This window comes from Mesorhizobium sp. WSM4884, assembly GCF_029625675.1.
In the GTDB taxonomy this organism is placed as follows: Bacteria; Pseudomonadota; Alphaproteobacteria; order Rhizobiales; family Rhizobiaceae; genus Mesorhizobium.
Genome location: NZ_JARTVO010000011.1, coordinates 113,780 through 169,817 on the forward strand (window position 1 = coordinate 113,780; position 56,038 = coordinate 169,817).

53 protein-coding genes and 2 pseudogenes (1 of these 55 only partly in view) are annotated in these 56,038 nt (G+C 64.6%); 26 read left to right on the forward strand and 29 right to left on the reverse strand.

The window, feature by feature from the left end; genetic code table 11:
• Nucleotides 1-10 precede the first annotated feature (10 nt).
• The 8 genes from P9236_RS18785 to P9236_RS18820 form a co-directional block, all read right to left on the reverse strand.
• Nucleotides 11-958 carry an ABC transporter permease gene (locus P9236_RS18785; RefSeq protein ID WP_278075980.1) on the reverse strand — a complete coding sequence of 316 codons (948 nt, stop codon included), beginning with the start codon at nt 956-958 and terminating at the stop codon, nt 11-13.
• 3 nt (nt 959-961) lie between these two features.
• The gene (locus P9236_RS18790; protein ID WP_278075981.1) at nt 962-1,939 is read right to left on the reverse strand and encodes an ABC transporter permease; all 978 of its coding nucleotides are present in this window, start codon (nt 1,937-1,939) and stop codon (nt 962-964) included.
• 1 nt (nt 1,940) lies between these two features.
• Nucleotides 1,941-3,404: a sugar ABC transporter ATP-binding protein gene (locus tag P9236_RS18795; protein WP_278075982.1), complete on the reverse strand. Its 1,464-nt coding sequence runs from the start codon at nt 3,402-3,404 to the stop codon at nt 1,941-1,943.
• 46 nt (nt 3,405-3,450) lie between these two features.
• The gene (locus tag P9236_RS18800; RefSeq protein ID WP_278075983.1) at nt 3,451-4,467 is read right to left on the reverse strand and encodes an ABC transporter substrate-binding protein; all 1,017 of its coding nucleotides are present in this window, start codon (nt 4,465-4,467) and stop codon (nt 3,451-3,453) included.
• A gap of 104 nt (nt 4,468-4,571) precedes the next feature.
• Nucleotides 4,572-5,462 (reverse strand): SMP-30/gluconolactonase/LRE family protein, encoded by an 891-nt coding sequence (locus P9236_RS18805; RefSeq protein ID WP_278075984.1) that lies wholly within the window; start codon nt 5,460-5,462, stop codon nt 4,572-4,574.
• Entirely contained in the window at nt 5,462-5,656 is a 195-nt protein-coding gene (locus P9236_RS18810; RefSeq protein WP_128159948.1) for a 4-oxalocrotonate tautomerase family protein, read from the reverse strand. Before P9236_RS18810 ends, P9236_RS18805 begins: the two co-directional genes overlap by 1 nt.
• Before the next feature lie 152 nt (nt 5,657-5,808).
• The gene (locus tag P9236_RS18815) at nt 5,809-6,549 is read right to left on the reverse strand and encodes a response regulator transcription factor (RefSeq protein WP_278075985.1); all 741 of its coding nucleotides are present in this window, start codon (nt 6,547-6,549) and stop codon (nt 5,809-5,811) included.
• Nucleotides 6,549-7,826, reverse strand: a complete 1,278-nt coding sequence (locus tag P9236_RS18820; protein ID WP_278075986.1) for a GAF domain-containing protein — start codon at nt 7,824-7,826, stop codon at nt 6,549-6,551. Before P9236_RS18820 ends, P9236_RS18815 begins: the two co-directional genes overlap by 1 nt.
• Before the next feature lie 225 nt (nt 7,827-8,051).
• Between P9236_RS18820 and P9236_RS18825 the strand changes: the two genes are divergently transcribed.
• The 7 genes from P9236_RS18825 to P9236_RS18855 all read left to right on the forward strand — a co-directional run bounded on the left by P9236_RS18825 (nt 8,052) and on the right by P9236_RS18855 (nt 16,973).
• Nucleotides 8,052-10,469: a glucan 1,4-alpha-glucosidase gene (locus P9236_RS18825; RefSeq protein ID WP_278075987.1), complete on the forward strand. Its 2,418-nt coding sequence runs from the start codon at nt 8,052-8,054 to the stop codon at nt 10,467-10,469.
• A gap of 31 nt (nt 10,470-10,500) precedes the next feature.
• On the forward strand, nt 10,501-11,514 hold the full coding sequence (gene gnd, locus P9236_RS18830; protein WP_278075988.1) for a phosphogluconate dehydrogenase (NAD(+)-dependent, decarboxylating): 1,014 nt from the start codon (nt 10,501-10,503) through the stop codon (nt 11,512-11,514).
• A gap of 13 nt (nt 11,515-11,527) precedes the next feature.
• Nucleotides 11,528-12,904, forward strand: a complete 1,377-nt coding sequence (gene zwf, locus P9236_RS18835; protein ID WP_278075989.1) for a glucose-6-phosphate dehydrogenase — start codon at nt 11,528-11,530, stop codon at nt 12,902-12,904.
• A gap of 14 nt (nt 12,905-12,918) precedes the next feature.
• The gene (locus P9236_RS18840) at nt 12,919-13,623 is read left to right on the forward strand and encodes an ROK family protein (RefSeq protein WP_278075990.1); all 705 of its coding nucleotides are present in this window, start codon (nt 12,919-12,921) and stop codon (nt 13,621-13,623) included.
• Nucleotides 13,624-13,795: 172 nt separating this feature from the next.
• Nucleotides 13,796-14,281, forward strand: coding sequence for a MucR family transcriptional regulator (locus tag P9236_RS18845; RefSeq protein ID WP_278075991.1), 486 nt, complete (start codon nt 13,796-13,798; stop codon nt 14,279-14,281).
• A 194-nt stretch (nt 14,282-14,475) separates the two neighbouring features.
• Nucleotides 14,476-15,576, forward strand: a complete 1,101-nt coding sequence (locus tag P9236_RS18850) for an aminotransferase class I/II-fold pyridoxal phosphate-dependent enzyme (protein WP_278075992.1) — start codon at nt 14,476-14,478, stop codon at nt 15,574-15,576.
• 158 nt (nt 15,577-15,734) lie between these two features.
• Nucleotides 15,735-16,973: an MFS transporter gene (locus P9236_RS18855; RefSeq protein ID WP_278075993.1), complete on the forward strand. Its 1,239-nt coding sequence runs from the start codon at nt 15,735-15,737 to the stop codon at nt 16,971-16,973.
• A 200-nt stretch (nt 16,974-17,173) separates the two neighbouring features.
• On the opposite strand, the gene P9236_RS18860 is transcribed toward P9236_RS18855, so the two are convergent.
• On the reverse strand, nt 17,174-20,266 hold the full coding sequence (locus tag P9236_RS18860; protein ID WP_278075994.1) for an efflux RND transporter permease subunit: 3,093 nt from the start codon (nt 20,264-20,266) through the stop codon (nt 17,174-17,176).
• Nucleotides 20,263-21,333: an efflux RND transporter periplasmic adaptor subunit gene (locus tag P9236_RS18865; protein ID WP_278075995.1), complete on the reverse strand. Its 1,071-nt coding sequence runs from the start codon at nt 21,331-21,333 to the stop codon at nt 20,263-20,265. Before P9236_RS18865 ends, P9236_RS18860 begins: the two co-directional genes overlap by 4 nt.
• Before the next feature lie 145 nt (nt 21,334-21,478).
• Here P9236_RS18865 and P9236_RS18870 point away from each other — a divergent pair, with 145 nt between their 5' ends.
• The 8 genes and pseudogenes from P9236_RS18870 to P9236_RS30870 all read left to right on the forward strand — a co-directional run.
• The gene (locus P9236_RS18870) at nt 21,479-22,150 is read left to right on the forward strand and encodes a TetR family transcriptional regulator (RefSeq protein WP_278075996.1); all 672 of its coding nucleotides are present in this window, start codon (nt 21,479-21,481) and stop codon (nt 22,148-22,150) included.
• Between the two features lie 68 nt (nt 22,151-22,218).
• Nucleotides 22,219-22,830 (forward strand): hypothetical protein, encoded by a 612-nt coding sequence (locus P9236_RS18875; RefSeq protein WP_278075997.1) that lies wholly within the window; start codon nt 22,219-22,221, stop codon nt 22,828-22,830.
• 161 nt (nt 22,831-22,991) lie between these two features.
• Complete coding sequence (locus P9236_RS18880; RefSeq protein WP_278076045.1) at nt 22,992-24,074, forward strand: alpha/beta hydrolase; 1,083 nt, start codon at nt 22,992-22,994, stop codon at nt 24,072-24,074.
• 58 nt (nt 24,075-24,132) lie between these two features.
• Entirely contained in the window at nt 24,133-24,735 is a 603-nt protein-coding gene (locus tag P9236_RS18885; protein WP_278075998.1) for a TetR/AcrR family transcriptional regulator, read from the forward strand.
• Between the two features lie 23 nt (nt 24,736-24,758).
• Nucleotides 24,759-24,881, forward strand: a pseudogene (locus P9236_RS18890) (hydrolase); the annotation flags it as partial.
• Nucleotides 24,882-25,421: 540 nt separating this feature from the next.
• The gene (locus P9236_RS18895) at nt 25,422-26,237 is read left to right on the forward strand and encodes an alpha/beta hydrolase (protein WP_278076046.1); all 816 of its coding nucleotides are present in this window, start codon (nt 25,422-25,424) and stop codon (nt 26,235-26,237) included.
• An 18-nt stretch (nt 26,238-26,255) separates the two neighbouring features.
• The gene (locus P9236_RS18900) at nt 26,256-28,394 is read left to right on the forward strand and encodes an acetolactate synthase catalytic subunit (RefSeq protein WP_278075999.1); all 2,139 of its coding nucleotides are present in this window, start codon (nt 26,256-26,258) and stop codon (nt 28,392-28,394) included.
• 210 nt (nt 28,395-28,604) lie between these two features.
• Nucleotides 28,605-29,198 (forward strand): annotated as a pseudogene (locus P9236_RS30870) (alpha/beta hydrolase); the annotation flags it as partial.
• Nucleotides 29,199-29,595: 397 nt separating this feature from the next.
• On the opposite strand, the gene P9236_RS18915 reads toward P9236_RS30870, so the two are convergent.
• From P9236_RS18915 to hemC, 6 genes are all read right to left on the reverse strand, one after another.
• Nucleotides 29,596-30,312: a glutamine amidotransferase gene (locus tag P9236_RS18915; RefSeq protein WP_278076001.1), complete on the reverse strand. Its 717-nt coding sequence runs from the start codon at nt 30,310-30,312 to the stop codon at nt 29,596-29,598.
• Between the two features lie 17 nt (nt 30,313-30,329).
• A complete protein-coding gene (locus P9236_RS18920; protein ID WP_278076002.1) occupies nt 30,330-30,806 on the reverse strand; it encodes a TerB family tellurite resistance protein in 477 nt (158 codons plus the stop codon).
• 31 nt (nt 30,807-30,837) lie between these two features.
• Nucleotides 30,838-32,403 (reverse strand): heme biosynthesis protein HemY, encoded by a 1,566-nt coding sequence (locus P9236_RS18925; RefSeq protein WP_278076003.1) that lies wholly within the window; start codon nt 32,401-32,403, stop codon nt 30,838-30,840.
• A 10-nt stretch (nt 32,404-32,413) separates the two neighbouring features.
• A complete protein-coding gene (locus P9236_RS18930; protein ID WP_278076004.1) occupies nt 32,414-33,880 on the reverse strand; it encodes a phage tail protein in 1,467 nt (488 codons plus the stop codon).
• Between the two features lie 104 nt (nt 33,881-33,984).
• Nucleotides 33,985-34,698 (reverse strand): uroporphyrinogen-III synthase, encoded by a 714-nt coding sequence (locus P9236_RS18935; RefSeq protein ID WP_278076005.1) that lies wholly within the window; start codon nt 34,696-34,698, stop codon nt 33,985-33,987.
• 1 nt (nt 34,699) lies between these two features.
• Nucleotides 34,700-35,626: a hydroxymethylbilane synthase gene (gene hemC, locus P9236_RS18940; RefSeq protein ID WP_278076006.1), complete on the reverse strand. Its 927-nt coding sequence runs from the start codon at nt 35,624-35,626 to the stop codon at nt 34,700-34,702.
• 100 nt (nt 35,627-35,726) lie between these two features.
• Between hemC and tsaD the strand changes: the two genes are divergently transcribed.
• From tsaD to P9236_RS18970, 6 genes are all read left to right on the forward strand, one after another.
• A complete protein-coding gene (gene tsaD, locus P9236_RS18945; protein ID WP_278076047.1) occupies nt 35,727-36,812 on the forward strand; it encodes a tRNA (adenosine(37)-N6)-threonylcarbamoyltransferase complex transferase subunit TsaD in 1,086 nt (361 codons plus the stop codon).
• A gap of 11 nt (nt 36,813-36,823) precedes the next feature.
• A complete protein-coding gene (locus P9236_RS18950) occupies nt 36,824-37,858 on the forward strand; it encodes an NAD(P)H-dependent glycerol-3-phosphate dehydrogenase (RefSeq protein WP_278076007.1) in 1,035 nt (344 codons plus the stop codon).
• An 18-nt stretch (nt 37,859-37,876) separates the two neighbouring features.
• Entirely contained in the window at nt 37,877-38,173 is a 297-nt protein-coding gene (locus tag P9236_RS18955; protein ID WP_278076008.1) for a YciI-like protein, read from the forward strand.
• A gap of 53 nt (nt 38,174-38,226) precedes the next feature.
• On the forward strand, nt 38,227-38,652 hold the full coding sequence (locus P9236_RS18960; protein ID WP_278076009.1) for an EVE domain-containing protein: 426 nt from the start codon (nt 38,227-38,229) through the stop codon (nt 38,650-38,652).
• Nucleotides 38,649-39,320, forward strand: coding sequence for a methyltransferase (locus P9236_RS18965; RefSeq protein WP_278076010.1), 672 nt, complete (start codon nt 38,649-38,651; stop codon nt 39,318-39,320). The genes P9236_RS18960 and P9236_RS18965 overlap by 4 nt, the downstream gene beginning before the upstream one ends.
• 98 nt (nt 39,321-39,418) lie before the next feature.
• Nucleotides 39,419-39,844 (forward strand): DUF1761 domain-containing protein, encoded by a 426-nt coding sequence (locus P9236_RS18970; protein WP_278076011.1) that lies wholly within the window; start codon nt 39,419-39,421, stop codon nt 39,842-39,844.
• Between the two features lie 20 nt (nt 39,845-39,864).
• On the opposite strand, the gene gcvA is transcribed toward P9236_RS18970, so the two are convergent.
• Nucleotides 39,865-40,791 (reverse strand): transcriptional regulator GcvA, encoded by a 927-nt coding sequence (gcvA, locus tag P9236_RS18975; RefSeq protein WP_278076012.1) that lies wholly within the window; start codon nt 40,789-40,791, stop codon nt 39,865-39,867.
• A 130-nt stretch (nt 40,792-40,921) separates the two neighbouring features.
• Between gcvA and P9236_RS18980 the strand changes: the two genes are divergently transcribed.
• Nucleotides 40,922-41,176, forward strand: coding sequence for a hypothetical protein (locus P9236_RS18980; protein ID WP_278076013.1), 255 nt, complete (start codon nt 40,922-40,924; stop codon nt 41,174-41,176).
• A 102-nt stretch (nt 41,177-41,278) separates the two neighbouring features.
• On the opposite strand, the gene P9236_RS18985 is transcribed toward P9236_RS18980, so the two are convergent.
• Nucleotides 41,279-41,875, reverse strand: coding sequence for a L,D-transpeptidase (locus tag P9236_RS18985; RefSeq protein ID WP_278076014.1), 597 nt, complete (start codon nt 41,873-41,875; stop codon nt 41,279-41,281).
• An 84-nt stretch (nt 41,876-41,959) separates the two neighbouring features.
• Between P9236_RS18985 and P9236_RS18990 the strand changes: the two genes are divergently transcribed.
• Nucleotides 41,960-42,643 (forward strand): response regulator transcription factor, encoded by a 684-nt coding sequence (locus P9236_RS18990; protein ID WP_040974579.1) that lies wholly within the window; start codon nt 41,960-41,962, stop codon nt 42,641-42,643.
• Between the two features lie 250 nt (nt 42,644-42,893).
• Nucleotides 42,894-43,349, forward strand: coding sequence for a cyclic nucleotide-binding domain-containing protein (locus P9236_RS18995; RefSeq protein ID WP_278076015.1), 456 nt, complete (start codon nt 42,894-42,896; stop codon nt 43,347-43,349).
• A 288-nt stretch (nt 43,350-43,637) separates the two neighbouring features.
• On the opposite strand, the gene xth is transcribed toward P9236_RS18995, so the two are convergent.
• The 7 genes from xth to tesB all read right to left on the reverse strand — a co-directional run bounded on the left by xth (nt 43,638) and on the right by tesB (nt 51,921).
• On the reverse strand, nt 43,638-44,444 hold the full coding sequence (gene xth / locus P9236_RS19000; RefSeq protein ID WP_278076016.1) for an exodeoxyribonuclease III: 807 nt from the start codon (nt 44,442-44,444) through the stop codon (nt 43,638-43,640).
• A gap of 281 nt (nt 44,445-44,725) precedes the next feature.
• Nucleotides 44,726-45,394, reverse strand: a complete 669-nt coding sequence (locus tag P9236_RS19005) for an outer membrane lipoprotein carrier protein LolA (RefSeq protein WP_278076017.1) — start codon at nt 45,392-45,394, stop codon at nt 44,726-44,728.
• 138 nt (nt 45,395-45,532) lie between these two features.
• Complete coding sequence (locus P9236_RS19010; protein ID WP_278076018.1) at nt 45,533-48,184, reverse strand: DNA translocase FtsK; 2,652 nt, start codon at nt 48,182-48,184, stop codon at nt 45,533-45,535.
• Nucleotides 48,185-48,378: 194 nt separating this feature from the next.
• Complete coding sequence (locus P9236_RS19015; protein WP_278076019.1) at nt 48,379-48,654, reverse strand: hypothetical protein; 276 nt, start codon at nt 48,652-48,654, stop codon at nt 48,379-48,381.
• 337 nt (nt 48,655-48,991) lie between these two features.
• Nucleotides 48,992-50,338 carry an ammonium transporter gene (locus P9236_RS19020; protein WP_278076020.1) on the reverse strand — a complete coding sequence of 449 codons (1,347 nt, stop codon included), beginning with the start codon at nt 50,336-50,338 and terminating at the stop codon, nt 48,992-48,994.
• 31 nt (nt 50,339-50,369) lie between these two features.
• On the reverse strand, nt 50,370-50,708 hold the full coding sequence (locus P9236_RS19025; RefSeq protein WP_006327120.1) for a P-II family nitrogen regulator: 339 nt from the start codon (nt 50,706-50,708) through the stop codon (nt 50,370-50,372).
• A gap of 349 nt (nt 50,709-51,057) precedes the next feature.
• A complete protein-coding gene (tesB, locus tag P9236_RS19030) occupies nt 51,058-51,921 on the reverse strand; it encodes an acyl-CoA thioesterase II (RefSeq protein ID WP_278076048.1) in 864 nt (287 codons plus the stop codon).
• A 108-nt stretch (nt 51,922-52,029) separates the two neighbouring features.
• On the opposite strand from tesB, the gene P9236_RS19035 reads away from it, so the two are divergent.
• Nucleotides 52,030-53,292 carry a ubiquinone biosynthesis hydroxylase gene (locus P9236_RS19035; protein WP_278076021.1) on the forward strand — a complete coding sequence of 421 codons (1,263 nt, stop codon included), beginning with the start codon at nt 52,030-52,032 and terminating at the stop codon, nt 53,290-53,292.
• A gap of 270 nt (nt 53,293-53,562) precedes the next feature.
• Here the strand turns inward: P9236_RS19035 and P9236_RS19040 are convergent, their stop codons facing one another.
• The 3 genes from P9236_RS19040 to P9236_RS19050 form a co-directional block, all read right to left on the reverse strand.
• Nucleotides 53,563-54,093 (reverse strand): hypothetical protein, encoded by a 531-nt coding sequence (locus P9236_RS19040; protein ID WP_278076022.1) that lies wholly within the window; start codon nt 54,091-54,093, stop codon nt 53,563-53,565.
• A gap of 115 nt (nt 54,094-54,208) precedes the next feature.
• Nucleotides 54,209-54,565 carry a YciI family protein gene (locus P9236_RS19045; RefSeq protein WP_278076023.1) on the reverse strand — a complete coding sequence of 119 codons (357 nt, stop codon included), beginning with the start codon at nt 54,563-54,565 and terminating at the stop codon, nt 54,209-54,211.
• 2 nt (nt 54,566-54,567) lie between these two features.
• The gene (locus P9236_RS19050; protein ID WP_278076024.1) at nt 54,568-54,789 is read right to left on the reverse strand and encodes a hypothetical protein; all 222 of its coding nucleotides are present in this window, start codon (nt 54,787-54,789) and stop codon (nt 54,568-54,570) included.
• Nucleotides 54,790-55,006: 217 nt separating this feature from the next.
• Between P9236_RS19050 and P9236_RS19055 the strand changes: the two genes are divergently transcribed.
• Nucleotides 55,007-55,432, forward strand: coding sequence for an OsmC family protein (locus P9236_RS19055; RefSeq protein ID WP_278076025.1), 426 nt, complete (start codon nt 55,007-55,009; stop codon nt 55,430-55,432).
• A 215-nt stretch (nt 55,433-55,647) separates the two neighbouring features.
• Here the strand turns inward: P9236_RS19055 and P9236_RS19060 are convergent, their stop codons facing one another.
• Nucleotides 55,648-56,038: the 3' portion of a DUF480 domain-containing protein gene (locus P9236_RS19060; protein ID WP_278076026.1), read on the reverse strand. It continues 242 nt past the right edge of the window; only the last 391 of its 633 coding nucleotides appear in the window; its start codon lies off the right edge, out of view; the stop codon is at nt 55,648-55,650.

Genomic DNA, 56,038 nt, shown 5'->3' on the forward strand with positions numbered 1-56,038 from the left:
GTGAAACGCTCTAGCGCACGGCTTTCTCGCCGCCCGCCGCCGTGATCACTCCGACGATGATCAGCCCGGTCAGCACCAGCCGCACGCCGGCGCTGACGCCGAAGGTGTTGAGCATGGTGAGCAAAAGCACCAGGAACAGACCGGCACCCCAGACGCCCGGCACGTTCGCCTTGCCGCCCGCAACCGAGGTGCCGCCGATGACGACGACGGCGATCGAGGCAAGCAGATATTCGTTGCCGATATCGACGTTGGCGCCGCGGAAATAGCCGGCGAGCAGCGCTCCGTCGATGCCGCCCAGCGTCCCGCACAGCGTGTAGGTGAGGAAGCGGATGCGGCCGACATCGACGCCGGCCAGCCAGGCGGCGCGGATGTTCTGGCCGATCGCCAGCACCGAGCGGCCATAGATCATGCGCTGCAGCGCGAGTGCCGCGCCGACGGTGAACAGCACCGTCAGCATCGCCAGCACCGGAATGCCGAGGATTTGCCAGTTGGTGAAATCGGCGAAGCCCGGCGGCGGCTTGATCTGCAGGCCGCGGCCGTAGCTGATGTCGACCGACTGGATGATGAAGCTCGCCGACAGTGTCGCGATGATCGGCGGGATGCGCAGTGCCCAGATCAGCAGATAGTTGGTGGCGCCGATGGCCGCGCCGCAGGCGAGCGCGGCGAGCAGTCCGACGACGATCATGGAATCGCTGCCGCCCATCACTTTCATCGCCACCGCGCTCGCCAATCCGATATTGGCCGGCAGCGACAGGTCGACATTGCCTGGCCCCAGCGTGATGACGAACATTTGGCCGACGCCGACGATGACGGTGAAGACGGCCAGCGAAAGCGCTGCCGTGACCATGCCGCCGGCGCCGTAGCCGCCGGTGAAGGCGACGGTCGCCACCCACACCACGACAGCGCCGACAAAGGACCAGAGCCAGGGTTTTTCGAGCAGCATGCGCAGCGATGCCATGGCTTACCTTTCCCTGCGGCTGATCAGCACCCGCGCCGCCAGCACGATGATCAGAATGGCGCCATTGGCGGCGACCTGCCAGTCGGGCGGGATATGCATGAAGGTCAGGAGCGGCGAGGCGGCCAGCGCCAGCGTCAGCGCGCCGATGACCGCGCCGACCGGCGACACCCGGCCGCCGACGAACTCGCCGCCTCCCAGAATGACGCCGGCGATCGACAGCAGCGTATAGCCGTTGCCGATATTGGCGTCGGCCGAGGTGGTGATGCCGATCAGCGCCATGCCTGAAAGCACGCCGAACAGGCCGGTCAGCGCGAAGAGCACGATCTTGGTTCGGAGCAGAGACCAGCCGGCGCGCCTCAGCGCCGCGGCATTGCCGCCGGAGCCGCGCAGGATCACGCCATAGGAGGTGCGCATCAGGCCGAAATGCACGGCCGCGGCGATGATCAGCGCCGCCAGAATCGGGAAGGGGATGTAAGGCGGCTTGAAGGATATGGTCGTCAGCAGCCAGTCCGGTGCCTTGCCGCCCGGTTTCGGCAGGATGAGGATGGCGAGCCCTTGCCAGACGAAGCTCATGCCGAGCGTCACCACGATCGAGGGCAGGTTGCGCAGATGGATCAGCGCGCCGAGCAGCGCATAGACGGCGATCGAGCCGAGGAGCACCGCGACGCCGATGAGCGGCGCGTCCCTGAGCCAGGTTGCGGTGACGCAGCCGACGAAGCCGACGAAGGTGCCGATCGACAGGTCGAGCTCGTTGCCGGCGATGACGAACATCTGCGCAATCGTCGCCAGCGCGATCGGGATCGCCAGGTTGAGCATCAGGTTGAAGCCGAAATAGCTGATGGCGCGCGGGTTGAGCCAGGCAATCGCCATCAGCACCAATGCCAGCGACAGCGCCGGCAACAGGCCGCGCAGCAGGCGCGCCCTGCCCGCGCTGCCGCGTGGCGAGGCTTTCGGGAGCGTGCCGGGAGCGATCGCCGTCATCTCAGGCCGCATCGCCGAACGAGGACTGGATGATCTTTTCCTCCGTCAGCTCGTCGCGACCGAGATCGGCAACGATCCGCCCGTTCTTGAAGACATAGACGTGGTCGCAATTGTCGAGCTCTTCGGTTTCGGTCGTGTACCAGAGGAAGGTGCGGCCCTTACCGGCTTCCTCGCGCACCAGGTCGTAGACTTCGAGCTTGGTGCCGATATCGACGCCGCGCATCGGGTCGTCCATCAGCACGATCTCGGCGTCGGAACCGAGCGCTCGGGCAAACAGCGCCTTCTGCTGGTTGCCGCCCGACAGCGAATAGATATTGTTGTTCATGTCCGGCGTGCGGATGCCGATCTTCCTCTTCCAGAAGTCGGCTAGCTCGGCCTCGCGCTGCGGCGAGATCAACAAGCCGTTGCGCAGGTGCTGAAGCGAACGGATGCCGATGTTCTGCGCGATCGACCATTGCGCGAAGATACCGTCCGACTGGCGATCGCCGACGACCAGCGCCACCGGCGCGGTCACCTCGATGCCGGCTCTGGCGCGTGAAGCCGCCGCGAAGATCGCGAGCAGCAGGTCTGTCTGGCCATGACCGGCTAGACCGGCAAGGCCGATGATCTCGCCCGCGCGGGCGACAAGTTCCTTGCCGTCCTGCTGCCGCGCCGGGCGCGCCCGCACCCTGAGCGCGCCGGCCTCGGCCTTGCGGGTCTCGGCGGCGGCCTTCTGATGTCCCTCGGCGCCGCCCATGGCGGCGACCAGCTTGTCGCGGTCGAACGCGCTTGCGGCATCGGCGGCGACGACCTTGCCGTCGCGCATCACGACGATGCGGTCGGCGTTCTGCAGCACTTCGCCCAGCACATGCGAGATCAGGATGCAGCTGCCGCCCGCGGCGACGAAGTGGCGCACGAAGGACAGCAACTGCCCCGCCGTATGCGCATCGAGCGACGAGGTCGGCTCGTCGAGGATGACCAGATGCAGCGGCTCGCGGGTCAGCGTGAAGGCGCGCGCCACCTCGACCATCTGCCGGCGGCCGATCGAGAGGTCGCCGGCAATGTCGTCGGCCGAGATGCCGTGGCCCGGAAAGATCTCGTCGAGCTTGGCCTGGATGAGCGCGGCGGCCTTGCGCCGCCAGCCGAGCCCGGCGAGCGAGGGATGGTTGATGCGGGTGTTCTCGGCGACGCTGAGATTGGGGCAGAGCGACAGCTCCTGGAAGACGCAGCGAATGCCGAGCTCGAGCGCGCGCGCCACCGAATAGCTCGTTTCCTGATTGCCGCGAACGGCAATCTGCCCGCCATCGGGCCGCAGCGTGCCCGCCACCATATGCATCAGCGTCGACTTGCCGGCGCCGTTGTGTCCGACCAGCCCGACGCATTCGCCGGCGCCGACATGGAAGTCGACGCCGTTGAGCGCCCGGACGGCGCCTAAATGTTTTTCGGCGCCGTCCAGCCTGACGATATCTGCAATAGCCTGGAGCATCCTCAACGATATCCGGTTGGCGATGCGGCTGGCAACGCTCGCGCCGCTATTGCTTGATATTGGCCTTGATGGCCGCGATGGCCTCTTCCTGCGTGTATTCGTGAGTGGCGACGCCGCCTTCCTTGATCTTCGGCAGCGCGGCCTCGAAATCGTCCTGGGTGAAGGCGAGATAGGGCACCAGGAGATCGTGCGGAATGTCCTTGCGTCCGTCGAGCACCTGCTGCGCCACCCAGAAGGCGAGCGTCGACACGCCGGGCGCGATCGAGGCCGACCAGGTCTTGTAGCCGTCCTTCTCCTTCTGCTCCTTCCACCACTTCAGCTCGTCCTGGCGATTGCCCATGATGATGGTTGGGCGCGGCTTGTTGGCGGCGGCGAAGGCTTGCGCCGCGCCGTAACCGTCGCCGCCTTGGTCGACGATGCCGACGACGTCGGGGAGCGACGGCAGGATGGTCGCCACCGCCTTCTGCGCCGTGGTCTGGTCCCAGTCGCCGGTGACCGAACCGACGATCTTGAACTCGGGATGGGCGGCGACGCCCTCGAGGATGCCGGCATGGATGGCATCGTCGATCGAGGTGCCGGCCAGGCCGCGGATCTCCAGCAGATTGCCGCCCTTGGGCTGGAACTTTGCCATCTGCTCGACTTCCTGCTTGCCCATATCCTTGAAGTCGACGACGACGCGGTAGGCGCAAGGCTCGGTGACGATGCCGTCGAAGGACACGACGACGATGCCGGCGTCGCAGGCCTGCTTGATGGCGCCGTTGAGCGCATCGGGCGAAGCGGCGTTGATGACGATCGCGTCATAGCCCTGCAGGATCAGGTTCTGCACCTGGGCCGCCTGTGTCGGCACTTCCTTGTCGGCGGTGGTGAAGACGTCCGCTGCCGCCACCACCTTGTCGTCGACCGCCTTTTTGGTGACGATGCCGTAGCTGTCGAGCATCGCCTGGCGCCACGAATTGCCGGCGTAATTGTTGGAGAAGGCGATCTTCTTGCCGCTCGTGTCGGCAAGCGCCGTGCCCGAGGCGAGCATGGCTGCAAGGGCGCTCAAGACCAGTAGTTTCTTCATGTCATTTCCTCCCAGATGTTGACTGCTGCACGACGATCGGCTCCTCCGAGCCGGCTTCACTCCAATACGATCCGAGCGCCCAATTCGATCCGGCGCCCCCCGGCTCAAAACAGCCTCAGTCCCGGCACGCGCACCCTCAGCCGGTAGAGCGACGTCGAAGCGGTGATGTAGAGGCTCCTCAGGTCGTCGTCCCCGAAGGTGAAGTTGGCACAATCTTCCGGCGTTGGAATGACGCCGAGAAGCTCACCCGACGCATCGAAGACATGGATGCCTCCTGGACCGGTGCAATAGAGATTGCCCCGGCTGTCGATCTTCATGCCGTCCGGCGCGCCCGGCCCGTCGCCTTCCGTCACCGCCCACACCGCGCCGCCATTGAGGTCGCCATTGGCTTCCACGCCGAACACCCTGATATGGCCGCGCTCGGTATCGTTGACGAAGAGCCGCGATTCATCGAGCGAGAAGCAGAGGCCGTTGGGCTGCGCGAAATCGTCGGCCAGCAGCGTCAGGCGCGCGCCGTCGCCGTCGATCCGGTAGACACCCTGGTGGGCCAAATCCTGCGGTCTCGGCACGCCATAGAACTCCGCCCGGCCGTAAGTCGGATCGGTGAAATAGATCGAGCCCCCGGTGGCCACCACAATGTCGTTCGGGCTGTTGAGCTGCTTGTCCCGGTAATGGGTGGCGAGTACCGTCGTCGCGCCGTTCGGTTCGGCGCGGGTGACACGGCTGGTCGCGTGCTCGCAGGTCACCAGCCGCCCCTGCCGGTCGAGCGTGTTGCCGTTGGCCATGTGGCTCGGATTGCGGAACAGCTCGATCTCGCCCGTCGTGCCGAGCCGATACATGCGGCTTTGCGGAATGTCGGAAAAGACCAGCCATTTCTCGTAAGGATGCCACACCGGCCCCTCGATGAAGCCGTAACCGGTGGCGAGCCGCTCCATCGCCGCGTTGCCGACGACGTCGTCGAAGCCGGAATGGCGAGCGCGTGCCTGGATCGACATCACGGGCTCTTGGGTTCCCGCACCGGCTTGCCGGCGACGAACCAGTCGCTGCCCGGCACATCCTCGATCACCACCCAGATCGCTTCCTTGGGTAGCTCGGCGACCTCGCTGATCGCTTCGGTGACGCGGCGCGAGATCTCGTTCTTGCGCTTTTGCGAATGACCCTCGAGTATTCGTATGCTGACGAACGGCATGGCGCTTCCCCGGGATTTTGTTTGCCCGATATTTTCTTCTTGTCAGACAAAAGCCTAGTCGGGACATGGGCGAGGCGATAGCGGTCTAAGCGCATCGCCGACTGTGGTTTTGCACAGTCGGTCGCTTAGGGCGCTTTCCGGACTCGGCGCGATCAGTGATCCTGCAGCGGCGTCGCCTGCGCGAGCCAGGCGTCGAGCTGTTCCTGCTCGCGCCGCAGCGCGTCGACGTTGATCAGGCCGCGCGCCATGGCGAGGTAGATCGCGCGGGTGCGCGAATTGAACACCGACGCCTCGCCCGCGCCCTCCTCCGGCGGTACGATACCGAGTTTGTCGTAGACATGCTTGATGCGGCTCTGCGCGCCGCGGATCGACAGCCCGCGCCGGGCCGCGATCGCCCGGTCGGTGAGGCCGAGCGCGATGTCGATCAGGCTTTCATACTCGCCGTCGGTGATGCCTTCGAACCGGTCCTGGACGCGATGCTGGATGCCGCGGATCTCGCGGTCGATGATGCAGTGTCCCTCGCGGAAGACGCCGCGCAGCGCCGAGCGCATGCCTTCCTCGGTGGCCGACTTCAGGACGTAACCATAGACTGATCCCGGCGGCACGATGCGCGCCACGCCCCGCACATAGGCCTCGTCGGCGAAATTCGACCAGAACAGGATATGCGTGCCGGCGCGCCGGCTCCAGATGGCGCGAGCCACCTCGATGCCTGTCGCCTTGGGCAGTTGCAGGTCGAGCACGACATGCGGCGGCTGCCGCTCGGCCGCCAGGTTGATGGCGTCTTCGCCGTCGCCGGCTTCGATAACCTCGACGTCGCCTGGCCACAATTGCTCGACGGTGCGCCGAGCGAAGGTGCGGTGCAGGCCGTCGTTTTCCGCGATCATCACCAACATCAGAACGCCTCCGCCACCGGCTTACCCTCGTTCACCGCGGCGCCGCGCGCCGAAACCTTGCTCGCCGCGGGCTCGCGATCGATCTCGATGACGACCCGCGTGCCGCCCTTGCGGCTGGCCGGCTCGAAACGCAACCGCGCCCCGACAAGTGCCGCGCGCGTATGCATGTGGCCGATGCCGCCTTGGGCGGCGGGGTCGACCGCGCCGCAGCCATGCCCGTCATCGGTGACGGTCACGCTGAACGTGGTTGCTGTCGAAGCCAGCTGCACCTCGATGCGGCTCGGTCCGGCATGGCGCACCGCGTTGTTGATGGCTTCCTGCACGATCCGGTAGAGCGCCGTCCGCAGCGTTTCCGACAGGCCGTCGGCGCTGCCGTCGCTGGTGTCGGCGATGCGCACCGCGATCGGCGGCTTGGCCCTGGCGACGCTGCGGTTGAGATGCGCCTCGACGGCATCGCGCAGGCCGAACAGTTCCAGGACGCTCGGCCGCATGTCGTCGACGATGTGACGCAGCTCCGCCAGGCAGCCCGCAACCTCCTGCTCGAGATCGGCAAGCTGGGCCGCCCGCGCCACGCCCCGGCTGCGGAAGGCCGAGACCTGGCGCGCGATGCGGGCGAGGTCGGCGAGCGTCTGGTCGTGCAGGTCCATGGCCATGCGGCGGCGCTCGCGCTCCATTCCGGCGGTCAGTTGCGAGGCACCGACCCTGAGCAGCTCCGCCCGGTTGCGCGCCTCGCTTTCGGCGAGCATGGCCCGGCGCGCTTCCTCGGTTTGGATCAGCGCGAAAATATACGGCCCGATGAGGTCGGCGCATTGCTGGGCGATCTCGACATCCGCCTGCGTGTAGCACCCTGCCTCGTGTCGGCTGATGTTGAGCGCCCCGATGACGCTGCCACGTGCCCTGAGCGGCACGATGATGCGGCTGCGCAGCTTGGCGGCGAAGATCGGCCCGTCGAATGCGCCTTCGAAGTGGAAGCGGTCATCGACAAGCGCGTTGTCGGACAACAGATACGGCGTCTCGCCCCGCAGCACGCGACGGATCGGGCTGCCCTCGACCGGATGCTGCGCCAGATCGCTCCAGCTGGTGTGGAAGCCGGCTTCGTAGCAGGCATGCATGCGCCCATCGAGCGACAGCACCGCCAGATCGATATGGTCGTGCGGGATGAGCGTGCCGATTTCGATCGCCGTCGCCCGGAACGCCGAGCCGGGATCGATATGCCCGGCCAAGGCCCGCGAGATCGCGAGCAGCCGGTCGATCAGCTGGGGAGATACCTCCGACATGTCTCCTCCCTTGTCGCGGGATGAATGCCGCGGAAAGGCGCGCCATGCCCACACGGCGCTGCAGCAAGCCTTGTTTCCCGCATTCCTCCCTGCTTGCAAAATAGTGAGCGCTTGGCGGTGCCCCTGTCAACGACGGCTTACGCGACGGCGAGGAGATCAACTTCAGGTGCGACGATTGAAATGCCGCCGGCTCCTGGTCTAGGAACGACGGCAGGAGGCCAGTTGATGGCAGTGACGCCGACCGTTGCTCAGGGCGCCCCGGGAATACCCGCGCGCTGGACGTCGAGCGCCAAGAGCGGCGTCGGCACAGCGCTTTCGGCGAAAAGCCCGCTCTGGTTCACCATCAGCTACGGCATATTGAACGAGATCTACTATCCCCGTCTCGACAGTGCCTGCACGCGCGACATGGGACTGATGGTCACCGGTCCCGGCGGCTCCTTCTCGGAAGAGAAGCGCGATACGCTGCACGTGATCGAGCCGTTCGAGAGCGGCGTGCCGGCCTACCGCTTGGCCAACACGGCGGTCGATGGTTCCTACCGGCTGGAAAAGCGCATCGTTACGGATCCGAAACGCCCCGTCCTGCTGCAGGAAATCACCTTCGCGGCGCTCAAAGGCTCGGCTTCGGACTACCGCGTCTACGCGCTGCTCGCGCCGCATCTCGTCAATGCCGGCATGGGCAACACGGCCTGGGTCGGCGAGCACAAGGGAGAGCGCATTCTCTTTGCGTCAGGTCGCGGCGTTTCGGTCGCGCTTGTCGCCTCGCTGCCCTGGGGCGCCTGCTCGGCCGGCTATGTCGGCGTCTCCGACGGCTGGCAGCAGCTCCGCAACGGCGGCGCGCTCGACCCGGCCTGCCAGCGGGCGGAGGACGGCAATGTGGCGCTGACCGGCGAGATCGGCTTCTCGGCAGGCACCGGCACGGCCTTGCTGGCGCTTGGCTTCGGCGCCTGGCCGGAAGAGGCGGCGGAGATCGCGCTGGCAAGTTTGGAGGACGGTTTCAAGGCGGCCGTGGAAACCTATGCCGCCAACTGGCGGAAATTCCAGGGCGGCCTGGAAAAGCTCGACCGGCAGGCCGCCTCGGGGCTCAACAGTTACCGCGTCAGCACCGCAGTGCTAGCCTCGCACCTGTCGATCGCCAGGCCGGGAGCCGCCGTCGCCAGCCTCTCGATCCCCTGGGGCTTCAACAAGGGCGACGACGATCTCGGCGGCTACCATTTGGTCTGGCCACGCGACCTTGTCGAGACGGCGGGCGGCTTCCTCGCCGCAGGCGACGCCACGCAGGCGCTCGAGATCCTGACCTATCTCCGCTCGATCCAGCAGCCGGACGGTCATTGGCCGCAAAATTGCTGGTCGAGCGGCACGCCCTATTGGCCAGGCATCCAGATGGACGAATGCGCCTTTCCGCTGCTGCTCGCCGACGCGCTCCGCCGCGCCGGCCATCTGCCGCGCGCAAAGCTCGGCGAATTCCTGGCCATGATCGAGAGCGCGGCCTCCTATGTCGTGCGCAACGGCCCGGTGACCGGCGAGGACCGCTGGGAGGAGGACGCCGGTTACAGCCCGTTCACGCTGGCCGTCGAGATCGCGGCGCTGCTTGCCGCCGCCGACATGCTCGACGCCTGCGATAAAAATGAGCCGGCAAACTACCTTCGCGAGACCGCCGACTGCTGGAACGGGGAGATCGAGCGCTGGACCTATGTCACCGGCACCGAGCTTTGCGCCAGGGAACGCATCGATGGCTACTATGTCCGCATCGCGCCGCCCGACGCTGCCGGCGCCGCTTCGCCCAAGGACGGCTTCGTACCGATCAAGAACCGGACGCCCGGCGACAGCGACAAGCCGGCCGAGGCCGTCATAAGTCCCGACGCGCTGGCGCTGGTCCGCTTCGGCCTGAGAGCCGCCGACGATCCGCGTATCGTGAACACCGTCAAGGCCATCGACGCCACGCTGCGATGCGCTTTGCCGCAAGGTCCGCTCTGGTATCGCTATACCGGCGACGGCTATGGCGAGCACGAGCACGGCTCGCCTTTCGACGGCACCGGCCAAGGCCGGCCATGGCCGCTGCTCGCGGGCGAACGCGCCCATTACGAGCTGGCCGCGGGGCGGTCCGACAAAGCGGCCGAACTGCTCGATACCTTCGAGCGCTCGGCGGGTGTGGGCGGCCTTCTGCCGGAGCAGGTCTGGGACAAACCCGACATAGCGGAGCGCGAATTGCGACTCGGCGCGCCTTCCGGCAGCGCCATGCCGCTGGTCTGGGCGCATGCCGAGCACATCAAGCTGTTGCGCTCGCTGCGTGACGGCGCGGTTTTCGACCTGCCGCCGCAAGGCGTCGAGCGCTACATCAAGGGTAAGACAGTGTCTCCCTTCAGGATCTGGCGCTTCAACAACAAGATCCGCTCCATCCCCGCCGGCAAGGCGCTGCGCGTCGAACTCGCCGCCCGCGGCGTGGTCCACTGGAGCAGCGACAAATGGCTGACGGTGCATGACGACAAGACGGCCGAAAACGCCTTCGGCGTCCACCTGGTCGACCTGGCCGTCGCCGGTTTGCAGCCGGGATCGATGATCGTCTTTACTTTTTTCTGGCCCGAAGCCAGCCGCTGGGAGAATGTCGACTTCACCGTCGGCATCGATCTTTTGGATGGCCAGTAAGATTCTTTCCTCAAGCTATTAGGATGACACCATGCAGATCGGAATGATGGGACTGGGCAGGATGGGCGCCAACATGGTGCGGCGCCTGATGCGCGACGGCCACGAATGCGTCGTCTACGACATCAATTCGGCAAGCGTCGCCGGCATGGTCAAGGACGGCGCCATCGGCGCCGCCTCGCTGGAAGAGTTCGTCGCCAAGCTTGCCAAGCCGCGTTGCGCCTGGCTGATGCTGCCGGCGGCGATCACCGGCAAGATCGTCGATCAGGTGGCGGCGCTCATGGAGCCTGGCGACATCATCATCGATGGCGGCAATTCCTATTATCATGACGCTGTCGACCAGGCCGCGAAACTGGCGACCAAGGCCATCAACTTCGTCGACGTCGGCACCAGCGGCGGCGTCTGGGGCCTCGAGCGCGGCTACTGCCTGATGATCGGCGGCCCCGACGAAGCGGTGAAACACCTCGATTCGGTCTTCGCCACGCTGGCGCCTGGCGCCGACCCGGGCTCCAACCCGCCGAAGGACGCCGGAACCGCGGCGTTCGGCTATCTGCATTGCGGTCCGAGCGGCGCCGGCCATTTCGTCAAGATGGTGCACAACGGCATCGAATACGGCGTCATGGCCGCTTATGCCGAGGGCATCAACATCCTGAAATCGGCCAACGCCGGCAAACGCGACCGGACAGCGGACGCCGAAACCAGCCCGCTCGAAAATCCGCAATATTACCAGTTCGACATCGATCTGCCCGCCGTGGCCGAGGTCTGGCGGCATGGCAGCGTCATCGGCTCCTGGCTGCTCGATCTCACCGCCGGCGCGCTGAAGAACGATCCGACGCTCGCCCAGTTCGGCGGTCGCGTCTCCGATTCCGGCGAGGGCCGCTGGACGCTCAAGGCGGCGATCGACACCGGCGTTCCGGCGCCGGTGCTCTCCTCGGCGCTGTTCGACCGCTTCTCCTCGCAGGGTGAATCCGCTTTTGCCGACAAGCTTTTGTCCGCCATGCGCTATGCCTTCGGCGGCCATGTCGAGAAGCCGAAGACCGGCGCGTGAGGGGAGAGGCGGGATGAGCCAGGAGAGGTCCGACACGCTGGTGCTTTTCGGGGCGACCGGCGACCTTGCGCACAAGAAGATATTTCCGGCGCTGTACCATATGGTCGCCAAGGGGACATTGGCGGAGCCGGTGATCGGCGTCGCCTTCGACCCCTGGGACGTCGGCAAGCTGGTGGACCGTGCCCGCGACGGTATCGTCAATACGCTGGGCGCCGTCGACGACAAGGTGTTCGACAAGCTCGCCTCGCTGCTGCGCTATGTCAGCGGCGACTACCGCGACCCGGCCACCTTCGAGAAGCTGAAGACCGCTCTCGGCTCGGCACAGCGGCCGCTGCATTACATGGCCGTTCCGCCCACGATGTTCGAGATCGTCGTCCAAGGCCTGGAGCAGTCCGGCACCGCGCGCGGCGCGCGGCTGATGGTCGAAAAGCCGTTCGGCCACGACCTGCAGTCGGCGCGCTGGCTGAACCGCGTGCTACATCTGGTGTTCGACGAGCAGTCGATCTTCCGCATCGACCACTATCTCGGCAAGGAAGCAATCCAGAATCTGCTCTACTTCCGCTTCGCCAATTCCTTCCTCGAGCCGATCTGGAACCGCAACTTCGTCGAGAGCGTGCAGATCACCATGGCCGAGGATTTCGGCGTCGAGGGCCGGGGCCGCTTCTATGACGATGTCGGCTGCATCCGCGACGTCATCGAGAACCATCTGCTCAACATCCTTTTGCTTTTAGCCATGGAGCCGCCAGTCGGCCGCTCGGCCGACGATCTCATCGACGAGAAGGTGCAGGTGCTCCGCGCCATCCGCACGTTGACCAAGGACGATGTCGTGCGCGGTCAGTTCGACGGCTATCTGGCGGAGCCCGGCGTGCGGCCGAACTCCCCGGTCGAGACCTTCGCCGCGGTGCGTTTCTTCGTCGACACCTGGCGCTGGCGGGACGTTCCCTTCTTCATTCGCGCCGGAAAGAACATGCCGGTGCACGCCACCGAAGTGATCGTGCGGATGAAGCGGCCGCCCCTCGACGTCTTCGACCCGATCAAGCCGGGCGATGCCAACTATGTCCGTTTCCGCATCGACCCGCAGGTGGCGATCTCGATCGGCGCACAGCGCAAGATCGCCGGCGACGACATGATCGGCGAGCAGGTCGAGCTCACCGCGCTCGACGACACCAAGGGCGACATGCCGCCTTACGAGCGGCTGATCGGCGACGCGATGAACGGCAACGGCCAGCTCTTCACGCGCCAGGACGCGGCCGAGCTCGCCTGGCGCATCGTCGGCCCCGTGCTTGGCGACACCACGCCGCCGCAAATCTACGAGCCGAAGAGCTGGGGGCCGACTGACGCCATGAACGGCTTCGGTCCACCCAATGGCTGGATCAACCCGACGAAATGATTCGGAGGCGACGGATGGCGAAAGCAACAAAATCGGCCGCGGCAGCAAGCGAGCAGATCGTGCTCACCATCGACGTCGGCGGCTCTCGCGTGAAGATCCTCACCAGCGCCGGCGGCGAGGTGCGCCGCACCGAGTCAGGGCCGGGCCTGACACCCGAGCAGGTCGTCGCGTCGGTGAAGAAATTGGCCGAGGGGCTGGACTACGACGTCATTTCGATGGGCTATCCCGGTCCGGTCAAGGACAACAAGCCTTCGCTCGATCCCTTCAATCTCGGCAAGGGCTGGAACGGCTACGATTTCGCCGCCGCTTTCGGCAAGCCGGTCAAGGTCGTCAATGACGCGCTGCTGCAGGCGATCGGCAGCTACGAGGGGGGCCGCATGCTGTTCCTTGGCCTGGGCACGGGCCTGGGCGCGGCAATGATCCTCGACCATGTCGGCCAGCCGATGGAGCTTGCCCATCTTCCCTACAAGAAAGGTTGCAGCTTCGAGGACTATGTCGGCGAACGCGGACTGGTGAAGCACGGCAAGAAAAAATGGCGCAAATACGTTTTCGACGTCGTAAACAGGCTTCGTGCCGCCTTGCAGCCCGACTATGTGGTTATCGGCGGCGGCAACGTCGAGAAACTCGATGAATTGCCGGAGAAATCCAGGCGTGGCGACAACACCCGCGCCTTCGAAGGTGGATTTCGACTGTGGCGCGACAAGGCGCTGATCGTCTGATATTATTTCATTCGAGTATAGTTGTTCAAAATAACGTGTAACCGCGCGACTGATCGTTGCGCTGGTCAGATTTGCCGACTAGGAATTCGCCGGCCTGCCGCATGTTGCGTCGCCTGGACGCAGAAAAGGGATGTGGCAACGCTTCGATATATAAATCCTGATTTTCGGAACCATGCGGCATAGACGGAGGAATGACGTGGACGAGGACACCAACACACCGAAGGCGGCCGACCTGCTCGAGCTGACCGCTCATATTGTATCGGCCTATGTCGCGAAGAACAGCCTGCCCGTAGCAGGTCTGAGCGAGCTCATTGCCAGCGTCGCCGCGTCGATCGGCGGACTTGCTCAGCCGCAGGCGCCGGCCGCGCCACCGCCCACCCCCGCGGTCAATCCTCGGCGCTCGGTGACACCCGACTACATCATCTGCCTCGAGGACGGGAAGAAGTTCAAATCGCTGAAACGCCACATCGGCGTTCATTTCGGGCTGACGCCGGAAGCCTACCGCACCAAATGGGGGTTGCCGGCAGACTACCCGATGGTCGCCCCCAACTATGCGGCCTCGCGCTCCGAACTCGCCAAGTCTATCGGCCTCGGCCGCAAGGCGGAAGCAGCGCCCGCCAGGCCTGCCAGGGCAAGAAGGGCCAAAGCCACCGCCTGAGACAGAACCTGCCTCCGCCGATGCGTCAGCGCAATTCCAGGAAAAGTGGGTAATGGTTAGGCTCGGAGCCTTAGCCTTAGCCTTCCGCCCGGGATTGCTGAAAACGAATGAGTGAGAAGCCTGCCGGCGAATCCGCCTTGGCAGGCTTCTCACTTTTATGGCTTGGATAGGTCGAACAATTGGGGGAGCAGGCCATGAACTACGCAAGGATGGTGATCGAGAAGGAAGCGCCGGAGGAATACGGCTACGACCGCATCCGCTGCAATCTCTCCGAAAGCTCGATCGCCGACCGGAAGCTCTCCGACATCGGGCTTTCGCTGCCCGATCTCACTCTGTTCTACGGCGAGCATCGCGGCGACAAGGAACTGCGCGTGCTGATCGCCGCGCAAGACGAAGGGCTGTCCCCTGACGACGTGCTGGTGACCGCGGGCGCCGCCGGCGCGCTGTTCATCATCGCGACCTCGCTGCTTTCGGCCGACGACCATCTCGTCGTCGTGCGGCCGAACTACGCCACCAACATCGAGACGCCCAAGGCGATCGGCTGCGCCATCGGCTATGTCGATCTCGATTTCGACAGCGGCTTCGCGATCGACGTCGAACGCGTCGCGGCAGCCGTGCGGCCAAACACCAGGCTGATCAGCGTCACCTGCCCGCACAACCCGACCGGCACGATGATGAGCCGCGCCGATCTCGACGCGCTGATCGCGCTTGCCGAGAGCCGCAAATGCCGCCTGCTGGTCGACGAGACCTATCGCGACCTCTCCTATGGCGAGCGCCTGCCGGCTGCGGCCTCGCTCAGCCCAAGCGCGATCAGCGTCTGCTCGCTGTCCAAGGCCTTCGGCATTCCGGGCATCCGCATCGGCTGGCTGATAACCACGGATCCGGGTCTCCAGGAAACCTTCCTCGCCGCCAAGGAGCAGATCGGCATCTGCGGCAGCGTCATCGACGAGGCGATCGCCCGCGCCACGCTCGAACGCCGTGACGGCTTCCTGGCCTCGCTGCTCCCCGAAATGGCCAGGCGACGCGACATCGTCCAGACTTGGATCGACGGCGAGCCGCTGGTCGACTGGGTGCGGCCGAAAGGCGGTGTCGTCGGCTTCCCGCGGCTGAACGTCGACGCCGGCTTCGACCTCGACCGCTTCTACGCCAGGCTCCTCGAAGATCACGGTACCTATGTCGGCCCCGGCCACTGGTTCGAAATGCCGAAGCGCTTCTTCCGCGTCGGTTTCGGCTGGCCGAAGGAAGCGGAGCTGCGCGGCGGGCTGGAGGCCATCTCGGTCGCGTTGAGAGGCTGAGCCCCTTTCCTTCGCGAACGATAATTCCAGACTTTCTTTCAGCGAATGCGGATTTTTCGCGCGCGCGGCAGGACGAACTGGGCTAAAGGGTTCTGGCCGGACCAGCGCCCGCCGTGGAAGTGCCCCGCCGGCCAATGTCGCAACGGGGCCCTTGAATCATGACCATCGAAGCAACTTCACCCGAACAGCGATACGCCGCTTTCCGACACCGACCGTATCTCAGTTACTGGGCGGCGCGCTTCCTCACGACTTTCGCCACCCAGATCGTCTCTGTAGCCGTCGGCTGGCAGATCTACGATCTGACGCGCAATCCCTTCGACCTCGGCATCGTCGGCATCGTCCAGTTCCTGCCGTCGCTGCTGCTGGTGCTTGTCACCGGCGTCGTCGCGGACCGCTTCGGCCGCCGCCTGATCATGACATTGTCGTCGCTCGTCGAAGCCGGCTGCGCGCTCACGCTGCTGTTGTTGACGCTGCGCGGCCTTGGCGGCCCGCTGCCGATCTTCATCGTGCTCGCCCTGTTCGGCATCGCCCGCGCCTTCTACGGGCCGGCATCGTCCTCGCTGGTCGCCAATCTCGTGCCGCCTGAGCATTTCGCCAATGCGATCGCCTGGAACTCGTCCGCCTGGCAGACGGCGACCATCGTCGGCCCGGTCGCCGGTGGCCTGCTCTACGGCCTTTCGGCGGAGATCGCTTACGCCACCGCGGCGATCCTGATGCTCGTCGCCGCGCTGCTCGTCTTCACCATTCCCAAGCCCGCCCAGCAGACCGCCACCGACAAGCCGACGATGCAAACGCTGTTTGCCGGATTCGGCTATATCTGGAGCGAGAAGATCGTGCTCGGCGCCATCTCGCTCGACCTTTTCGCCGTGCTTCTGTCCGGCGCTGCGGCGCTGCTGCCGGTCTATGCGCGCGACATACTGGAGCTTGGCCCCTGGGGTCTCGGCCTGCTGCGCTCGGCGCCCGGCATCGGTGCCATCGCCGTGGCGGTCTGGCTCGCCGGCCACCCGATCCGGGACCATGCCGGCAAGGTCATGCTGGGCTTCGTCGCCCTATTCGGCGCCTTCACGGTGCTGTTCGGCGTTTCGACCATTACCTGGCTGTCGATCGCGGCGCTCGCCTTGCTCGGCGCCACCGACATGTTCAGCGTCTATATCCGCGAGACGCTGATCCAGCTCTGGACGCCTGACGAGGTGCGCGGCCGCGTCAACGCCGTCAACCAGGTCTTCGTCGGCGCCTCAAACGAGGTCGGCGAGTTCCGCGCTGGCACCATGGCGGCCCTGATCGGCACGGTTCCCGCCGTGGTAGTCGGCGGCATCGGCGCCGTCGCGGTAGCCGGGCTCTGGGCCTATCTGTTCCCAGCGCTGCGGCGGGTGCGGCATTTGAATAGCCGGAACTGAACGAGCGCCAAGCTTGCGCCGACACGGCTGAAATGGGGCCGTTACCGGACCGTCAGCTAGTCGCCCGCATTCAGCCAATATCCGCCATCACAGAGCGGCACGACCGTGGGCATTATGGCGCTCCGGCCTGTAGCTCGGGGCAAGCCACTCCTGAAGCGCCATGAGGCGAGCCATGGTTCAGCCTGCGGCTCGCCAATGAATCAAGCCTGCGCCGCAAGGATACCCGTCTCGGCGGGCTCCAAGGCGGAATCGGCTTGATGCGTTTCACTGATCCGGAACCAGGCGACATAAAGTGCCGGTAGGAAGATCAGGGTGAGAACCGTCGCGACGGCGAGTCCACCGATGATCGCGAAGGCCATTGGCCCCCAGAAGACAGTCGGCGCGATTGGCACCATGCCGAGTGTCGCGGCGGCTGCCGTGAGCAGGATCGGACGTGTCCGGTGGATCGCTGCTGTGACGACTGCGTCCCATGGGTGTGCGCCCGTCTTCCTTTCGGTCTCGATCTGATCGATCAGGATGACCGAATTGCGCGCGATCATGCCGGTCAGCGCCAGCACGCCCAGGATCGCGACGAAGCCCAGCGGAGCTTGTGCAAGGAGCAGGGCCGCCACAACGCCGATAATGCCAAGCGGAGCGACACTCAAGACCAGGAACATACGCTGGAAGCTCTGCAGTTGGAACATCAGGATCGTCAGCACAAGAAGGCCCATCGCCGGCAGCACCGCCATAACCGAAGCTTGGGCCTTGCCACTCTCCTCCACTGAGCCCCCTGTCGAGATGTGATAGCCACTCGGCAGCGCCGCCACGAGATTGGCGAGTTGCGGCTCAATGGCCTTGACGGCCGTTGCCGGGAGGACACCCGGCACCACGTCCGCCTGCACTGTCAGGGTCGGAACGCGATCACGCCGCCAGACGATTGGGTATTCCTGTGCATACTCAAAGCTTGCGATCTGCCTTAGCGGAACCACCCGCCCGCCTGGAAGGGGTATCTGCAACGAGCGGAGCGATTCAAGAGAGGTCCGCTCCGTCTGCTCGGCGCGCGCGACCACGTCCACCAGGTAGATGTCGTCGCGAACCTGCGTCACCGTCGTGCCGGAGACGACGGCATTGAGCGCGGTCGCCACCACGGCGGAACTTAGGCCCAGCTGTCTAGCCTGATCCTGGTCGACCTGGATACGCATAACCCGTGATGGCTCGACCCAGTCGAAGTTGACGTTGCGCACGCCCGCCGTTTTGCCCACGGCATCGGCAACCTGCAGGGCAATCGAGCGAACCTTTGCTGGATCCGGCCCGTCCACTCGATATTTCACGGGCCAGCCGACGGGGGGGCCAAGCTCCAACGGATTTACCCGGGCGACGACCTGCGGGAAACGCGTCGCCAACGCCTTCTCGAGGCGCGCGCGCACCTGTTCGCGTTCCTTAAGCCCTTTGGTGACTATGACTGACTGGGCGAAGAACGGATTCGGCAGGGCTACGTCGAGCGGCAGATAAAAGCGTATGGCGCCTTGCCCGACATAGGTCGAGAAATGCTCGACGTCGGGATCGGCGGCCACGATCTCGTCGAACTGTTGCACGACCTGGTTTGTCGCAACAATCGAGGCGTTATCCTGCAGCTTCAGATCCACCAACAACTCAGGCCGATCGGAGGATGGAAAGAACTGCTCCGGGATGAGACGGGTCCCGGCCAGGGCTGCCGCGAAAAGACCGGCCGTGACAAGGATGGTGATCCATTTGGCGCGCATTGCGGCCAGCAGAGCACGCTTGAACAGGCGCATCGGGGCACTTAGCGTTTCACTATGCGCATGTTTGGGCTTTCCTAGGAGCGCAACGCCCACCACGGGCGCAAAGAGACCCGACACCACCCAGGAAGCGAGTAGAGACAGCGCCACCACGGCAAAGAGCGAGAACGTGTATTCGCCTGCATCGCTGCGCGCAAACCCAACTGGCACAAAGCCCGCGACAGTGACCAGTGTCCCGGCAAGCCGCGGCATCGCGGTCGAAGCGTAGGCGAAGACGGCCGCGGTCGGCTTGTCATCACCGCGTTCGAGGCGGCTCACCATGGTCTCGATTGTGATCATGGCATCGTCCACCAGCAACCCGAGAGCGATGATGAGGGCGCCAAGCGAGATGCGCTGAAGGTCAATGCCCAAGGCCAGCATTGCCGCGAACACGATCGCAAGAACCAGAGGGATCGAGATCGCGACCACGGAGCCGGCGCGGAAGCCGAGGCTTAGAACGCTCACCACGAGCACGATGGCAATCGCTTCCCACAGCGCTTCCATGAACTCGCCGATCGCATGGCTGACCGTCTCTGGCTGGTTGGCAACCATCGTGGGCTCGATGCCGACCGGCAAGTCCTTCTTTAGCTCCTTGATGGTTTGTTCGACGTTGCGGCCCAGCGCCAGGACGTCGCCGCCGTCGCGCATGGAAATCCCGAGACCCAGGCCAGGCTTGCCGTTGATGCGGAAAATCGGGTCTGGCGGATTGGCATCCTCGCGGCGCACTTGAGCGATGTCGGCGAGGCGGATGATGCGATCACCCACGGCGAAGTTGACAGCGAGAATATCCTTCTCGGACTTCAACGCGCCGCTTACCTGCAGTCTGATGCCTTCCTGATTGGTGACGATCTCACCAGAGGGAACCACGACGTTTTGAGCCTGCAGCGCCGTCGTCAGGGCTTCCGCCGTCAAGCCGTAGCCCGCGAGCTTTTGAGGAGAAAACTCGATGTAGATGCGCTCAGGCTGGGCGCCGATCAAGTTCACCTTGGCGACATCGGGCACCTGCAAAAGCCGCGAACGGACGTTTTCCACATAGTCCCGCAGTTCGCGATTGGTGTACCCATCGGCGGTGAACCCATAGATGATGCCATAGGTATCGCCGAACTCATCGTCGGCTACCGGGCCGACAACTCCCTGCGGCAAGGTCAGCCGGATGTCTTCAACCTTCTTGCGCACCTGGTACCAGGTGTCGGTCACCGCCTTCGGAGGCGTCGATCCCTTGAGATATACGAAGACGGTCGATTCGCCCGCCTTGGTGTAGCTCTTCAAGTAGTCGAGATGAGGCGTTTCCTGAAGCTTGCGCTCCAAGCGTTCGGTTACCTGGTGCAACGTGTCGTCGAGCGTGGCGCCAGGCCATCTTGCCTGCACCACCATGGTCTTGATGGTGAAGGTGGGATCCTCGTTGCGACCGAGTTGCAGATAGGCCCCGACACCAAGGACAAGGACAGCGAGCATCAGATAATAGACGACCGAACGATGCGCGAGCGCCCAAGCGGAGAGATTAAAGCGGCTCATTGGGAGGCTCCCAGCAAGCGGACGTTCTGGCCGGGCCGCAATGCATGCACGCCGGCGGTTACCACGATTTCACCGCTCTCGACGCCTCGCGATACCACGATATGGGAAGAATCCTGTCGAAGCAGGTCGACGGTTCGAAGGGAAACTTGCTGCGTTTTGCCGTCGACGATCCAAACCGCCGGCCGGTCTCCCGCCGTCGTCAGGGCGGTTGCTGGCAGCTCGATGCCGCTCGCCACCTGCATATGCGTCTGACCGGTCACTGTCGCCCCAAGGCGCATCGCCTCCGGCCAGGCGCTTAGCCCAACTTTAACCCGATAGCTGCGGGTGACGGGATCGGCCTGTGGAGCCACCTCCCGCACCTGGCCAACGGCGCGCACCGACGGATCATCGGTCAGCGCGACGTCGATCGGCGCGTCAGGGGCCACCTGGCGCATGAGGCTTGCCGGCACGTCGAATACTGCGTCGGCACCGTCACCGTGTGCGACCGTGACAATCGTCTGACCAGCCCTGACAACCTCCCCGGCCTCAGCGCCGGTGGCGATCACGGCGCCGGACGAGTCGGCGACCAGTTTGGTGTAGCCGAACTGGTCCTGGGCCGTATGCAATACGGCCGCCGTGGAATCCACCTCGGCTTTCGCGCTCAGATATGCCCTTTCGGCGGCATCGAACTGGGCCCGGGTGGTCCAGCCCTGCCCGAGCAGGGTCCGTTGACGCTCCAGAGTGTTGGCGGCTTCGTGGACGGCCGCTTGCGCTGCTTCGTTCTGCGCCTGCGCGGCATGCAGGCCGTCCTGCTGCGGCTGCGGATCGATTTCGGCGACAACGTCGCCCGGTTGGATTATCTGCCCCACACTGGCCTTGCGGCTAATCATCCGTCCGTCAATGCGGAAGGCAAGGTTCTCCTCGGTTCGCGCGTGGACATGGCCCGTCAGCGAAACAGGCTCTCCCTCTGCGCTGGCGGAGGCGACCACGGTTCGCACGGGGCGGATATCAGGTGGTGGCGGCGCGGATGCACCAGCGCACGCAAAGACGGTTAATCCCAGGCAGGCAAGCGTGCATGCGGATTTCATGACAGACCCTCTTCGTTGTGCCCAGTCCGATGAAATTCGTCGCTGGCTGGACAATTCGGGCTTGCTTATATACATTCTTGCATGTATGTAAATAGGGAAAGTCGCGAATGTATGTAAAAATTGACGCAGCGGAAGGACTTCACTTATGAGACGCACCAAGGCAGAGGCCGAACAGACACGCGAGGCCGTCTTGGCCGCGGCGATCGACGTCTTCCTCGAGCGCGGCGTGACCCGTGCAACCCTGGAACAGATCGCCAGCGCCGCTGGCGTAACCCGCGGGGCGGTCTACTGGCATTTCCGCGACAAGCAGGAGATCTTCGCTGCCCTGGAGCGGCGGGCCAACATGCCGAACGAGGAGTTTGGCGATCGCCTCACGGCTCGCCTCGCCGCCCATCCCGACCTTGATCCGCTGCGCGAGCTCGCCGACGCAATCCGGGAGGGGCTGCAGGCATTCGAAACCCACCCGGAACGTTCGCGCATCCTGACGATACTCTGGCTGCGCTGCGAATATTCCGAGGACATGCTGCCGGTGGTTACGCGCCAGCGGGAGGCGGACCTGGCGCTCCAGAAATTGTTCGAGTCCGTGATCGCGCTCGCCGCAAGCCGCGGTCACCTCGCGCTCGCTTTCTCACCAGAGCTGGCCGCGCGCGCCCTCCTGCTTTTGGTCAATGGATCGGTTCTCGATTGGCTCCGCGCTCCGGGACAGTTTGAGCTCACAGCAAGCACGATGACGATGGTGGCCGTCTTTCTCGAGGCAATCAGCGCGCCAAAAGCGCAAACAGCGGCCGATCAAGCGCGGCAGAACCATGAAAAATAAAACAGCGGCGCGAACCGAGGCGGCGCTACGCGCCGGGGATCTCCAATAGCTGGCAAAGGAGCCATTCGGTGGAATGGCTCAAAAAACAACGAAGCTCGGAGGGCGCAGGGCCCTCCAAACACATTCCTCAAATGGATTCCACGATGCCCGGACGAGGCACCACGCGCGACTATACTGACAAGATGCTGCTCGCCGCTCTGCAGGAAGCGCAGACGACGGTACGCGCCTATGACACAAAGGCGCAAATCGTCGGCGTGGGCTACATTCTGGCGCTTAATCTGGTGCTCCATTTCGGCGATCTCCTGCCGACGCACGCGCCTCTCGGGCCCCTGTTCTTCGCAGGCGTCTGGGGCGTTCTCATCATGCCGATTCTGCAGTTCGGGCAGGTAATTCATCCGAGCCGAATCCGCGCGGAAAAGGATCTTGTGGCGAAGAAGTTCTGTGGCTCCGAGCAGAGCGTTTATTATGTCGACCCCAGCACATTCGCCAATCTCGGGGACTTTGTCCGCGAGGCCCTAACCTCCGATTGGACCTCGGTTCTTGCCGCCGAACTGCTCAAGGTGTCTCGGGTCCGGATAATCAAGCAGACGCGCTTCCGGCGCGCTCTGATGATGACCGTAGTTTCGTTCATCGTGCTGGCAGCCGATCAATTTCTGCGAAGTTTGGCCATCGTCCGATGAGAAGGAAATGTCACTCCCGGCCAAGGCTGAGGTTTCGTGCGCGTTGGTGGCGAGCCCTGCTCGTTCCCGCTATGCTGTGCCTGCTGATCAGTTGCGCCGCTCGACCCGAAAGCGTCTTTCAACCTCTCCCCTTTGCCGCCGGTGATGCTGACCACGTCGACATGCTGGTCGCGACGACGCGCAAGCCATCTGACGATCGCGGCCAGCTCTATAGTGGCGATCGCGGAACGGCGATCTCGCTCAACAATATAGTCGTCTCCATTCCTCCGGATCGGAACCGCACGGTCGGAGAGATCCAGTGGCCTCTGCTGATGAAACCCGATCCCGAGAAGGAATTTGCCGTACTCGGCGTGCGGAAAATCGGTTCGCAACGCGCAGTTCTTGAGTGGGTTCGCAAGAATCGCAACGGCAAGCGGCAGGTACTCGTCTTCGTCCACGGCTTCAACAACACGTATGCCGAGGCCGTCTTCCGCTTCGCCCAGATCGTTCACGATACCGGAACCGATGCGGCGCCTATTCTCTTCACATGGCCTTCGCGCGGGGACCCATTCGACTATCTCTATGACAAGGAAAGCACCAACTACTCACGTCGCGCCCTGGAGGACCTGATCCTCCAGGCAACAAGTAGTCCCGACGTGGCAGACGTGACGATCCTGGCCCACTCAATGGGCGCATGGCTGGCGGCGGAGGCATTGCGCGATATCGCCATGCGCGACCAGACCATTCCGGCGAAAGTCAGGAACGTTGTTTTCGCGTCTCCGGATATCGATATCGACGTGTTTCGGCGCCAGTTCATCGAGATGGGCGCAACCCGACCGCATTTCACGATCTTCACGTCGACCAATGACAAGGCCCTGCAAGTCTCCCGGCTGCTTTCGGGAGGAATTAGCCGCGTCGGTGGAACCGATCTCAGGCCCTACGCTTCCGTGCTCAAAGAGCTTGGCGTTTCGGTTATCGACACCAGCGACATCACCTCCCGCGATCCACTCGGCCACAGCGCATTTGCCGATACTCCCGGCATCGTGCACGTCCTCGGGCGAAGGCTTGCAGGGCAGAGCCTGGCCGGGGGAGAGACTACCCTGGCCGACCAAGTCGGCGTGACGGCCGCCGATTTTGCCGGTTCTGCAGCGCGGGTAGCGGTTGCTGCTCCAGCCGCGGTCATCAGCCCTAAGGCTCGCGAGATCTTGAAGCGGGAGCTTTCCTCAGATGGGGGTCAGATAGTGGATGGGCGGATTTCCTACTGACTGTCGACCTTGGCTACAGGCGCATTAGCGATCCGAGCTTGCTGTTGAGAGTGAAACGATGGCGCTTCCCAGCATTACCAGGGGCGATCCTTCAGATGATGAGACATTGCAGATCATTCAAGCTGGCACCGCGGCGTGTCGCCGGTATGGGCCGTCGAAAACGACAGTCGCCGACATCGCTAGGCTGCTTGGAAAATCTCACGCAAGCCTGTACCGGACATTCCCCTCGAAGACAGAGATATGGGACGCCATCGCAGCGCATTTCTACGAAAACGACCTCGGCTACGCGTTACCCCGTGCAGGGGGCTTGCTGAGCGCAGCAGACCAATTGAAAGAAACGATGCTTAGTCACCATCGCTTGCTGCTGCAGGCCCTGCACGAAGACCCCCAAATGTTCGGCCTACTTGTCCTTACCGCGCGCAACAACGGGCGGTCCTTCAGGCAGTTTCGAAATCGGCTTCACGGCCTCGTAGGAGAGCTTGTTCGCGCCGGCATTGGCACGAAGGAGTTCCAACAGACAGATATACCCGCGGCCTCCTCCTGCTTTTGCGCCTCGCTCGTCATCTTGTGGGATCCCAGGCTTGTCGGTGCAACTCCTTCGATCCATTGCGAAATTTCAGCTCACGAACTCGTCTCCTTTGCGGTTGATGCGTTGCGGTAGCTGCATTTGAGCTATGTTTGTAGGAGGACGACGACTTCCGCGCGGCTGTGGAGCAGACCTGCCGCAGCAAGCTGGTGATCGCCGCGCTGTGGACCGAGGTCTGCCTTTGCTTTCCCACGCTCGATGCCCTGCGTGACGGATACGAGTCTATCCAACACCGATGCGATCGAAGGCACCTCTTCAGCGTTGCCGTTGAACTCTATATTGGCTGGATTTTTCTGTTCAGCGGTCTGACCGGGCCGGGGATGATGCTCTCCGCACCAAAAGCCGCCAACTTCATATGGTCTTTGCTCAGCGGAGCGCTTGCGCTCTTTGCCGGAGTATTGCTGCTCTGGCCCGATCCAAGGCGTGGTGTCGCTGACACTTCTGCTGGTCGCGTTCTTCATCGCAGGAGGCATGTTTCAGGTCGTGGTTGGCTTCAGCCACCGGTCTGCGTTCCTCGGGCAGCATGATTGGGCGCTTTCCTACCGAAACGCCTTCGTCTGCCTCTTTCGGACCTCCGATCCGCCGTCGATGACGTACTCAGTGCTTAGGAGGATGTAGCAGTCCGTGCCAGGGGAACCTAGCGGCGCCGCGGTTGTTGGGTAAGGATGTCGATATCCGCATCCTCCAACCCGTCGTTCACGGCGACCGCAGAGATACTCGAAATAACTTTCCTCCAAGAAGGTCCGGAGAGTGGCAGGGTGATGGCGCTGCTTCATGGCTGGCCGGACGACGCCACCACCTGGCGCGATGTCGCCCTGTCTCAGGCCGGAATTCGGACCATCACACCTTGGCTTCGAGGGTGCGGTCCAACCCGGTTCGTGTCGCCTTCGACCTTTCGCGATGGTCGCATAGAAGCGCTGGCTAAGGATGCGTTCGACCTGATGGATGCGCTTGAGATCGAGCGCTTCTCGGTCATGGGCCATGATTGGGGCGCGCGCATCGCCTATGCCTTGGCGGCGGGCGTGCCGGTTCGTCTGGAAACGATAGCGGCACTGTCCCTCGGCTATTCACCCTGCGGGGCATTTCGGGTGCCGCCGTTCGAGCAATCGCGGGCTTGGTGGTATCAATGGTTCATGTCTGCCGACCTTGGTGCGGAAGCGGTGGCCGAGGATCCGAAGGGCTTTGCGCGCCTTCAGTGGGAGACCTGGAGTCCGCCCGGCTGGTTTGACGACGCGACCTTCGAGGCTGTAGCTCGGAGCTTCGAGAACCCCGACTGGCTTGCAATCACGCTCAGCAATTATCGAAGCCGTTGGCGCGACGAGGCGCGCGATCCGCGCTACGACGAATTGCACAGCAAAATCGCAGCCACGGAAAGCCTTGATGTTCCGACCTTGATGATCCAGGGCGCGGCCGACGGCACGGTGCTGACAAACAGCGCCGAGGACAAGGACAGACTTTTCACTAACGGTCACCGGCGCGTTGTCCTCGATGGCATCGGTCACTTTCCCACGCGTGAGGCGCCGGATGTCATCGCAGATGCTGTCTTACAGCATCTTGAGTCTAATCGTCTTGAATAAGAATGAGAGGTGTCCGACATGACAAGTCTTGTTGAGAGGACGCGGGTCGCGAAAGGAGCCGAAACGCTTTGGCGAATGATCGGAACGTTCGGCGGTGTCGGCGAATGGCATCCGATGCTGTCCAAGGTCACAAGCGAGGGCGAGCAGAAAGGCAGCCTGAGGATCGCCGAAACTCGTGATGGGAGTCGACAAACCGAGAGGTTGCTTGAAAAGCGGCCGGGCCGCCACGCCTATCGGTACCGGATGGAAAAGACCGCGATGCCGGTTCGCAACTACATTGCCGAACTCAAGGTCGAAGATAACGGCGATGAAACGAGCACCGTCGTCTGGTCGGCGGACTTCGAACCCACAGCAGACAAGGAAAAGACGGTCCAAGCTATCAGAGGCTTTCTCCGCGCCGGGCTGGACAACATCAGCACACGGTGCACCGCCGGCATGTCCAACCGACCGCCCACGGTGGTTGACGTGGTCGCCGACGGACTGGTCCGGCATGGCGTCGAATTCATCCTGGGACAGAGCGTGCCGACAGCATTGGTGCTCGCCTGCGAGGACCGCGGCATCCGCAACATCACCTACCGCGAGGAGAATATGGGTGGAGCGATTGCGGACGGCTTCGCGCGCGCCTCCGGCCGCGTGCCTGTTTTGATCTGCCAGAACGGCCCCGCTGCCGCGCTTGCGGTCGCACCTTTCGCCGAAGCGATGAAAGCCGGCACACCGATCGTCGCGATCATGCAGGAGGTGGACCGCTCGCACATCGGAAAGAACGCCTTTCAGGAGTACGACCACAAGGCCTTGTTCGCTCCGGTGACAAAGTGGATTCACGTCATCGACAGCGCTGACGGCATCGACGATCATCTCGACCGGGCCTTCATCGCCGCTGCCAGTGGCAAGCCCGGCCCGGCCGTGCTGATGTTGCCGGTCGATCTGCACAAAGCGCGCGCCGGCAAGGTCGTGCACCGTGAGACGCGGCTCGGTAACTGGCCGATCGACCGACCACGCCCGGACGATGGAGTAATCGTCGAGGCGGCGAAACTCATCGACAACGCCCGCTTGCCGATCATCATCGCCGGCGGCGGCGTGCACAATTCTGGCGCAGGCGAAGCGTTGCTTCGTTTTGCGGAGAAAGCCGCCGCGCCGGTCGGCACGACGAGCATGGGCAAGGGGTCGATCCCCGAGACACATCCTTTGGCCATGGGCGTAATTGGCAATCTTACAGGGCCAGGCGGGCTCGGGCGCCAGACCAAGCCGCTCGTTCAGGAGGCTGATCTAGTGCTGCTGATCGGCAATCGTACCAACGAGGACGGCACAGACGGCTGGTCGCTGATTGCGGACGAGGCGTGCGTGCTTCACATAGATATCGACCCGCAGGAGATCGGCCGCAATTATGAAGCGGTGCGCCTGCTCGGCGATGCACGTGCGACGCTCGACGCGCTCACAGATACGCTCGGCAGCCATACACGGGATCGCAGTGCGATCGAAGGCCGTATCGCTTCTGCTTGGGAATCGTTTGAGAGTGAACGCGCGCCGTTCTTGGCAGACAGCGAACCGATCCGAGCCGAACGCGTCCTTGCTTCTATCCAGAAGCGCCTCGGGCCGGAGACTGTGATCGCGGCGGATGCCAGCTATTCGTCGAGCTGGGTGGCGGGTCAGCTTCGCACGCGCCATGCTACAACGCGCGTGATCTCGCCGCGCGGGCTTGCAGGCCTCGGCTGGGGTCTGCCGCTCGCGCTCGGCGCCAAGCTGGCGCGCCCCAATGGAGACGTCATTGTCGTGGTTGGCGATGGCGGTTTCGCGCATGGTTGGGCGGAAATGGAAACCGCTGTGCGGATCGGCATCAAGGTGACGGTGGTCGTGCTTAACAATGGCGTCCTCGGGTATCAAAAGGACGCCGAGATGGCCAAGTTCGGCCGCTACACCGCTGCAGGGCATCTCGGTCATGTGGATCATGCCGCAATTGCGCATGCCTGCGGCGGCTACGGCGAGCGCGTGGAACGCGTGCGCGACCTCGACGCCGCGTTCGATCGCGCGGCTGAGTCCGACAAACTGGCCTTGCTCGACGTGCTGACCCATCCGGGAGCCCATCCGCCCATCGCGCTCTATGACGGCACGCTCGATCGGCTGGAAAACGGAAGGGTAATCCAGAATCCAGTGCCATAGGCAACGAAGGCAGCCAAGTGGAATTTGATGCAATGAACGCCGCCACAGCCAGATCGGCGGCTCATGTTGGATGAATTTGGTTTCGCGCTTATGACAAAACACATCGAGACGCCATATCTCAAGCTTGCTTATTAAGAGGCAGGCAACCCGCAAGGAAGTCCTATCGTTTTAGTCCATGGCTGGCCCGACGACGTACGCTGCTGGGACAAGATCACGCCTGAGCTTGCGAAACTTGAGTACCGAATTCTCGTTCCCTACCTGCGCGGCTGTACTCCCACGACCTTCCGTTCAGAGGGGACGCTGAGAAGCGGAGCTATTGCGGCGCTGGGTCAGGATTTGGCGGATTTCATGACGGTCTCGATCTCCGCGACGTTCTCGTGGTGGGCTATGATTGGGGCGCCCGAGCTGGCTACGTCGTCGGCGCGCTGTTTTCCGAGCGGGTTCGGGGACTCCTTGCGATGTCCGCAGGCTATGCCACATCAAAGCCTGTCCGCGACATGTCCTACGACCTGGCGAAAGCCTATTGGTACGAATGGCTGGTGGCCACCAAGCAAGGCCGCGGTCAAGCGCACCTTGGCTGAGGAGGAGATGCGGCTCTATCTCGATCCATGGCTTGAGGAAGAGGGGCAGAAGGCGTTCTGGCGCCAGATCGCTCAAATGGACGACAAATACCGCGAGGAGGTCGAGTGGCGTTATCGCGAGATTCGCTGCCCAGTGACGATCCTGTGGGGCGCTGAAGACGAGTTTATCCCGCTGAAAGATGGGGAGGAACTCGCGAGGCGTATTCCAAGCGCGTCATTCACGGTTATCTCCAACGCCAAGCACCTCGTTCAGGAAGACGCGCCCGAAGCGATTGTTGCCGCGCTGCTAGACGTATGGCACCAGCACGCGTCAGGCTCGGGATTGTCGGCTGCGCATAGCAGCAATCGTCGAGCGGCAGCAGAGTACGGCGCCGAAAGTAACGATGACAGCCCGAGATCATGCCTAAGCCGGTCCCGCCGGGCAGTCAGGACCGATCAAAGCGGCGGAGGGCTATAAGTCCACCCGTTTGGCGGCTTTCGTTCTGAACAGTTAAGATAGCTTCACTCGATCGGTGAACAATCTCACAGCACCAACGTCCGCTTCAGGTGATGCACAAGCAAGCTTGAAAGGGCGATATTGAGGCGCGGAGCGGTCATCCACGCCTCGGCCGGGTGTTACTCTACCCCACAGCCGGCCTGCCAAAAATTAGGCCCAAAAATTCGCCGAGCCAGCGTTTCAGATGCATGTCCCAGATCAGCCGGCCGCCTAGATGATCGCGGCCGGGCTGCGCGCCGGGCAATTCGAAGCGATGCGCGCCGCGCACCACCCAGCGCTGCATCATCACCCTGGTCAGCTCGCCATGGAACTGGATGCCCCAGGCGTTCTCGCCATAGCGGAAGGCCTGGTTGGGGTAAGTCTCGGCCGTCGCGAGCAGCGTTGCCTCCTTCGGCAGCGAAAAGCCCTCACGGTGGAACTGATAGACCATCTCCGGCCAGTGCAGCAGCTTCTTGCCGGCGTCCGTCGCCTTCAGCGGATACCAGCCGATCTCGACCAGTCCTTCGTCATGGCCGTCGACCCTGCCGCCGAGATGATTGGCAAGCATCTGGGCGCCCAGGCAGATGCCGAGAAAGGGCCGGTTTTCCTTGAGCGGTATCTCCAGCCAGTCGGTCTCGCGGCGGACGAATTCGTCCTCGTCGTTGGCGCTCATCGGTCCGCCGAAGATCACCGCGCCGGCATGGCCATCCAGCGTTGAGGGCAATTCGTCGCCGAGCGGCGGCCGGCGGATGTCGAGATCGAAACCTTCCTCCAGAAGCATATGGCCGACGCGGCCGGGGCTCGAAGTCTCCTGATGCAGCACGATCAGAATCTTGGGTCTCGGCCTCGGTCTGGGTGGCATGGAAGGAGAAGGTTCCTCTATTCGTCGCTCGACGTTCCGCGCGCGCCGGGCGCCTCGGCCGCCGCCTTGCGGCGCGCCTCGATGCGGTCCTGCCGCTCGACGCCGATCAGTTCGGCGACGCGCCAGACGGTATTGTCCTCGAGCTCGTGCAGCTCGCCATCGGCGTAGACGATCTCCCACATCAGGCCGATGAAGGCCTTGCGTGCCTCGGCGTCGAGATGGCGCTTGAGCACGCTGGTGAAGGCGTAGAGGTCGATCGCCTCGTTGTCGGCGCGCTCGCCGGCGGCCGCCAGCGCGTCGAGCTCGTCGCCGCTGATCGAATAGGTCTCGGAGAGAATCTCCTTGAAGCGCTCCCACTCGACATCCTGGCGCACCCCGTCGGCGTTCATCACATGATAGAGCAGGGCCGAGGCCGCGACGCGCGGATCGTCGGCGCTCGGCTTGACCTCGCCGGCCGGCAAATCCCTCAGGAAGGACAATACGCGTTCGAACATCGACACTTTTTCCCTGTCGCCAAGACCGGCCTCAAAACAAACGAAACCGGCGCGGCGATTTTTCCGTCTCGTCTTCCGGCGCGACGCCCGGATCGTCCGGCAGGCGCGGCAGCTCCTTGGCCTGCCCGATGGTTTCTGCATCGGTCGCGGCCTCGGCAGCGTCCTTCTCGCCACCGTTCGAGACCGCCGGCTTGTCGGTCGGGCGCTCGGGGACGATTTCGATCGCTTTCTCGCTCGGTACGGCGGACGGTGCCGCAGAAATTGCCGGCACTGCCGCGACGTCCGCGTCGCTGTCGATCAGCTGACCAAGCCGCTCCATCGGCGCGCGCCAGGCGAAGGCATCGAGCTTGCCGGTGATCGGCGACACCGGCGCCCAGCGTTCGGAGACGACGCCGTCGGCGACCCAGGCCGGATCGCGCGGTGCGCGCACTGCTTTCGACAGCAACTGCCGCACCTTGCCCTGGTCGCCGGTTTCGGCCTCCTCGATGTCGGCCAGAAGCAGATAGGCGCCTTCGCGGCGATCCATGCGGATCGCGGCCTCCGCCTCGCGCCGCGCGGTGGCGAAATCCTGCGCGTCGAGCGCGGCGCGCGCCACGGCCATCGACGATTCGGCGTGGTTCTTCTTCATCTCCTGCAGCTTCTTTGCCCGGTTGAGGCGGTCGAGCACGGCATCGCCCGGCCTCGCATGGGTGTAGAGCTCGGCGATGTCCGGATGCGGCTCGGCCCTCCAGGCGGTTTCGAGGATCTTGGAGCCCTTGCGCACGTCGTTTTGCCGGAAGACCATATTGGCGGCGATGACCGCCGCCGGGGCGAAGTCGGGCGCCAGCTTGTTGGCCTCGAGCGCCGCGGTCCTGGCGGCGTTCGGATCGCTGTCGGCCAGCGCCTGCGCCTTGGCCGTGAGCAGCACAGCGCGGCGGCGGTTGGCGGCGTCGCTTTCGATCTGCCTCGTCGATTTCTGCGCCTCGACCAGCTTCAGCGCGCCGTCCCAGTCGCCGCGCTCGGTCAGTTCTTCCAGCGTCGATTCCGCCGCCCAGGCAAGCTGCGGCGCCACCGCCGCCGCGCGGCCGGCATAATGGCGCGCGGCATTGCGGTCGCCCAGCCGCTCGGCTTCGAGATAGAGCCCGCGCAGGCCGAGCAGCCGCATCTCCGGATCGTCGAGCATGCGCTCGAACTTCTCGCGCGCGCCCTCATGGTCGCCCTCGAGCAGCGAGGCCTGCGCGTCGAGCAGGTTGATCAGCGGCTCCTGATCGGAGCTGATCAGCTTGGCCGCTTCCTTGGTCTTCTTGCGCGCCAGCGCGCCATCGCCGGCGCCGGCCGCGATCATTCCGGTCGACAGCGCCTGGTAGCCGCGGTCGCGGCGGCGCACCCGGAAATAGCGCGAGATCGTGTAAGGGCTGTTCCACAGCGACTTGACCAGCCACCACAGGATCATCACCGCGGCGACGACGGCGACGATCGCCACCGCCGCCACCATCAGCGTGACCTGGTACTGGTAGCCGTTGAAGGTGACGAGCATCTCGCCGGGGCGGTCGGCCAGCCAGGCGAAGCCCAGCCCCAGCGCGAAGACGACGGCGAGGAAGATGAGGATGCGGATCATCGGGTGGTCCTCACGCCTTCGTCGCGCCGGCGATGAGCGCGTCGATCTGCTTCTCGACCTCCAGCCGCGCCTTCAGTTTGCCGGCAAAATCGGCGCCCGCCGACTTCGCCGCGTCGGGCAGCGTGTCGTATTCGCCGAGCGCCTTGGCGTAGTCGCCCTGGTTGACCGCAACCTCCAGGCGCGCCACGGTTTCCGGCGCGCCCTTGCCCTCGACGGTGCCAACCGGCCGCACCTTGACCAGCGATTCGGCGCTCGACACCAGGCTCTGGAAGAAGCCGGCATTCTGGTCGACCGGCGTCGCGGCCTCGACCATGGCGTTGGCGGCAGCCTCGACCTCCGAGGCGATCGTGGCGCGGGTCGGCACGCCTTTCTCGGCATAGGAACGCAGCACCGCGATCTCCGGTGCGTCCGGCGCGATCGCTGCAAAAGTATCGAGCTCGGTCGCGAACGGTGCGCCGCGATCGAGGGCCGCCTTCAGCGCCGAAGCGGCAATCGCCAGCGCGATCTTCGGCTGCGAGGCCTGTGCCTCGACCTTGCCGGACAGCTGCTGCACCGACTGTTCCAGCGCTGCGATCCGGCCGTCCTCGGCCTTGGCCGCGTCGCCGGCCGATTTGACCAGCGCGTCGAGCCCGGCGAGTTTCTCGTTGAGCGGCCCAAGATCCACCGGCGCCGCGCCACCCGCCTTCTGCAGGTCCGCGACGGCCGTCTCGATCTGGCCGACCTTGTCGTTGAGCGCCTTGATCGCGGTGCCATCGCCGCTCTGTCCAGTCGAGGATTTCATCGCCGCGACATCGGACTTCACCTGGTCGAGCGCCGAGGACAGGCCGTCCACCTTGGCCGAAGCACCGGTGTCGCCCGCTTGCTTCAGCGCCGCGATTTCACCCTTGAGCGATGCGATCTCGCCGTTGACGCCATCGAGCGATGGTCCACCGGGGGCCGGGGAGCCGAGCAAGCCGACCGCCTGCAGGAGACCGGCGCCGGCAAGAGCGATCACGCCGCCGATGACACCGGCGGCGATGGTGCGCACTCCGGCACGCCCGGATGGCGTCGCGATACGATCGTTGCTGCTTGCCGCGCTCGGTCTTGGCGCCGCTGCGGCAGCGCTCGCGCCGGACGCATCCTCGAAATCGTAGCCGAAACCCTTTGGCTCGCTTTTCGGAGCCTCTTCACCGCCCGGATAGGGCGCTTCCGCCTCGTCCTTGCTCTTCGTTTCGGACCCGCCAGTCCCGGCCCGCGCCGAATCGGCGTGCTCCCACGGCTCGATGTCGGCCTGCTCGGCATGGATCGGCTCTTCCGGAGCCTCCGGCTGAGAAGCGGCGGCGGCTTCCTCCGCCTTCGCCTCGTCGGTCTGCCCGGTACTGGTCTCGGTCTTGGCGGCATCCTCGTCGGCGATTCGCGAGACGGCGCCTGGCTCGAGCTCGATCGTCACCGGCTCGCGGCGGCTCTTCGAATGCCGCACCTTAGGCGTCTTGACCATGCTTGGGCTCCGCGAATTGGCTTGAGGATGGTTCAAAGGTCTAGAGCTCAAGGATGCTCTAGCACATCACCAAGCGGTGAAAAGGGGCGGTGTGATGACGCGGCTCAGCCCGGCAGCGACAAAAGCGCCAGCAGCGCGTCCTCGTCGGGTTGCGAGGCGATACGGACGTTCCGCCCGCCGATCCCGTCCAATGCCTTGGCGACACGGGCTGAAAGGGTGAGAAACTCCGTCCTTTCAAAGAGATGCCGCAGCGCTGGGCGGCTGGCGAGGCCAATCATCGCCGCGGCCGCCTTTGCCGAATAGAGCAGCACCGCCTCGACCGCCGTGCCCGACAACCGGGCAATGACGTCGTCATCGCCGTAGTCCAGCTCGACCGTGTCGTAGGTCTCGACGGGCCGGACACGCACTCCGGCTGCCGTCAGCCGTTCCTCGAACACTGGAAAGCGCACGCGCCCGCAAAGGTAGACCATCTCCTTGCCTGCGAGCTCGCCGGCTATGGCGTCAGCCAGCGCCTCGGCGTCGCCCGGACCTTCGAAGACGGACGTAAATCCAGCCGCGCGGCAGGCTTCGGCCGTCCTTTTCCCGACCGCATGGCAAGGCAAGGCGGCAAGCGCGGCGACCAGTTCCCTGGGCGCATGACGAACCGCATTGGCGCTGGTGACGGCGACCGCGGCGGCGGCCGGGAAGTCACTTGCCTCGATCGGCAGCGCTGCCGTTTTAGTCAGCGGCAGCAGAATGGGCTGAAATCCCTGGGCTTCGAGCCGCCGGGCCGTACGCGAGGCGCCCGGTTCCGGCCTCGTCACCAGGACGCGGAGCATATCAGGCCCAGCCGTCGAAGAATTTTGCGCCGGCCTTGGCGCGCACCGTCCGGGCGGCCTCAGCGCCGATCTCCGCCGCGTCCCAGGCCGGACCGTCCAGCCGGACCTCATGCGATTCGGTGCCGTCGGGCGAGATGATCAGCCCGGCGAAAGACAGTCTTTCGCCCGATATCGTCGCATGGCCGGCGATCGGCGTGCGGCAGGAGCCGTCGAGCGCGGCGAGGAAGGCGCGCTCGCAGGCCAGCGCCTGGCCGGTCGGCACATCGCGGATGGCCGCAAGCAATTTTTCTACCGCTCCGTCGCCGATGCGGCTTTCGATGCCGATCGCGCCCTGCCCTGGCGCCGGCGGGAAGACATCCAGCGGCATCAGGTCGGTGATGACGCTTTCGAGCCCGAGCCGCTTCAGCCCGGCATAGGCGAGGATGGTGCCTTCGGCGACGCCCTCATCCAGCTTGCGCAGTCTCGTCTGCACATTGCCGCGGAACACCACCACGTCGAGATCCGGCCGCATCCGGCGAATCAACGCCTGGCGCCGGAGCGACGACGAGCCGACCGTAGCGCCGTGCGGCAGATCGGCGATTCGCTTCGCCGTCTTGCCGATGAAGGCGTCGCGCGCGTCCTCGCGCGGCAGGAAGGTGGAAAGCTCCAGCCCGGCGGGCAGCACCGTCGGCATGTCCTTCGAGGAATGCACGGCGATGTCGATGCGGCCGTCGAGCAGCGCTTCCTCGATCTCCTTGGTGAACAGGCCCTTGCCGCCCGCCTCGGACAGGGGCCGGTCCTGGATGCGGTCGCCACTGGTCGAGATCGGCATCACTTCGAACGCCTGTTCGGGAAGGCCATGCGCCCTCGTCAGCCGCGCCCGCGTCTCATGCGCTTGGGCGAGCGCCAGCGGGCTGCCGCGGGTTCCGATCTTCAAGGTTGTTTGCATGGCGCGCGGTCCGTGATAACCCCCGGCATACGAGGTCTGTCGGGCCTTTTCCTAATTGGGAATGACCGATGACACAATCTTCATGGACAGCGACGAATTGATCCGCGTTCTGGGCATTGAGACGAGCTGCGACGAGACGGCGGCCAGCGTTGTGGCGCTGGACGGCGGCTCCGCGCCTGAAATCCTCTCCAATGTCGTGCTCAGTCAGATCGAGGAGCACGCCGCCTTTGGCGGCGTCGTGCCGGAGATCGCCGCGCGCGCTCATGTCGAGGCGCTGGACGGGATCATCGAGGCAGCGCTTGCCGATTCGGATGTTTCGCTCGACCAGGTCGATGCGATAGCCGCGACGGCCGGGCCGGGTCTGGTCGGAGGGCTGATCGTCGGACTGATGACCGCCAAGGCGATCGCCGCCGCCGCCAACAAGCCGCTGATCGCAATCAACCACCTCGAAGGCCATGCGCTGACGGCAAGGCTGACCGACGGTCTCGATTTCCCCTATCTGCTGCTGCTCGTCTCCGGCGGCCACACCCAGACCGTCGCGGTGCGCGGCGTCGGCGACTACCAGCGCTGGGCGACGACCATCGACGACGCGCTGGGCGAGGCCTTCGACAAGACGGCCAAGATGCTCGGCCTGCCCTATCCGGGCGGGCCGAATGTCGAGAAGGCGGCGGCAAGCGGCGACGCGAGCCGCTTTGCCTTCCCGCGCCCGATGAAGGGCTCGGCGCAGCCGGATTTCTCCTTCTCCGGGCTGAAGACGGCGGTACGCCAGGCGGCGAGCGCGATCGCGCCGCTCAGCGACCAGGACGTCGCCGACATCTGCGCCTCCTTCCAGGCGGCGGTGGCCGATGCGCTGGGCGACCGTGTCGCGCGTGCGCTCGCCCGTTTCCGCAAGGAATTTCCCGGCAAGGCGAACCCCGCGCTGGTCGTCGCCGGCGGGGTGGCCGCCAATCGCACGATCAAGGCCACGCTCGAGGCGCTCTGTTCCGAAGCCGGCTTTGCATTCGTGGCGCCCCCGCAGAAGCTTTGCACCGACAATGCGGCGATGATCGCCTGGGCCGGCATCGAGCGGCTGCGCGCCGGCATGGCCGGCGAGAACGCCGCCGATTTCGCGCCGCGCTCGCGCTGGCCGCTGGACAGCGTTTCCGCCCCCTTGGTCGGCTCTGGCCGGCGCGGTGCCAAGGCATGATCAAAAAAGGCATGACGAAGAAAGACACGGCCAAGAAAGCCACGACCGGCAAGGCGCCTGCGACCGGTTGGCGCGTCGCGGTACTGGGCGGCGGCGCCTGGGGCACGGCGCTGGCGCTGGCCATGCTGCGTGCCGGCCATTTTGTCCGCCTCTATGCGCGCGACAACGAGACCGTGGCCGCGATCGACCGCGGCGAGAATCCGCGCTACCTGCCCGGCATCGCGATCGAACCCGGCATCGTCGCCACGAGCGACATCGGCGCCGCGCTCAGCGGCGCCGACTGCGTGCTGGCGGTGACGCCTGCGCAGTCGCTGCGCGCGGTGCTGGCCACCGCCGCCGGCCATGTGCCGGCCGGCGCGCCGCTGGTCCTCTGTGCCAAGGGCATCGAGCGCGACACCGGCGCGTTGCTGTCGGCGATCGTCGAGGAAAGCCTGCCGAACAATCCGGTCGCGGCGCTTTCCGGTCCGAGCTTCGCCACCGACGTCGCGCGCGGCCTGCCGACGGCGGTGGTGGTCGCAGCCCGCAACGGAGAACTGGCGGCCGACCTTGCCGCCCGCTTCTCGGCCGAGAACCTGCGCTGCTATTCCAGCGACGACCTGATCGGCGTCGAGATCGGCGGCGCGCTGAAGAACGTTTTCGCCATCGCCGCCGGCGCCGTCACCGGTGCCGGGCTCGGCGCCAGCGCCCAGGCGGCCATGGTGACGCGCGGCTTCGTCGAATTGCGCCGCATCGGCGCCGCTTTCGGCGCCAGGCCGGAAACGCTGATGGGGCTTTCCGGCCTCGGCGACCTGTTGCTCACCTGTTCCTCGGCGCAATCGCGCAATTTCGCCTACGGCCTGGCGCTCGGCCAGGGCAAGCCGCTTGCCGGCCTGCCGCTCGCCGAAGGCGTGCCGACGGCTGGCATCGCCGCCCGCATCGCCGCTGAGCGCGGCATCGATGCGCCGATCATCTCCGCCGTCGCCGCTATCCTCGACGGCAAGGTGACCATCGGCCAGGCCGTGACGGCGCTGATGACGCGGCCGCTCAAAACCGAAACCGACATCTGAACATCGGAGCTTGAAGAGATGCTGTTTGCGTTGATTTGCAAGGATAAGCCCGGCAGCCTGCAGCTGCGCGCCGACACGCGGCCGGCGCATGCGGCGTTCCTCGAAGGCCTGATCGGCGAAGGCAAGCTTGCCTTTGCCGGCCCCTTCCTCGATGCCGACGGCCAGCCCGAAGGCAGCCTGGTCATGATCGAGGCGGCGGATATGGCGGCCGCGCAAGCCTTGGCGGCCGCCGACCCCTATGCCAAGGCAGGTCTGTTCGAAAGCGTCGAGATCCGTGCATGGAACTGGGTCTTCCAGAAGCCCGCGACCGAATGAGGTTCGTTTGCGCTGAATAATGGCTCACCGACAATGGCAATGGGACAACTGAGATGAACTACTGGCTGTTCAAGTCCGAACCCTCGGTCTTTTCCTTCGAGGCGCTGAAGGCCAAAGGCAAGGCCGGCACGCAGTGGGACGGCGTGCGCAACTACGCCGCCCGAAACAACATGAAGGCCATGCGGATCGGCGATCTCGGCTTCTTCTACCATTCCAACGAGGGGCTCGACATCGTCGGCATCGCCGAGGTCTGCGCACTCGCGCATCCCGACACCACCACCGACGATCCGCGCTGGGAATGCGTCGACATCCGCGCTTTCAAGGACGTGCCGAAGCCGGTGACGCTGGAACAGGTCAAGGCCAATCCGAAGCTGGCCGAGATGGCGCTGGTTCGGCTCGGCCGGCTTTCCGTGCAGCCGGTGACGCCGGCAGAGTGGAAAGAGGTCTGCCGCATGGCCGATCTCAACCCGGCGCCGTGACCAGGCTCACCCCGAAAAGCGCCAAGACATTCATCCTCGACAATACGGCGCTGATGGCGCCGCCGCACGTGCCGGAGGTGCTGCTGCATCTGGCCGACGAAGCGCACGACCTGTGGCTGCGCACCGAGGAGGAGCTGGCCGAGATCGGTCTGCCGCCGCCCTTCTGGGCCTTCGCCTGGGCCGGCGGCCAGGGCCTTGCCCGCTATGTGCTCGACCATCCCGCGACGGTGCGCGGAAGAAACGTGCTCGACTTCGCTTCCGGCTCCGGCATGGTCGCCATCGCCGCCTTGAAGGCCGGCGCAAGGCAAGTGATTGCCGCCGATATCGACCCGTTTTGCGAGGCGGTGATCACGCTCAACCTGGAGGCCAATGGCGTGAAGGCCGAATTCCTCGATGCGGACTGCATCGGCACGGACGACGGCTGGGATGTCGTGCTCGCCGGCGACGTCTTCTACGACAAGCCGTTGGCGGACAGGCTGACGCCGTGGTTCACGGCGCTCACGGCGCGCGGCGCCGACATCCTCGTCGGCGATCCCGGCCGCGCCTATCTACCGAAGAAGGGGCTGCAATCGCTCGCCGTCTACCAGGTGCCGGTGACGCGTGTGCTGGAGGATGCGGAGGTGAAGCGCACCACCGTCTGGCGATGGGGTCCCGCGGCTTCCGCTTGACGCGGCCGGCGAACGGGGATTCCATCGCCCGGCGAAAGGCATGCCGTTGTCCCGGGATCGCTATGCGCCTGGGCGGCATGCATTTGGGGAGGGATTTCATGGATTTTTCGGTCGTGAACTGGGTCGCGGTGATCGTTGCCGCTGTCGTGGCGTGGCTCTTCGGCGCCGTCTGGTACATGGGCTTGAGCAAGCCGTGGCTGAAAGCGGCGAAACTCGATCCGGCGACGATGAAGCGCTCGCCCGTTCCGTTCGTCGTCAGCTTCATCGCCGAGCTGGTGATGGCCCTGATCCTGACATTGGTGGTCGGCGCGATAACCGGCGGCGAGCCAAGCCCGGTCGCAGGATTGCTGTTCGGTTTCGTGCTCTGGCTGGGCTTCGTCGCCACCACGCTTTCGGTCAACCACCGCTATGAGGGCTTCGGCTGGGACCTCACCCTGATCGACGCCGGCCACTGGCTGGGCGTGCTGCTCATCATGGGTGCGATCGTCGGCTGGTTCGGCGCACCGGCTGCGCCGGCAGGCTAATTCCAAGAAAAAGTGCGAAACTACCCAGCGTCTGCGTCTTTCGCGACCTCATCGAGGAGCCAATCGCGGAAGGCGACGATGCGCGCGTCATCCTTCATGGCTTCCGGATAGACGACGAAATAGGCGAATTCCGGCGCGACTTTGATGCCAAGCTCGAAGGGCCTGATGAGCCGCCCTTGCGAAAGGTCGTTGGCCACCATGGCGAAGTCGGCCAGCGCCACGGCATGGCCGTCGAGCGCTGCTTGCGTGGCATCGGTCGCCGAGCCGAAAACGAGCGTGCGGCTGTCGTCGAAATCGTCGACGCCGGCCGCCTGCATCCACATCCTCCAGTTCGGCCATGTCACGCCCTGCCGCGACCATTCGATATGCGCCAGCGTGTGGTGGAAAAGGTCGCGCGGCTCCTTCAGCGGCGGGCCCGAGGCGAGCAGCGCCGGGCTGCAGACGGGGATGATGATGTTTTCGAACAGCCGGTGGGCGCAGAGCCCCGGATATTTGCCGGCTCCGAAACGGATGCCGATATCGACATCGTCCCGTTCGAAGTCCCTGACCTCATAGGTGATATCGAAGCGCAACTCTATGCCCGGCTTCTGCCGGCGGAAACCGTCCACGCGCCGCATCAGCCACTTCGTCGCGAACTGCGCGTCGATCGTCACCTTCAGCAGCGCCGTGCCTCTGTTCATCTTGCGCGCGCGGCTGACGGCGCGGCCAAGCAGGTCGAGCGCATCGGCCGAGGCTTCGAACAGAACGTTGCCCGCTTCGGTGAGCCGTATGGTGCGGCTGGTGCGCGTGAACAGCACCAGGTCGAGCTGATCCTCGATTTCCTTGATCTGATGGCTGACCGCCGCCGGCGTCAGGCCGAGCTCGTCCGCGGCGCGGGTGAAATTGAGATGCCTGGCCGCCGCCTCGAACGTTCTCAGCGCACGCGTTCCGGGCAGCAGGCGGGCCATCCGATCTCCAAATAAAACTTGATAATCGGACAAAAACTACTCGTTTCCCGTTTATTTTTCAATCCGGCAAGATGGCCTTACTGAAACAACATCAAACCGGATTTGATGTCCGGAGAACACGGATAGAGCCATGACCGAGATCGTCCTGAAGTCGCACACCGCCCCGAAATCCCGCTCCGGCATCACGCTTTGGCTGCGCACCGCGATCGACTGGCTGCGTCAGGCGCGGATCGCCGCCCGGCTTCCGCATGAGTCCGTCGAGGACCTCTCCGACAGCCAGCTGCGCGACATCGGTGCCAAGCGCCGGGACGTCACCAAGGCGATGGACCGGGAGTTTGGCCGGATCGGGTTGTTGGGTTCCGGCTGGCAGGACCCGAGGCAGTAGGAATAGCCAGTGGGCAATAGGGAAAGGGACGCCTACTGCCTACTGCCTACTGCCTACTGCCTACTGCCTACTGCCTACTGCCTACTGCCTACTGCCTACTGCCTACCTCACCACCTTCACCACCGTCCTATCCGACAGCAGCGGCAGCAGCCTCGCCATGGTGCGCGCGGTCACCGCCACGCAGCCTTGCGTCGGCGTGAAGCCTGGGCGGGCAAGGTGGAAGAAGATCGCGCTTCCGCGCCCGCGCCGGCGCGGCGCGATGTTCCAGTCGAGCACCAGGCACACGTCGTAGAGATTGTCGGCGCGCCGCATCCGCTCATGGCTCGCGCCGTAGGGGATCTTCACCGGCCGATTGTAGTTGCGGTCGTCCGGCACTTCGCACCAGCCGAGATCCGGGCCGATCGGCGCCATTGCCAGCCTCGTCCTGCGCCCCCCGGCAAACTGGTCGTTCCGAAAATACCCCGACAACATCCGCATCGCGGCCAGAGGCGTTGCGCCGTCGCCCTCACGTTTGTTGGCGGAGATGCCGCCGCGTCCCAGCGCGCAGGGGAACACGGTTTTGCCGGCTTGCAGGAACCCCTGCGCCGGGTTGCCGGGTCTTGCCCGCACAACCAGGACACGCAGGCCTTTCGGCAAAAATGCACCCGCCTCATTGCGCGCGCGTTTTTTCTTGTATGATTGTCTCACGGAACAAATCACTGTGATCGGCTGTTGCGCCGGTGAGCTTCCGCATAAATGGGGGGAGGTCAACTGAATATTCTTTTTAAAACAACGGATTGATCCATGACATCACGCACCATTCTGATCGTTGACGACGACGACGACCTGCGAGCCACCCTCGTCGAGCAACTGGCGCTTTACGAAGAATTCGACGTGCAGCAGGAATCCACCGCCGCGAAAGGTGTCGCCGCGGCGCGCGGCGGTCTCGTCGACTTGCTCATCATGGATGTCGGCCTGCCCGACATGGACGGCCGCGAGGCGGTGAAGATCCTGCGCAAGGGCGGCTACAAGGCGCCGATCATCATGCTGACCGGCCACGACACCGATTCCGATACGATCCTGGGCCTCGAGGCCGGCGCCAACGACTATGTGACCAAGCCCTTCCGCTTCGCCGTGCTCCTGGCGCGCATTCGTGCGCAATTGCGCCAGCACGAGCAGAGCGAGGACGCCACCTTCTCGGTCGGTCCCTACACGTTCAAGCCCAGCCAGAAGCTTCTGATCGATCCGCGCGGCGCCAAGGTGCGGCTGACCGAAAAGGAGGCCTCGATCATCAAATATCTCTACCGAGCCGATCAGAAAGTGGTGACGCGCGACGTGCTCCTGGAAGAGGTGTGGGGCTACAATTCCGGCGTCACCACGCACACGCTGGAAACCCATGTCTACCGGCTACGCCAGAAGATTGAGCGCGATCCTTCCAATGCCGAAATTCTTGTGACAGAAAGCGGCGGCTACAAGCTGGTTCCTTAAACATTTCATGATCTAGAGCAATTCCAGGAAAAGTGTGAAACGGGTTCTCCGTTCGGAATTGCGTCAAGGCAAAGAGAGCGGTCGGGCGGGACTGCTTCGGGTACGATCCTGGTGCTGGAGGGTGATGGATCGGCTCGCTGGACGCATCGCACGATGCGCGATTGGAAGGTTGGAGCATTCGCTTGTGCGTCCGGGAGGACGCGGCGCTCCAAAGGAGGGACTGGACTGACCGCTCGGGGACACAGCTAGGATGGCGCTGGATGACGACATCCGCATCCTGTCCGCCGTGAAGCTCTTTCAGGGCTTTACGCAGGAACAGTTGCGCCTGCTCGCCTTCGGCGCGGAGAACACCTTCCTGCAGGCCGACCATAAGCTCTACCGCGAAGACGACGTGGCTGACTCGGCATATGTCGTGGTCAGCGGGCGCATCGTGCTCTATCGTGAACAAGGCGGCGAGCGCGTCCCGATCGGCACGGCCGGCCCTGGCGCCATGCTGAGCGAACTGGCGCTGATCGCCGACACCAACCGGCTGACCAGCGCCTCCGCCGCTGTCGATTCGGAAGTGATCCGCTTGAGCCGCAAGATGTTCCGCCGCATCCTGGAGGAATATCCCGAGCTGGCGGTGCAGTTGCACGACCGCATCCTGGAGGAGTTCCAGCAGATGATCGCCCGCATCGAGGAGCTCGCGCCGCGGTTCATGGGGTAAGGCGCAAGGGGCGGCTCGATGAGGGTCGTCATTCTAGGGCGGAGCAAGGAGCGAAGCGACGCGCGCAGACCTAGAATCCCATGCCGTGACGTCGACGCTTCGCCGCGTTGCAGAAATGAGGGTTCCTGACCCAACCGACCCACCCCGGGCTTTCTCCTCAGTTCTGCGTCGTTGCATCCTTTGGCACAGGTAACGGCATGGATCCTAGGGTCTGCGCGCCGCTTCGCAACGCTCCGCCCTAGGATGACGAACGCAAGGTTTGCGCCCGTTAACCGCCGTCGTCGAACCCTACTCCAGATCGAACCGCGCAATCACCGGCACATGATCCGACGGCTTCTCCCAGCCGCGCGCCGCCTTGAGGATATCGTAGCCGGCGAAGCTCGGCACCAGATTGGCCGATGACCAGACATGGTCGAGCCGGCGGCCACGGTCCGAGGCTTCCCAATCCTTCGCGCGATAGCTCCACCAGGTGTAGAGCTTCTGCTCGGCGGGCACGTCGAGCCGCATCAGGTCGACCCAGCCACCGGCTTGCCGCATCGCCTCGAAGTTCTCGGTCTCGACCGGCGTGTGGCTGACGACGTTGAGCAATTGCTTGTGCGACCAGACATCGTGCTCCTGCGGCGCGATGTTGAGGTCGCCGACCAGGATCGAGGCGGACGCCTCATCCTGGCTCGCCGGCACGCCGTTCATCTCGGCGACGAAATCGAGCTTGTGGCGGAATTTGCGGTTGATCTCCGGATCCGGCTCGTCGCCGCCGGCCGGAACGTAGAAATTGTGCAGCAGGATCGACCTGCCGCCGGCCTGCACTTTGACCGAAAGGTGCCGGCTGTCGTCGATCTCGCAGAAGCGCCGCTTCTCGACCAGCTCGATCGGCCGGCGCGCCACGGTCGCCACGCCGTGATAGCCCTTCTGGCCATGGAAGAGGACGTGCTCATAGCCCGCCTTGCGGAAGGCCTTTTCGGGAAAGAGCTCGTCCGGAACCTTGGTTTCCTGCAGGCAGAGCACGTCCGGCGCGTGCTCCTCGAGCAGTCGCTCGACGATCGGCATGCGCAGGCGAACCGAATTGATGTTCCAGGTGGCGATGGTGAAGGGCATGCTGTGACGTCCGGCAAAAGATCGCCGATCTCTGCCAGCCGCGCGCCGCAAAAACAAGCCGGGCGACGATCGCCGGCGTTCGCGCTGCCCCTCATCCGCCTGCCCGTCCTCCGCAGCAGCTGCGCTGCAGCTGCGGAGGGTGGACCGGCACCTTCTCCCCGTAACGACGGGGAGAAGGGACAAGCTCAAACGCTGGCGTCCCCCCTCTTCCCGTTCTTCACGGGGAGAGGGTAAGGGTGAGGGGCAGCGCCGACGCTGGGAAACCTTCGCAACAGCTGAATCTACCGCGTCTTCGTATTCAACTCTCTGTTCGCCGTGTAATCGATGGCGAAAGTGTCTGGCGGGATGGAGACGCCTTCCTTGACGTTGAAGATCATCACCGTCGTGTCCTTGCCCTGAGCGTCGGTGATCGTCCACTGGCGCAGCTCGTAGCTCTTCGGATCGAACATCATGGTGATCCGGGCATTGCCGAACACCGACTTGTCCGAGAGCTGGATGGTGGTGAGGTCGTCCTCTTCCTTGACTGCCTTCACGCGCCCGCCGGAGAGATCGATCCGGTCGTCGAGGAGAAGCTTCAGCGGCGTCTTCGACAGCGGATAGAGGTCGGAGGTGTTCAGCTTCTTGTTGAGGATCACCACCGACTTGCCGTCCGAGATCACCCGGAAATTCGACGATCCGTCATAGTTGAAGCGGATCTTGCCCGGGCGTTCGAGGAAGAACTTGCCGCCGGTCTGTTCGCCCTTCGGCCCGAACTGCACGAATTCGCCGCTCATCGATTTGACCGACGAGAAATGGTCGGCGATCTTTTGCGCCGCCGGTGGAACCGCCGCCTGCGCCCGCGCCAGAAGCTGGAAGCCCGGCACGACATTGATGGCTGCCGCGCCCGCGAGCACCAGGCCAAGGCCGAGCACCTGCCGGCGGGTCGGGGCGAAATCTGTCTGGGTCTTCATGCCGGTCGCTTCCTGTGATTCGTGTCGTGGCTGTATCTGGACCCCCAGTTGGGCCTAAGTTTGGCGGGTCGCACGGCGCTTGGTCGCATGAACGCGCCGGAAGGTTCAAAGCCGGCCGGCGCCGGCGGACACCGCCGGCTAGAATTTGTCGTCTTCCGTGGGCACCAGGATTTCGCGTTTGCCGGCATGGTTGGCCGGGCCGACGATGCCTTCCTTCTCCATCTTCTCGATGATCGAGGCGGCGCGGTTGTAGCCGATGCCGAGCCGCCGCTGGATATAGCTGGTCGAGGCCTTGCCGTCGCGCAGCACCACAGCCACCGCCTGGTCGTAGGGGTCGTCGGAATCCTCGAAATTGCCGCCGCCGCCGGAACCGCCCCTGCTCGAGGAGCCGTCCTCGTCGTCTTCGTCATCGTCCTCGGTGATGGCGTCGAGATATTCCGGCACGCCTTGCAGCTTGAGATGGCCGACGATCCTCTCGACCTCGTCGTCCGACACGAAGGGGCCGTGGACGCGCTGGATGCGGCCGCCGCCGGCCATGTAGAGCATGTCGCCCATGCCGAGCAGCTGCTCGGCGCCCTGCTCGCCCAGGATCGTACGGCTGTCGATCTTCGACGTCACCTGGAAGGAAATGCGGGTCGGGAAATTGGCTTTGATCGTGCCGGTGATGACGTCGACCGACGGGCGCTGCGTCGCCATGATGACGTGGATGCCGGCGGCGCGCGCCATCTGCGCCAGGCGCTGCACCGCCCCTTCGATGTCCTTGCCGGCCACCATCATCAGGTCGGCCATCTCGTCGATGATGACCACGATGTAGGGCATCGGCTCGAGATCGAGATCCTCGGTCTCGTAGATCGCCTCGCCGGTCTGGCGATCGAAGCCGGTCTGCACGGTGCGCGAGATTTTTTCGCCCTTCTTCTCGGCTTGGCTGACGCGTGCGTTGAAGCCGTCAATGTTGCGCACGCCGACCTTGGACATCTTGCGGTAGCGGTCTTCCATCTCGCGCACGGTCCATTTCAGCGCCACCACCGCCTTCTTCGGATCGGTGACGACCGGCGTCAAAAGATGCGGGATGCCGTCATAGACCGAGAGTTCGAGCATCTTCGGGTCGATCATGATCAGCCGGCACTCCTGCGGCGTCAGCCGGTAGAGCAGCGACAGGATCATGGTGTTGATGGCGACCGACTTGCCCGAACCGGTGGTGCCGGCGACCAGCACGTGCGGCATCTTGGCGATGTCGACGATGACCGCCTCGCCGTTGATGGTCTTGCCGAGCGCCAGCGCCAGCTTCGCCTTGGTCGTCTCGAAGTCGCGGCTCGCCATGATCTCCCTGAGATAGACCGTCTCGCGCTTGGCGTTCGGCAATTCGATGCCGATGGCGTTGCGGCCGGGCACGACGGCGACGCGGCAGGCGATCGCGCTCATCGAACGGGCGATGTCGTCGGAGAGGCCGATGACGCGCGAGGACTTGATGCCGGGCGCGGGCTCGAGCTCATAGAGTGTTACGACCGGACCCGGGCGGACATGGATGATCTCGCCCTTGACGCCGAAGTCCTCGAGCACGCCTTCCAGAAGCCTGGCGTTCTGCTCCAGCGCGTCTTTCGACAGGCTCGGGTCACGCGCGACGTTCTTCGGCTCGGACAGGAAATGCAGCGATGGCATCTCGAATTTGTCCGAGCCGATCAGCGAGGTCTGCGCCTCGCGCTGGGCGCGCGATCCCGGGGCCGGGCGGGGTCCCGGGGCCTCGACGCGGGTCGCCGCGTCGGAGCGGAAGTTGCGCACGTTGGCGCGGCGCGGCGCAGGCTGCTCGTCGTCGAAATCGATACCTTCTTCCTCTTCGTCGGCGAAGTCATCGTCGTCGACCGGATCGACCGAGGCGCTGCGGTCGTTGACCATGGCGGCGAAAAATTCCGGCTCGACGCGGGCGCGGCCGCCGGGGCTCATCCTGGACTCGGCGAACTCGGCCGATTCGACCCGTTCGGCGGCGCGCCGCCAGGCGCTCGCCCGCGGCTCCATCGGAGGCTCGAACTCGTCGCGCTCCTGCCTGCGGCGCGCGGCGCGGCGGTGCAGGAAGGCGCGGAACGACAACCACCAATGGGTGACGGCGCCGAGCGCCAGAATGCCTTCGTCGCCCTCGTCCTCATCTTCGTCGAACAGCAACTCGTCCTGCTCGCGCGGGTCAGGCTCGGCGGCACGCTCCATGACGGCAAAGCCGTTCTTGCGCGCAATCAGCGCCGAGCAATAGGCGAACAGCCACAAGGCCGGCGCGGCGAGCACAACGGCGATGATGCTGGCGAAAAGGCCCTTCGGATAGCCGCCGACGGCGATGCCAGGGATCTTCAGCACCATGTCGCCGAACACGCCGCCGAGGCCGGTCGGCAACGGCCAGGTGTTGGGCGGCGTGACGCAACCGGCGATCGCGGCCGCGAGCAGCGCGAAGCCGAACCAGGCCAGCCCTCGCTTCGCCAACCTGTCGACCCAGCGCGCTGAGAAGAGCAGGAAACCCCAGACCACCGCCGGCACCAGGCCGGCGACCGCGGCAAGGCCGAAGAACTGCATGGCGAGGTCGGAGAAAACCGCGCCCGTATAGCCCATGGCGTTGGTGACGATATTGTTGGTGGCGTGCGAGAAGCTCGGATCGGCGACGTTCCAGGTGGCGAGGCTGGCGACGCCGAAGGCGGTGAACACGAAAAGGCCGGCGCCCACCAGCCGCCCGACCTGCCGCCTCGCGAATGCGTGGATGCCGTGCCCGGTATCGGTCAGCGCGAGCGGTGCTGAAGCGCCTGAACGCATGCTCTTCCCCGTAAGTCGTTGCCTGGCCCGGGCGCATGGCGCACCCCGGCAGATTCGGCTGCCAGACTATCTGTGGGAAGGTTAAGGCCGCATTAACCATGGCCTTTTACCGAGATGCACCTCGGAAAGGAAATGGCGGGCCGTCGAGCCCGCCATCCTTCTTTTCAGGCCGTTTGGGGCCCGACCTTCTGCGGTCACTTGTGACCGGCGTACATCATCAGGCTGGCGCAGAATTCGGCATGAGGCTTGCTCATCGCCGCGTCCTGGCACTCCTTCATCATCGCGTCCTGCTTGTCCTTCGCCGTCGATGCCCAGGCCGCCTTGAAATCAGCCTCGGACTTCATGGTCTTCATGCTGGAATCGGTGAAGAACGGGGCCATATTGTCAGGCTCGTCGAGAGCACCGGCAAGTGCAACGCCGCCGAGCATCGACAGAGCCATTGCTCCCAGGAAGATATCCTTGAAGTTCATCGGTTGGTTCCTTCCCTGTTATTTGGTGAACGCCACGATGACGGTCGCAATCCCAGTACGGAACCGGAAAGACCAGTGTTTCACGCATACGCGATCAAGTGAATGTGATCGAAACGCCGCGTGCTCGTCCGCCGGCAAAAAAGGAGGCCCGGAAGGTCGTTCCGGGCCTCAAGGCGTGAGCCCCTTTCGAGAGCGTCACGACGGGATCTTGGGAGTAAAATCCACGCAAACCGCTTCGCGGCTTTCCGGGGCCGGCGGGAGGAGGATCCGCCGGCCCCTGGGGCAATTCCGGGAAAAGTTCGGAATTGCGCCGACAAGGAGATAGGCAGAGCCGGCCTTACGGCACCACTTCGCCGTGCTGTGTGACGTCGAGGCCTTCGACCTCTTCCTGAGCGCTCGGGCGCAGGCCGACCAGCGCCTTCACGATGAAGAGGATCACGAAGGTGGCGATCGCCGTCCACAGGATGGTGAAGACGATGCCGTAGATCTGCGTGCCGACCGACGCGCCCTTGCCGAGCGCATTGATCGCCGGATCGGCGAGCGCGCCGGTGAGCAGCGCGCCGACCACGCCGCCGACGCCGTGGACGCCGAAGGCATCGAGCGAGTCGTCATAGCCCATCGCATGCTTCAGCTTGACAGCGGACAGGTAGCAGACGACGCCGGCGATGATGCCGACGATGAAGGCGCCGGTCGGGTTGACGAAGCCGGAAGCCGGCGTCACCGCGACCAGGCCGGCGACGGCCCCGGAGATGATGCCGAGCACCGAGGGCTTCTTGGCGACGATCCATTCGGCGAACATCCAGGCCAGCGCCGCCGCGGCGGTGGCGACCTGCGTGTTCATCATCGCCGCACCCGCGAGGCCGTCGGCCGCGAGCTCCGAGCCGGCGTTGAAGCCGAACCAGCCGACCCACAGCAGCGAGGCGCCGATCACCGAATAGACGAGGTTGTGCGGCGCCATGTTGGTGGTGCCATAGCCCTCGCGCTTGCCGAGAACGAGCGCGCAGACGAGACCCGCGACGCCGGCATTGATGTGGACGACCGTGCCGCCGGCGAAGTCGAGCACGCCGGCCGAGCCGAGGAAGCCGCCGCCCCACACCCAGTGTGCGATCGGCGCGTAGACGAAGACCAGCCACAGGCCCATGAAGATCAGCAGCGCCGAGAACTTCATGCGCTCGGCGAAGGCGCCGGCGATCAGCGCCGGCGTGATGATGGCGAAGGTCAGCTGGAACATCGAGAAGACCAATTCAGGGATGTTCGCCACGCCCGGCAGCCACAGCGTCGCGGTGGTGATGCCGTGGTGGAAGAATTTTGAGAAGCCGCCGATATAGGCGTTCGTGCCGCCGCCGTCGGAGAAGGCGAGCGAATAGCCGAACATGAACCACAGCACCGTCACCAGGCAGGTGATGGCGAAGCTCTGCATGATGGTGGCGAGCACGTTCTTCTTGCGCACCATGCCGCCGTAGAACAGCGCCAGGCCGGGAATGGTCATCATCAGCACCAGCGCCGTCGAGGTCAGCATCCAGGCGGTGTTGCCGGTATCAAGCACCGGGGTCGGCGCGGCGGGTGCGGCCGGCGCTGCCGCTGGAGCGGCCTCCTGCGCGAAGGCGGCGGCGGTGCTCAGCGCTACGAGAGCGAGCGAAGCGGCCGCGCGTCCCGTCGTCTTCAAGGTGGAAGGTATATTCATAGAACTCTCCGTTGGAATGGCTGGTCGCCGCTTAGAGCGCGTCGGTGTCTGTTTCGCCGGTGCGGATGCGCACCGCCTGGTCGATGCCGAAGACGAAGATCTTGCCGTCGCCGATCTGGCCGGTCTTGGCGGCCGCGGTGATGGCTTCGACGGCCTTGTCGACCATGTCGGCGCCGACTGCGACTTCGATCTTGATCTTGGGCAGGAAGCTGACCGCGTATTCCGCGCCGCGATAGATTTCCGTATGTCCCTTCTGACGCCCGTAGCCTTTGACTTCGGTGACGGTCAGGCCCTGGATGCCGACGGCGGTGAGCGCTTCGCGCACCTCGTCGAGCTTGAACGGCTTGATGATTGCCATCACGATTTTCATAAGGTTTCACCCTTTGCTGTTGCGGTCCCCCGCGATTGCACGACTTCGCCGATCCCGTGGGAGCCGGAGAGTGCCCGACAGGATTCAAGCTTCGTGCCAATTGCCGAGGCAGGGCGTTAACCTATTGTAAACAAAGGGAGCGATGCTGCTGGAACCAGTGTCTGCCCAAAGCGGCGGTTGCCTGCCTGATTAAAAAATAGGCAATTTTAAAAAAATGCCTATTTCGCAAGCTTGTGGCGCAACTGTGGGCAGCGGCAGTGGGTTGACGCAAGAAATTCCGCGCAAAATCGGGTCTGGCCGATTTCTTTTGCGCGACGAAGGCGCCCACGCTGGAAAAGAGCTGGCCTGTTCAGCGCCGCAGCCGGATCAGGCCTTCCTGGGCAACCGAGGCGATCAAGATTCCATCGCGCGCGAACAGCGACCCGCGAGTGAAGCCGCGCGAGCCTTGCGTGGAGGGACTGTCCTGCGTGTAGAGGATCCAGTCGTCCAGCGAATGGCTGCGATGGAACCACATCGCGTGGTCGAGGCTGGCCGCCTGGATGTCGCGGTCGAAAATGGCGCGGCCATGCGCGAAGGTCGAGGTGTCGAGCAGCGTCATGTCGGAGAGGTAGGCGAGCACGGCCGCCTGGGTCGCGCGGTCTTCCGGCACCGGACCGGTGGTGCGGATCCAGATGTTCTGCTCCGGCTCCAGCTTCTCGCGGCTGGTATAGTGCTTGAGCATCACCGGCTTCATCTCGATCGGCCGGTCGCGCTCCCAGTAGCGCCGGATGCCTTCCGGCACCGCCTCGCCGAACTTGCCGAGCAGCTCGCGCTGCGAAAGCAGCGTGTCGGGCGCCGGCACGTCGCGCGGCATCGGCAGCTGATGCTCCAGCCCCATTTCGTCCTGCTGGAACGAGGCTTCCAGCGAGAAGATCGCCTGCCCGTGCTGGATCGCCACCACCCGGCGCGTGGTGAAGGAACCGCCGTCGCGGATGCGGTCGACCTCGTAGACGATCGGCACCTTGGTGTCGCCGGGCCGCATGAAATAGCCGTGCAGCGAATGCACATGGCGCTCGGGCTCGACGGTGCGCTGGGCCGCGACCAGCGCCTGGGCGATGGTCTGGCCGCCAAAGACCCGCTGCCAGTCGAGCTTGGGGCTGCGACCACGATACAGATTGTGCTCGAGCTTCTCGAGGTCGAGAATGTCGAGAAGCTCGTCCATGGCCGCTGTCATGTTCCACGTCTCTCGAAGATGCGTCATGGCGGGTTTCGGACAGGACGGGCGGGCAAGTCAAGCTGCAACGGCCGCCGCCACGGCCGGAAGCCGCGAAAGGAAAGTGCGATGGTCGACCGCAGGGTGAATGGGCCAGACAAAGCCTCCGTGGATGTGCTGGTGGCGGGCGCCGGCTATGTCGGCCTTGCCGCCGCCGTATCGCTGAAACAGGCACGCCCCAGCCTCGGCGTCGCCATCGTCGATGCCGCACCCGCCGGCGTCTGGCAAAAGGACGGCCGTGCCTCGGCGATCGCCGCCGCGGCCTGCCGCATGCTGGAGCAGCTCGGCGTCTGGGACGAGATCGCGCCGGAGGCGCAGGCGATCACCGAGATGGTCATCACCGACTCGCGCACCGCCGATCCGGTACGTCCGGTGTTCCTCACTTTTGACGGCGAGGTGGCTCCCGGCGAGCCCTTCGCCCATATGGTCGCCAACCGGGAGCTGAACGGGGCGCTGCGCCGCCGCGCCGCAAAGCTCGGCATCGACATAATCGAAGGCATGGCTGTCAGCCCCTTCGACACGAACGGCGCCGGCATCACCGTGCATCTGGCCGATGGTGCCGCGCTCAGGGCCCGATTGCTGATCGCCGCCGACGGCGTCAATTCGAAGCTGCGCGACATGGCCGGCATCAAGACGGTGAAATGGGAATACGGCCAGTCTGGCATCGTCTGCACCGTGGCCCACGAGCGCCCGCACAACGGCCGCGCCGAGGAACATTTCTTGCCCGCCGGGCCATTCGCCACGCTGCCGCTGAAACCCGACAAGGACGGGACCAACCGCTCCTCGATCGTCTGGGTCGAGCGCTCGCAAGACGCGCAAAAACTTGTCGATGGTGACGAGTTCGTCTTCGAGCACGAGCTGGAGCAGCGCTTCAGCTTGAAGCTCGGCGAGATCCGCGTCGCCGACAAGCCGCGCGCCTGGCCGCTCGGTCTGACCCTTGCCCGCGCCTTCGTGGCGCCGCGCATCGCGCTCGCCGGCGATGCCGCGCACGGCATCCACCCGATCGCCGGCCAGGGCCTCAATCTCGGCTTCAAGGATGTGGCGGCGCTTGCCGAAGTCGTGGTCGAGGCCGACCGGCTCGGCCAGGACATCGGCGCGCTTGATGTGCTCGAACGCTACCAGCAGTGGCGCCGCTTCGACACGCTGCAGATGGGCGTCACCACCGACGTGCTGAACCGGCTGTTTTCGAACGACATCGGCCCGCTGCGCGCCGTGCGCGATATCGGCCTCGGCCTGGTCGAGCGCATGCCGAAACTGAAGGATTTCTTCATCCGCCAGGCCTCGGGCCTGTCCGGCGACACGCCAAGGCTGCTCAAGGGCGAGGCGATCTAGCGCTTGGCGATTGGCCGAGGCCTGCATGACGTCGTCATCCAAGGGCGGAGCGGGAGCGAAGCGGACGCGAAGACCCGAGGATCCATTCCGTGACTCCAATCGTAGGGTGCTGCGGAGCAGAATTCTGCACCGCTGCAACGCTTATAGGTAACGGAATGGATTCTATGGTCTGCGCCGCGTCGCTTCCTCCTTGCTCCGCCATAGAATGACGATGCGATGGGCGTTTCGGCTAATCACGAAGGCAGGCGATCCGGCTGCCACAGCTTCAGCTTAGTTCACCTCGAAGCCCAGCTTCTGCCTCAGCCTCAGCATCCGCTGGTCGGCGATCCGCAGCCGTTGCTCGCCTCCTTGTGCGACGCGGCTCAGCATCCTGAGCAGATCGTCGCGCTCGTGCGGGTCGAGGCGTTCGCGCAGGAACGGCGCCAGCTTGTCGATGACGATCGTCGTGTCGTCGATCTGCGCGGCGGCCCATTTGGCATAGACGACCGCCTCATCGGTCTTCTTCGGACTCTCCGCAATCTCCGAAACCACTTCACGGATCACGGCTTCGCGCCGCGGCAGGATCGGGCCATGTTCCGAAACGATTGCGGTGATCAGCGTTGCGGCCGCAACGACGGGGTCGTCGATTGCCGTCAAGGGCGAAAGTGCTGCCTGCTTGCGCAGCTTCTTGCGACGGATATTGCCTTGCACGCGCCCGACGACATCAGCGACCTCGCGCGCGGCCTCGTTCATGGCTTTCATCCGATACCACCAGATGGCCGCGGCGCCCAGCACGCCAAGGAGAGCAATCAAGAAAGGCATGCCGAATTCCCCCCGAAATCCGGGCAACGATAGGGGAAGCGCGGCATCGCATCAACACGCGACAAATTGCGGCGATGAAGAAACCCCTAATGTTCCTGATCGCCATACGACGGCATCATGACCCCGGTATGTCGTAGATCGCCCTGACCTCGACGGTGCCGAGCTCGGCCAGCGGAATGCCGTCCGCGATCGCCAGCGCCTCGTCGAGATCCGCAGCCTCCACCATGACGAAGCCGAGCAGCTGCTCTTTCGTCTCGGCGAACGGGCCGTCGGTGACCAGACGCTTGCCCTTGCGCCGCCTCAGCGATTTCGACGTCTTCACCGTCTGCAGCGCCTGCGCGATAATCAGCTTCCCCTGTTGGTCGAGCAATCTGTCGTACGCGAGCGAGTCGGCGTCGAGCTTGGCCGATCTCTCCGGCGTGAGCGCGAAAAGGTCTTTTTCCTCGCCATAGACCAGCAGGACATATCTCATTGTCAGTTCCCTTCCTGTGATGAACCATAGGAGGCGACGGCGACGCTGTCAGCCTTGCCTCTGACGGCCGCCGCATGATCGAGCAGGCATGCCGACACGCCGATGACGGCCACCGCCGCCACCAGCCGGCCGACGCCGACTGGCGGCGGATCCAGCCAGAACTCTTCCGGCGGCTGCGCCTTGCGGCCGGGGCGTCTCCAAAGTGCGAAGAACAGATTGTCCATCCTGACCCTCCATCGGCCGTAACTCGGTGGCCGCCCGCAGGACGGTCAGGCCCCCTGGAAGTCGACATTTCTGCACGCGCATTTTTTCGAGAATTTTTTCGCAGGCGCCGTTAGTGCGGATATCATCGCGCCATGGCCTTCCGGCGCGCCCGCGCTATAGTTCAGAGGGAACGCCGGCGCCCCGCCGGCGCGAACCCCGACAAGCCAGGAGGACTTCATGGACCGCACCGCAAACGCCGTCTGGAAAGGCAATCTGAAGGAGGGCAAGGGCACGCTGGACACGCAGAGCGGCACCTTGAAGGGCACACCCTATTCGTTCAAGGCGCGCTTCGAGGACGAGAGCGGCAAATCCGGCACCAATCCGGAAGAGCTGATCGCCGCCGCCCATGCCGGCTGTTACGCCATGCAGCTTTCGCACTTCCTGGCCGAGAACGGCACGCCGGCCGCCGAGCTCGACGCCAAGGCGGTGGTGACGCTGGTGCCTGGCACCGGCATCACCGGCAGCGCCATCACGCTCTTCGGCAAGGTGCCGGGCATCGATGCGGCGAAATTCAAGGAGCTGGCCGAGAAAGCCAAGGCCGAATGCCCGGTCTCGAAGGCGCTCGGCGCGATAAAGGTGTCGCTCGACGCAAGGTTGGGGTGATTGGGCGTTATATTGCCTAGGCCGCGCTCCTTCACGCCCCCCTCTGGCCTGCCGGCCATCTCCCTCACAAGGGGGGAGATCACATTCGCGCCGGTCTTCGCCAATCACCGTTCTTGAAAGAAGAGCGCCAGCGAGGGAGCGCTAATCTCCCCCTTGTGGGGGAGATGTCCGGCAGGACAGAGGGGGCGCTGTCCCGCCGACGTTCCAGTTAATGATTAGCCGCCCAGCGCCTCGATCTTCGCCCGCAGCGCCGCGATCTCTTCCTCCAGCGCCCTCACCCGTGCCTCGAGATCGGCATCCGATGACGACGCCGGCGGCTGCCAAGGCGCCGCCACCGCGGCTGCTTCCACCGGCCCGCTCAGCAGATGCACATAACGCTCCTCGCGCTGTCCGGGGGCGCGTTCGAGCAATTGCACCAGCGGCGGCCGGCGGCCGATCATCAGATCGAGATTGTCGCGAAGCTCCTCGATTGACCCAAAGCGCGCCATGCGTTCCGAGCGCGCGAGGAGTTCATGCGCGGTCTGCGCGCCGCGCAGGAGCAGCAGGCCGACGATGGCGATCTGCGGCGTGGTCAGCGAGAAGCGCTGCGCCATCAGATGCTCGTAG

Excerpts from the sequence above, each read along its gene's own strand:
- P9236_RS19040 (WP_278076022.1), bottom strand. The coding sequence starts at position 54,093 with ATGCCTTTCTTGATTGCTCTCCTTGGCGTGCTGGGCGCCGCGGCCATC.
- P9236_RS18920 (WP_278076002.1), bottom strand. The coding sequence starts at position 30,806 with ATGTTCGAACGCGTATTGTCCTTCCTGAGGGATTTGCCGGCCGGCGAG.
- P9236_RS18930 (WP_278076004.1), bottom strand. The coding sequence starts at position 33,880 with ATGGTCAAGACGCCTAAGGTGCGGCATTCGAAGAGCCGCCGCGAGCCG.
- P9236_RS18895 (WP_278076046.1), top strand. The coding sequence starts at position 25,422 with ATGGCGCTGCTTCATGGCTGGCCGGACGACGCCACCACCTGGCGCGAT.
- P9236_RS18840 (WP_278075990.1), top strand. The coding sequence starts at position 12,919 with ATGGCGAAAGCAACAAAATCGGCCGCGGCAGCAAGCGAGCAGATCGTG.
- P9236_RS18970 (WP_278076011.1), top strand. The coding sequence starts at position 39,419 with ATGGATTTTTCGGTCGTGAACTGGGTCGCGGTGATCGTTGCCGCTGTC.
- P9236_RS19050 (WP_278076024.1), bottom strand. The coding sequence starts at position 54,789 with ATGGACAATCTGTTCTTCGCACTTTGGAGACGCCCCGGCCGCAAGGCG.
- tesB (WP_278076048.1), bottom strand. The coding sequence starts at position 51,921 with ATGACAGCGGCCATGGACGAGCTTCTCGACATTCTCGACCTCGAGAAG.
- P9236_RS18915 (WP_278076001.1), bottom strand. The coding sequence starts at position 30,312 with ATGCCACCCAGACCGAGGCCGAGACCCAAGATTCTGATCGTGCTGCAT.
- P9236_RS19045 (WP_278076023.1), bottom strand. The coding sequence starts at position 54,565 with ATGAGATATGTCCTGCTGGTCTATGGCGAGGAAAAAGACCTTTTCGCG.
- P9236_RS19035 (WP_278076021.1), top strand. The coding sequence starts at position 52,030 with ATGGTCGACCGCAGGGTGAATGGGCCAGACAAAGCCTCCGTGGATGTG.
- P9236_RS18935 (WP_278076005.1), bottom strand. The coding sequence starts at position 34,698 with ATGCTCCGCGTCCTGGTGACGAGGCCGGAACCGGGCGCCTCGCGTACG.
- P9236_RS18785 (WP_278075980.1), bottom strand. The coding sequence starts at position 958 with ATGGCATCGCTGCGCATGCTGCTCGAAAAACCCTGGCTCTGGTCCTTT.
- P9236_RS18950 (WP_278076007.1), top strand. The coding sequence starts at position 36,824 with ATGACGAAGAAAGACACGGCCAAGAAAGCCACGACCGGCAAGGCGCCT.
- P9236_RS18900 (WP_278075999.1), top strand. The coding sequence starts at position 26,256 with ATGACAAGTCTTGTTGAGAGGACGCGGGTCGCGAAAGGAGCCGAAACG.
- P9236_RS18960 (WP_278076009.1), top strand. The coding sequence starts at position 38,227 with ATGAACTACTGGCTGTTCAAGTCCGAACCCTCGGTCTTTTCCTTCGAG.
- P9236_RS18855 (WP_278075993.1), top strand. The coding sequence starts at position 15,735 with ATGACCATCGAAGCAACTTCACCCGAACAGCGATACGCCGCTTTCCGA.
- P9236_RS18825 (WP_278075987.1), top strand. The coding sequence starts at position 8,052 with ATGGCAGTGACGCCGACCGTTGCTCAGGGCGCCCCGGGAATACCCGCG.
- P9236_RS18925 (WP_278076003.1), bottom strand. The coding sequence starts at position 32,403 with ATGATCCGCATCCTCATCTTCCTCGCCGTCGTCTTCGCGCTGGGGCTG.
- P9236_RS18995 (WP_278076015.1), top strand. The coding sequence starts at position 42,894 with ATGGCGCTGGATGACGACATCCGCATCCTGTCCGCCGTGAAGCTCTTT.
- P9236_RS18870 (WP_278075996.1), top strand. The coding sequence starts at position 21,479 with ATGAGACGCACCAAGGCAGAGGCCGAACAGACACGCGAGGCCGTCTTG.
- P9236_RS19055 (WP_278076025.1), top strand. The coding sequence starts at position 55,007 with ATGGACCGCACCGCAAACGCCGTCTGGAAAGGCAATCTGAAGGAGGGC.
- P9236_RS18955 (WP_278076008.1), top strand. The coding sequence starts at position 37,877 with ATGCTGTTTGCGTTGATTTGCAAGGATAAGCCCGGCAGCCTGCAGCTG.
- P9236_RS19015 (WP_278076019.1), bottom strand. The coding sequence starts at position 48,654 with ATGAACTTCAAGGATATCTTCCTGGGAGCAATGGCTCTGTCGATGCTC.
- P9236_RS18815 (WP_278075985.1), bottom strand. The coding sequence starts at position 6,549 with ATGTTGGTGATGATCGCGGAAAACGACGGCCTGCACCGCACCTTCGCT.
- gcvA (WP_278076012.1), bottom strand. The coding sequence starts at position 40,791 with ATGGCCCGCCTGCTGCCCGGAACGCGTGCGCTGAGAACGTTCGAGGCG.
- P9236_RS18850 (WP_278075992.1), top strand. The coding sequence starts at position 14,476 with ATGAACTACGCAAGGATGGTGATCGAGAAGGAAGCGCCGGAGGAATAC.
- P9236_RS18860 (WP_278075994.1), bottom strand. The coding sequence starts at position 20,266 with ATGAGCCGCTTTAATCTCTCCGCTTGGGCGCTCGCGCATCGTTCGGTC.
- P9236_RS18820 (WP_278075986.1), bottom strand. The coding sequence starts at position 7,826 with ATGTCGGAGGTATCTCCCCAGCTGATCGACCGGCTGCTCGCGATCTCG.
- P9236_RS18800 (WP_278075983.1), bottom strand. The coding sequence starts at position 4,467 with ATGAAGAAACTACTGGTCTTGAGCGCCCTTGCAGCCATGCTCGCCTCG.
- gnd (WP_278075988.1), top strand. The coding sequence starts at position 10,501 with ATGCAGATCGGAATGATGGGACTGGGCAGGATGGGCGCCAACATGGTG.
- P9236_RS19010 (WP_278076018.1), bottom strand. The coding sequence starts at position 48,184 with ATGCGTTCAGGCGCTTCAGCACCGCTCGCGCTGACCGATACCGGGCAC.
- P9236_RS18805 (WP_278075984.1), bottom strand. The coding sequence starts at position 5,462 with ATGTCGATCCAGGCACGCGCTCGCCATTCCGGCTTCGACGACGTCGTC.
- P9236_RS18865 (WP_278075995.1), bottom strand. The coding sequence starts at position 21,333 with ATGAAATCCGCATGCACGCTTGCCTGCCTGGGATTAACCGTCTTTGCG.
- P9236_RS18795 (WP_278075982.1), bottom strand. The coding sequence starts at position 3,404 with ATGCTCCAGGCTATTGCAGATATCGTCAGGCTGGACGGCGCCGAAAAA.
- hemC (WP_278076006.1), bottom strand. The coding sequence starts at position 35,626 with ATGCAAACAACCTTGAAGATCGGAACCCGCGGCAGCCCGCTGGCGCTC.
- P9236_RS19025 (WP_006327120.1), bottom strand. The coding sequence starts at position 50,708 with ATGAAAATCGTGATGGCAATCATCAAGCCGTTCAAGCTCGACGAGGTG.
- P9236_RS18990 (WP_040974579.1), top strand. The coding sequence starts at position 41,960 with ATGACATCACGCACCATTCTGATCGTTGACGACGACGACGACCTGCGA.
- zwf (WP_278075989.1), top strand. The coding sequence starts at position 11,528 with ATGAGCCAGGAGAGGTCCGACACGCTGGTGCTTTTCGGGGCGACCGGC.
- xth (WP_278076016.1), bottom strand. The coding sequence starts at position 44,444 with ATGCCCTTCACCATCGCCACCTGGAACATCAATTCGGTTCGCCTGCGC.
- P9236_RS19020 (WP_278076020.1), bottom strand. The coding sequence starts at position 50,338 with ATGAATATACCTTCCACCTTGAAGACGACGGGACGCGCGGCCGCTTCG.
- P9236_RS19005 (WP_278076017.1), bottom strand. The coding sequence starts at position 45,394 with ATGAAGACCCAGACAGATTTCGCCCCGACCCGCCGGCAGGTGCTCGGC.
- P9236_RS18885 (WP_278075998.1), top strand. The coding sequence starts at position 24,133 with ATGGCGCTTCCCAGCATTACCAGGGGCGATCCTTCAGATGATGAGACA.
- P9236_RS18790 (WP_278075981.1), bottom strand. The coding sequence starts at position 1,939 with ATGACGGCGATCGCTCCCGGCACGCTCCCGAAAGCCTCGCCACGCGGC.
- P9236_RS18880 (WP_278076045.1), top strand. The coding sequence starts at position 22,992 with ATGCTGGTCGCGACGACGCGCAAGCCATCTGACGATCGCGGCCAGCTC.
- P9236_RS18980 (WP_278076013.1), top strand. The coding sequence starts at position 40,922 with ATGACCGAGATCGTCCTGAAGTCGCACACCGCCCCGAAATCCCGCTCC.
- P9236_RS18810 (WP_128159948.1), bottom strand. The coding sequence starts at position 5,656 with ATGCCGTTCGTCAGCATACGAATACTCGAGGGTCATTCGCAAAAGCGC.
- P9236_RS18845 (WP_278075991.1), top strand. The coding sequence starts at position 13,796 with ATGCGGCATAGACGGAGGAATGACGTGGACGAGGACACCAACACACCG.